43 protein-coding genes (1 of these 43 cut by a window edge) are annotated in these 57,671 nt (G+C 70.6%); 14 read left to right on the top strand and 29 right to left on the bottom strand.

Translation table 11 applies throughout. The features are described 5' to 3' along the window. On the top strand, positions 1 to 1,213 hold the 3' portion of the coding sequence (locus ACIGW4_RS14240; protein WP_399580509.1) for a lipase maturation factor family protein. It extends 215 nt beyond the left edge of the window; only the last 1,213 of its 1,428 coding nucleotides appear in the window; its start codon lies beyond the left edge, outside the window; its stop codon occupies positions 1,211 to 1,213. Positions 1,214 to 1,271: 58 nt separating this feature from the next. On the opposite strand, the gene ACIGW4_RS14235 is transcribed toward ACIGW4_RS14240, so the two are convergent. The 3 genes from ACIGW4_RS14235 to ACIGW4_RS14225 all read right to left on the bottom strand — a co-directional run bounded on the left by ACIGW4_RS14235 (position 1,272) and on the right by ACIGW4_RS14225 (position 4,024). Continuing rightward, positions 1,272 to 1,442 carry a hypothetical protein gene (locus tag ACIGW4_RS14235; RefSeq protein ID WP_185094709.1) on the bottom strand — a complete coding sequence of 57 codons (171 nt, stop codon included), beginning with the start codon at positions 1,440 to 1,442 and terminating at the stop codon, positions 1,272 to 1,274. Positions 1,443 to 1,756: 314 nt separating this feature from the next. Next, positions 1,757 to 3,241, bottom strand: a complete 1,485-nt coding sequence (locus ACIGW4_RS14230; protein WP_399580506.1) for an SDR family NAD(P)-dependent oxidoreductase — start codon at positions 3,239 to 3,241, stop codon at positions 1,757 to 1,759. A 60-nt stretch (positions 3,242 to 3,301) separates the two neighbouring features. Continuing rightward, entirely contained in the window at positions 3,302 to 4,024 is a 723-nt protein-coding gene (locus ACIGW4_RS14225) for a (2Fe-2S)-binding protein (protein ID WP_399580504.1), read from the bottom strand. A 265-nt stretch (positions 4,025 to 4,289) separates the two neighbouring features. Between ACIGW4_RS14225 and ACIGW4_RS14220 the strand changes: the two genes are divergently transcribed. Continuing rightward, the gene (locus tag ACIGW4_RS14220) at positions 4,290 to 5,285 is read left to right on the top strand and encodes a DMT family transporter (protein WP_260174588.1); all 996 of its coding nucleotides are present in this window, start codon (positions 4,290 to 4,292) and stop codon (positions 5,283 to 5,285) included. On the opposite strand, the gene ACIGW4_RS14215 is transcribed toward ACIGW4_RS14220, so the two are convergent. The 3 genes from ACIGW4_RS14215 to ACIGW4_RS14205 all read right to left on the bottom strand — a co-directional run bounded on the left by ACIGW4_RS14215 (position 5,166) and on the right by ACIGW4_RS14205 (position 10,855). After that, the gene (locus ACIGW4_RS14215; protein WP_398714050.1) at positions 5,166 to 6,584 is read right to left on the bottom strand and encodes a peptidoglycan DD-metalloendopeptidase family protein; all 1,419 of its coding nucleotides are present in this window, start codon (positions 6,582 to 6,584) and stop codon (positions 5,166 to 5,168) included. The genes ACIGW4_RS14220 and ACIGW4_RS14215 overlap by 120 nt on opposite strands. A 456-nt stretch (positions 6,585 to 7,040) precedes the next feature. Next, a complete protein-coding gene (panD, locus tag ACIGW4_RS14210; protein WP_359588742.1) occupies positions 7,041 to 7,466 on the bottom strand; it encodes an aspartate 1-decarboxylase in 426 nt (141 codons plus the stop codon). 1,106 nt (positions 7,467 to 8,572) lie between these two features. Continuing rightward, a complete protein-coding gene (locus ACIGW4_RS14205; protein ID WP_399580499.1) occupies positions 8,573 to 10,855 on the bottom strand; it encodes an ATP-binding protein in 2,283 nt (760 codons plus the stop codon). Positions 10,856 to 11,027: 172 nt separating this feature from the next. On the opposite strand from ACIGW4_RS14205, the gene ACIGW4_RS14200 reads away from it, so the two are divergent. Both ACIGW4_RS14200 and ACIGW4_RS14195 read left to right on the top strand, forming a co-directional pair. Further along, entirely contained in the window at positions 11,028 to 11,459 is a 432-nt protein-coding gene (locus ACIGW4_RS14200; protein ID WP_399580498.1) for an ATP-binding protein, read from the top strand. After that, positions 11,456 to 12,331, top strand: a complete 876-nt coding sequence (locus ACIGW4_RS14195) for a LacI family DNA-binding transcriptional regulator (RefSeq protein WP_399580495.1) — start codon at positions 11,456 to 11,458, stop codon at positions 12,329 to 12,331. The genes ACIGW4_RS14200 and ACIGW4_RS14195 overlap by 4 nt, the downstream gene beginning before the upstream one ends. Positions 12,332 to 12,335: 4 nt before the next feature. Here ACIGW4_RS14195 and ACIGW4_RS14190 read toward each other — a convergent pair whose 3' ends face one another. Both ACIGW4_RS14190 and ACIGW4_RS14185 read right to left on the bottom strand, forming a co-directional pair. Continuing rightward, positions 12,336 to 14,618 carry an ATP-binding protein gene (locus tag ACIGW4_RS14190; RefSeq protein ID WP_399580493.1) on the bottom strand — a complete coding sequence of 761 codons (2,283 nt, stop codon included), beginning with the start codon at positions 14,616 to 14,618 and terminating at the stop codon, positions 12,336 to 12,338. A gap of 105 nt (positions 14,619 to 14,723) precedes the next feature. Then, positions 14,724 to 15,485 (bottom strand): MFS transporter, encoded by a 762-nt coding sequence (locus ACIGW4_RS14185; protein ID WP_399580490.1) that lies wholly within the window; start codon positions 15,483 to 15,485, stop codon positions 14,724 to 14,726. A 357-nt stretch (positions 15,486 to 15,842) separates the two neighbouring features. On the opposite strand from ACIGW4_RS14185, the gene ACIGW4_RS14180 reads away from it, so the two are divergent. Then, on the top strand, positions 15,843 to 17,903 hold the full coding sequence (locus ACIGW4_RS14180; RefSeq protein WP_399580487.1) for a glycoside hydrolase family 27 protein: 2,061 nt from the start codon (positions 15,843 to 15,845) through the stop codon (positions 17,901 to 17,903). Positions 17,904 to 17,988: 85 nt separating this feature from the next. Beyond that, positions 17,989 to 19,122, top strand: a complete 1,134-nt coding sequence (locus ACIGW4_RS14175) for a substrate-binding domain-containing protein (RefSeq protein ID WP_399580484.1) — start codon at positions 17,989 to 17,991, stop codon at positions 19,120 to 19,122. 88 nt (positions 19,123 to 19,210) lie between these two features. Here the strand turns inward: ACIGW4_RS14175 and ACIGW4_RS14170 are convergent, their stop codons facing one another. The 8 genes from ACIGW4_RS14170 to ACIGW4_RS14135 form a co-directional block, all read right to left on the bottom strand. Further along, positions 19,211 to 19,468, bottom strand: a complete 258-nt coding sequence (locus ACIGW4_RS14170) for a glycerate kinase (RefSeq protein WP_399580847.1) — start codon at positions 19,466 to 19,468, stop codon at positions 19,211 to 19,213. A gap of 76 nt (positions 19,469 to 19,544) precedes the next feature. Beyond that, positions 19,545 to 20,369, bottom strand: coding sequence for a sugar phosphate isomerase/epimerase family protein (locus ACIGW4_RS14165; protein ID WP_399580482.1), 825 nt, complete (start codon positions 20,367 to 20,369; stop codon positions 19,545 to 19,547). Continuing rightward, the gene (locus ACIGW4_RS14160) at positions 20,369 to 21,535 is read right to left on the bottom strand and encodes a dihydrodipicolinate synthase family protein (RefSeq protein ID WP_399580479.1); all 1,167 of its coding nucleotides are present in this window, start codon (positions 21,533 to 21,535) and stop codon (positions 20,369 to 20,371) included. Before ACIGW4_RS14160 ends, ACIGW4_RS14165 begins: the two co-directional genes overlap by 1 nt. Next, positions 21,535 to 22,686 carry a Gfo/Idh/MocA family protein gene (locus ACIGW4_RS14155; RefSeq protein WP_399580477.1) on the bottom strand — a complete coding sequence of 384 codons (1,152 nt, stop codon included), beginning with the start codon at positions 22,684 to 22,686 and terminating at the stop codon, positions 21,535 to 21,537. The genes ACIGW4_RS14160 and ACIGW4_RS14155 overlap by 1 nt, the downstream gene beginning before the upstream one ends. 36 nt (positions 22,687 to 22,722) lie before the next feature. Beyond that, positions 22,723 to 23,703 carry a hydroxyacid dehydrogenase gene (locus ACIGW4_RS14150; protein ID WP_399580475.1) on the bottom strand — a complete coding sequence of 327 codons (981 nt, stop codon included), beginning with the start codon at positions 23,701 to 23,703 and terminating at the stop codon, positions 22,723 to 22,725. Positions 23,704 to 23,822: 119 nt separating this feature from the next. Continuing rightward, positions 23,823 to 24,683, bottom strand: a complete 861-nt coding sequence (locus ACIGW4_RS14145) for a carbohydrate ABC transporter permease (protein WP_399580472.1) — start codon at positions 24,681 to 24,683, stop codon at positions 23,823 to 23,825. Beyond that, complete coding sequence (locus ACIGW4_RS14140; protein ID WP_399580469.1) at positions 24,680 to 25,615, bottom strand: carbohydrate ABC transporter permease; 936 nt, start codon at positions 25,613 to 25,615, stop codon at positions 24,680 to 24,682. The genes ACIGW4_RS14145 and ACIGW4_RS14140 overlap by 4 nt, the downstream gene beginning before the upstream one ends. Next, complete coding sequence (locus ACIGW4_RS14135) at positions 25,612 to 26,958, bottom strand: ABC transporter substrate-binding protein (protein ID WP_399580466.1); 1,347 nt, start codon at positions 26,956 to 26,958, stop codon at positions 25,612 to 25,614. Before ACIGW4_RS14135 ends, ACIGW4_RS14140 begins: the two co-directional genes overlap by 4 nt. Before the next feature lie 285 nt (positions 26,959 to 27,243). Between ACIGW4_RS14135 and ACIGW4_RS14130 the strand changes: the two genes are divergently transcribed. Together ACIGW4_RS14130 and ACIGW4_RS14125 are read left to right on the top strand one after the other, a co-directional pair. Then, the gene (locus tag ACIGW4_RS14130) at positions 27,244 to 29,187 is read left to right on the top strand and encodes a DUF2264 domain-containing protein (RefSeq protein WP_399580463.1); all 1,944 of its coding nucleotides are present in this window, start codon (positions 27,244 to 27,246) and stop codon (positions 29,185 to 29,187) included. Between the two features lie 4 nt (positions 29,188 to 29,191). Next, positions 29,192 to 29,971 (top strand): sugar phosphate isomerase/epimerase family protein, encoded by a 780-nt coding sequence (locus ACIGW4_RS14125; RefSeq protein ID WP_399580461.1) that lies wholly within the window; start codon positions 29,192 to 29,194, stop codon positions 29,969 to 29,971. A gap of 40 nt (positions 29,972 to 30,011) precedes the next feature. Here ACIGW4_RS14125 and ACIGW4_RS14120 read toward each other — a convergent pair whose 3' ends face one another. The 7 genes from ACIGW4_RS14120 to ACIGW4_RS14090 all read right to left on the bottom strand — a co-directional run bounded on the left by ACIGW4_RS14120 (position 30,012) and on the right by ACIGW4_RS14090 (position 41,028). Then, positions 30,012 to 31,826 carry a beta-galactosidase family protein gene (locus tag ACIGW4_RS14120; protein WP_399580459.1) on the bottom strand — a complete coding sequence of 605 codons (1,815 nt, stop codon included), beginning with the start codon at positions 31,824 to 31,826 and terminating at the stop codon, positions 30,012 to 30,014. 98 nt (positions 31,827 to 31,924) lie between these two features. After that, positions 31,925 to 35,521 (bottom strand): endo-alpha-N-acetylgalactosaminidase family protein, encoded by a 3,597-nt coding sequence (locus tag ACIGW4_RS14115; protein WP_399580456.1) that lies wholly within the window; start codon positions 35,519 to 35,521, stop codon positions 31,925 to 31,927. 22 nt (positions 35,522 to 35,543) lie between these two features. Further along, positions 35,544 to 36,389 (bottom strand): carbohydrate ABC transporter permease, encoded by an 846-nt coding sequence (locus ACIGW4_RS14110; protein WP_399580451.1) that lies wholly within the window; start codon positions 36,387 to 36,389, stop codon positions 35,544 to 35,546. Further along, the gene (locus ACIGW4_RS14105; RefSeq protein ID WP_399580449.1) at positions 36,386 to 37,342 is read right to left on the bottom strand and encodes a carbohydrate ABC transporter permease; all 957 of its coding nucleotides are present in this window, start codon (positions 37,340 to 37,342) and stop codon (positions 36,386 to 36,388) included. The genes ACIGW4_RS14110 and ACIGW4_RS14105 overlap by 4 nt, the downstream gene beginning before the upstream one ends. A 121-nt stretch (positions 37,343 to 37,463) precedes the next feature. Then, positions 37,464 to 38,762: an ABC transporter substrate-binding protein gene (locus tag ACIGW4_RS14100; RefSeq protein WP_399580447.1), complete on the bottom strand. Its 1,299-nt coding sequence runs from the start codon at positions 38,760 to 38,762 to the stop codon at positions 37,464 to 37,466. Positions 38,763 to 39,149: 387 nt separating this feature from the next. Next, entirely contained in the window at positions 39,150 to 40,316 is a 1,167-nt protein-coding gene (locus ACIGW4_RS14095; protein ID WP_399580845.1) for an ROK family protein, read from the bottom strand. A 232-nt stretch (positions 40,317 to 40,548) separates the two neighbouring features. Next, positions 40,549 to 41,028, bottom strand: a complete 480-nt coding sequence (locus ACIGW4_RS14090) for an ATP-binding protein (RefSeq protein WP_399580444.1) — start codon at positions 41,026 to 41,028, stop codon at positions 40,549 to 40,551. A gap of 363 nt (positions 41,029 to 41,391) precedes the next feature. Here ACIGW4_RS14090 and ACIGW4_RS14085 point away from each other — a divergent pair, with 363 nt between their 5' ends. Together ACIGW4_RS14085 and ACIGW4_RS14080 are read left to right on the top strand one after the other, a co-directional pair. Then, positions 41,392 to 44,355 carry a polysaccharide lyase family 8 super-sandwich domain-containing protein gene (locus ACIGW4_RS14085; RefSeq protein ID WP_399580442.1) on the top strand — a complete coding sequence of 988 codons (2,964 nt, stop codon included), beginning with the start codon at positions 41,392 to 41,394 and terminating at the stop codon, positions 44,353 to 44,355. Between the two features lie 115 nt (positions 44,356 to 44,470). Beyond that, positions 44,471 to 45,532, top strand: a complete 1,062-nt coding sequence (locus tag ACIGW4_RS14080) for a substrate-binding domain-containing protein (RefSeq protein WP_399580439.1) — start codon at positions 44,471 to 44,473, stop codon at positions 45,530 to 45,532. A gap of 133 nt (positions 45,533 to 45,665) precedes the next feature. On the opposite strand, the gene ACIGW4_RS14075 is transcribed toward ACIGW4_RS14080, so the two are convergent. From ACIGW4_RS14075 to ACIGW4_RS14065, 3 genes are all read right to left on the bottom strand, one after another. Beyond that, positions 45,666 to 46,667: an ABC transporter substrate-binding protein gene (locus tag ACIGW4_RS14075; RefSeq protein ID WP_399580436.1), complete on the bottom strand. Its 1,002-nt coding sequence runs from the start codon at positions 46,665 to 46,667 to the stop codon at positions 45,666 to 45,668. Between the two features lie 44 nt (positions 46,668 to 46,711). Beyond that, positions 46,712 to 47,980 (bottom strand): extracellular solute-binding protein, encoded by a 1,269-nt coding sequence (locus ACIGW4_RS14070; protein WP_399580433.1) that lies wholly within the window; start codon positions 47,978 to 47,980, stop codon positions 46,712 to 46,714. A gap of 340 nt (positions 47,981 to 48,320) precedes the next feature. Continuing rightward, complete coding sequence (locus ACIGW4_RS14065; RefSeq protein ID WP_399580430.1) at positions 48,321 to 49,121, bottom strand: DeoR/GlpR family DNA-binding transcription regulator; 801 nt, start codon at positions 49,119 to 49,121, stop codon at positions 48,321 to 48,323. A gap of 270 nt (positions 49,122 to 49,391) precedes the next feature. Here ACIGW4_RS14065 and ACIGW4_RS14060 point away from each other — a divergent pair, with 270 nt between their 5' ends. The 4 genes from ACIGW4_RS14060 to ACIGW4_RS14045 all read left to right on the top strand — a co-directional run bounded on the left by ACIGW4_RS14060 (position 49,392) and on the right by ACIGW4_RS14045 (position 53,441). After that, positions 49,392 to 50,399, top strand: coding sequence for an ROK family protein (locus ACIGW4_RS14060; RefSeq protein ID WP_399580427.1), 1,008 nt, complete (start codon positions 49,392 to 49,394; stop codon positions 50,397 to 50,399). After that, positions 50,396 to 51,334, top strand: coding sequence for a 1-phosphofructokinase family hexose kinase (locus ACIGW4_RS14055; RefSeq protein WP_399580426.1), 939 nt, complete (start codon positions 50,396 to 50,398; stop codon positions 51,332 to 51,334). The genes ACIGW4_RS14060 and ACIGW4_RS14055 overlap by 4 nt, the downstream gene beginning before the upstream one ends. A 122-nt stretch (positions 51,335 to 51,456) precedes the next feature. Continuing rightward, positions 51,457 to 52,407, top strand: coding sequence for an SIS domain-containing protein (locus ACIGW4_RS14050; protein ID WP_399580424.1), 951 nt, complete (start codon positions 51,457 to 51,459; stop codon positions 52,405 to 52,407). Between the two features lie 197 nt (positions 52,408 to 52,604). Next, positions 52,605 to 53,441: a ketose-bisphosphate aldolase gene (locus ACIGW4_RS14045; RefSeq protein WP_399580421.1), complete on the top strand. Its 837-nt coding sequence runs from the start codon at positions 52,605 to 52,607 to the stop codon at positions 53,439 to 53,441. A 230-nt stretch (positions 53,442 to 53,671) separates the two neighbouring features. Here the strand turns inward: ACIGW4_RS14045 and ACIGW4_RS14040 are convergent, their stop codons facing one another. The 3 genes from ACIGW4_RS14040 to ACIGW4_RS14030 are packed head-to-tail and all read right to left on the bottom strand — an operon-like array spanning position 53,672 to position 57,327. After that, positions 53,672 to 54,634, bottom strand: coding sequence for a TolB family protein (locus ACIGW4_RS14040; RefSeq protein WP_399580419.1), 963 nt, complete (start codon positions 54,632 to 54,634; stop codon positions 53,672 to 53,674). Beyond that, a complete protein-coding gene (locus tag ACIGW4_RS14035; RefSeq protein WP_399580417.1) occupies positions 54,631 to 55,893 on the bottom strand; it encodes an MFS transporter in 1,263 nt (420 codons plus the stop codon). The genes ACIGW4_RS14040 and ACIGW4_RS14035 overlap by 4 nt, the downstream gene beginning before the upstream one ends. 39 nt (positions 55,894 to 55,932) lie before the next feature. Further along, entirely contained in the window at positions 55,933 to 57,327 is a 1,395-nt protein-coding gene (locus ACIGW4_RS14030; RefSeq protein ID WP_399580414.1) for an RICIN domain-containing protein, read from the bottom strand. Between the last annotated feature and the right edge of the window lie 344 nt (positions 57,328 to 57,671).

Raw genomic sequence — 57,671 nt, 5'->3', positions numbered from 1 at the left:
CGCGGCCGTCTCCTGGTCCGGCGCCGCCCTCGCGCTCGCGCTCGTCGCGGGCGCCGGGGACGCCGTGCCGCTGCCGGTCTCGATGCTGCTGTGGCTGGTGCTCTGGGCGCTCTACCTGTCGATCGTGAACGTGGGGCAGACCTGGTACTCCTTCGGCTGGGAGTCCCTGCTCCTGGAGACCGGGTTCCTCGCGGTCCTCCTCGGCAACGACGACACGGGCCCGCCGGTCCTCGTCCTATTCCTGCTGCGCTGGCTGCTCTTCCGCGTCGAGTTCGGCGCCGGACTCATCAAGATCCGCGGCGACCCCTGCTGGCGGAACCTGACCTGCCTCTACCACCACCACGAGACCCAGCCGATGCCCGGCCCGCTGAGCTGGTTCTTCCACCATCTGCCCCGCCCGCTGCACCGGGTCGAGGTCGCGGCCAACCACGTCGTCCAGCTGGTCGTGCCGTTCCTGCTCTTCACCCCGCAGCCGGTGGCCACGATCGCGGCCGGTCTGATGGCGGCCACCCAGCTCTGGCTGGTGCTCTCCGGCAACTTCGCCTGGCTGAACTGGATCACGATCGTGCTCGCCCTGTCGGTCGTGGACGCCTCCCCGCTCACCGGCGAGCACCCCCAGCCGGACCCGCCGCTCTGGTACGTGGTCGTGGTGGTCGCGGCGACCGCCTTCGTCCTGGTCCGCAGCTACGGCCCGGCGCGCAACCTGCTCTCCCGGCGCCAGGCGATGAACCGCTCGTACGATCCGTACCACCTGGTCAACAGCTACGGCGCGTTCGGCACCGTCGGCCGGGTCCGGGACGAGATCGTCGTCGAGGGCACCGACGACCCGGAGCCGCACCCGGGCACGGTGTGGCGCGAGTACGGTTTCAAGGGCAAGCCGGGGGACCCCCGCCGGATGCCCCGGCAGTTCGCCCCGTACCACCTGCGGCTCGACTGGCTGATGTGGTTCGCCGCGCTCTCCCCCGGGTACGCGCGCGCGTGGTTCGGGCCGTTCGTCGAGCGGCTGCTCGACGGCGACCGGGACACCCTGCGGCTGCTCGCCCACAACCCCTTCCCGGACGCCCCGCCGGCCTTCGTCCGGGCCCGGCTGTACCGCTACCGCTACACGACCTGGCGCGAACTCCGGAGCACCGGGGCCTGGTGGCACCGGACGCTGGTGCGGGAGTACCTGCCGCCGACCCGGCTGCGGCAGCCCACGGGCACGGCCCGCTGAACGCACCGGTGCCCCCGGCCGGGAACGGCCGGGGGCACCCGGGGTGAAGCGGGGGGGATCAGTCGATGCCGGGCAGGATGTGGGGCTCGGCGAGGTCCTCCTCGTAGCCCGCGAGCCGGATCGGGGCCGCGTGGGCCCACACGTCGAGGCTGCCCAGCTCGCCGTTCCGGCGCGGCCGGTCGTTGCGTTCGGCCGGTCGCGGTTCCTGCTTCGTCAGTTCGGGTGTCACCGCGCACTCCTTTGTCGCGTACCTGTGGGACAAGTGCCGGTCGGTCGCGGTGGCGCCGTTCGTGGCGGGACCGCGGCCTTGGTGGCAGGCCTGTCCCAGGAAGGCCGTGAGGACGGTGTGTGTCCCAGGTGGCCGACCGTGGGCATCAGACTAACCAAATGAGCGCCCCCGCGCTCTACCGGGCTCCAAAGTGTGACGCAATCGGGTGAAGCGAGACGGAAAAGCGCCCCATCGGGCCGATGGGGCGCTCTTGCGGAAACCGCGGAACCGCCCGCGGAGGGAGGTGCGGTCGGGTCTACCGGTCGGCGAGGGCTTTACCAGTTGGCGGGGGCGTAGTCCTTCAGGAAGACGCCGTAGAGGTCCTCGCCCGCCTCGCCGCGCACGACGGGGTCGTAGACCCGGGCCGCGCCGTCGACGAGGTCGAGCGGGGCGTGGAACCCGGCCTCGGCGAGGCGCAGCTTGTCGAAGTGGGGGCGCTCGTCGGTGATCCAGCCGGTGTCGACCGAGGTCATGAGGATGCCGTCGGTCTCGAACATCTCCTGGCCGCTGGTCCGCGTCACCATGTTCATCGCGGCCTTCGCGGCGTTGGTGTTCGGGTGGCCGGCGCCCTTGTAGCCGCGGCTGAAGACGCCCTCCATCGCCGACACGTTCACGACGTAGGCACGGCCGCTGGCCGCCTTCTTCGCCGCCTCGGCCATCGACGCCCGCAGCTTGCTGATGAGGATGAACGGGGCCGTGTAGTTGCAGAGCTGGGTCTCCAGGAGCTCGACCGGGGAGATCTGCTCGATGCTCTGCACCCACGTGTTGCTCTCGACGACGTCCGGCACCAGACCGCCGGCGTCGATGGCGGTGCCGTCGAGGTGCTTGGCGATGGTGGCGTTGCCCGCGACGAGCGCGAGGTCGGCGACCTGCTGGGCCTCCAGGTCGCGCACGCCGGCGGGCAGCTCGGAGGATCCGACGAGCTCGCCGACCGCACCGGAGTTGAACGCGCCGATGACGTGGTGGGCGGGGAGCTCACCGACCGGCAGCGGGGCGTTCTCGCCCTCGACGAGGGCGGAGTAGGCGGAGGGCAGACGGCGCACGGTCTGCGTCGCGTTGTTGATGAGGATGTCCAGCGGACCGGCCTCGGCCATCCGGTCCGCCAGGGCCACGGCCTGGGCGGGGTCGCGCAGGTCGATGCCGACGACCTCCAGGCGGTGCATCCAGTCCGCGGAGTCCTCCATCGCCTTGAAGCGGCGGATGGCGTCCTTCGGGAAGCGGGTGGTGATGGTGGTGTGGGCGCCGTCGCGCAGCAGCCGCAGCGCGATGTACATGCCGATCTTGGCCCGGCCGCCGGTGAGCAGCGCGCGCTTGCCGGTGAGGTCGGCGGCGGCGTCGCGCTTGGCCCGGTTCAGCGCCGCGCACGGCTGGCAGAGCTGGTGGTAGAAGTAGTCGACCTCGACGTACCGCGTCTTGCAGACGTAGCAGGAGCGCGGCCGCTGGAGTATCCCCGCGATCCGCCCCTCCTCGGTGACCGAGGTGGGCAGGAGGCCCTCGGTCTCGTCGTCGATGCGCTGGGCGGAGCCGGTGGCCGTGGCCTCGGTGACCGCCTTGTCGTTCGCGGTCTTCGCGGCCCGGCGCTCCTGGCGGCGGCGCTGCTTCACGGTCCGGTAGATCCCGGCGGTGGCGCGCCGGACGGTGATCGCGTCCGGGTGGTCGACGTCGATCTTGTCGAGCTCGTCCAGGACGCTCAGGCAGACGGCCAGGCGCTCGGGGTCGATGCCCGGCCCGTATTCCTGGTTTTCTTCGGTCACCGTCATGGCCTTCGGGTTCCTCGTTCGCTCGTACGTCGCCGCTCGCGGGCATTCAAAGGCCCAACTTTACGGAGCGGGGGGCCGCGCCTCCAAACCCGTTCGGGGGGCGTGGTCGAAGACACAGTCGCCGCACAGCCCGCCGCCCGGGGCGCGGTAGTAGAGGCAGCAGCTGCCGCGCCGCAGCCGGGGGCCGCGGACCGTCCCGGCGAGGTCCGGGTGGTCCAGGAGGCCGGAGACCAGGGCGGCGGCCCGCTCGGCCGCCTCCGGCCGCCCGTGGGCGCGTGCCCAGCGGGTCAGCTCGCGCAGGGCGCCGGCGAGGGCGGAGCCGGCGTTGCCCCACAGCAGGCGCGGGGAGACGTTCCCGTCGCGGCGCAGAGCCTCGTGGAGCGGGACGAGATGGGCCTCCTGGACGGCCGCGCGCAGCTCGGCCACGGTCGCGGGGCGGGTGGCGGAGCCGGCCCACCACAGGTCGTCGGGTGAGACCGCCGCCCCGTCCCAGAAGAGCTCGGCGGGGTCGAGGGCCGGGAAGCGGCCGTGGAGCGCGGCGGGACCGAGGGCGACGGACCAGAGCCGGGCGACGAGCCCGAGGTGGGCGACGGAGGCGCCGACGCGCCGCTCGGGGACGCCGAGGCGGGCGGCGACGTGGTCCACGCGCGCGGCGAGGGGGCCGTCCTCTCCCGCGTACAGCCGGGCGAGCGGGCGGTGCGCGCCGCCGGTCGCGGGGGCGGTGGTCCGCAGGACGAAGAAACCGCCGGGCGACCCGCCGTCGCCTCTCGCGCCGAGTCCCATGCGTACGCTCCCCGCCCCGAAGTCCTGTCGGCCGGCCCTCACCGTAGCTCCTCCTCCCCTCCCCCCTTCTCCGCGGGCCCCGGGGCTCCGCTCGGCCCCGTCCTCCGCCGCGGGGGAACCGTAAAGGCCGCTTTGCACCCCTTCCGACCTGCGCGGGTGTACGCCCCGGGGCGTACGCGGGGGCTGCGTACTGCGTCGGTGGTACCCGCGAAGACGTCCCCTGGTACGACGACGCGGACGGCCGGGAAGAGAGATCGTGGAAGGTATGAGTCCACTCATGCTGTCCGTCGTCCTGGCCCTGGCCTCCGCGGTCGCCTACGCGGCCGCGGCGATCGTGCAGGAGCGCGTCGCGTCCGCCGCCGCGGGGCCGCGCTACGCGCCGCTGCGCAGCCCCGCCTGGTGGGGGTCCGTCCTCCTGAACGGCGTCGGCGCGACCCTGCACGTCGCCGCCCTGGCGTACGGGCCGCTCAGCCTGGTCCAGCCGCTGGGCGCCCTGACGATCGTCTTCGCGCTGCCCATGGCGGCCCTGTTCGTCGGCCGCCGGGCCGGGCGGCGGGCCTGGCGCGGCGCGCTGATGGCCACGGCGGGCCTCGCCGGGCTGCTGAGCCTCACCAGCGGCGCCGAGGCCGGGTCACTGGCCGACGGGGAACGGTGGCTGCTCGCGGGCGCCACCTTCGGCGCTGTGGTCGTCCTGTTCACGGCCGCGCACCTGGTGGGCCGGTCCGTGCTGCGCAGTGTCGCGCTCGCCGCGGCGGCGGGCGTCTCCTTCGGCATCGCCTCGGTCCTCACGAAGGCCGTGGCCGAGGAGTGGACGCCCCGGGCCCCGTTCGCCGAGTGGACGGGGCTGCTCGTCCTCTCCGTGTTCGCGGTGACCGGCCTGCTGCTCTCCCAGGCCTCCTACCGGGGCGCGGGGCTCGCCGCCCCGCTGGCCACCGTCACGGTGGTGAACCCGGTGGTCGCGGCGGCGGTGGGCCTGACGCTGTTCGGCGAGAGCTTCCGGTACGGCACGGCGGGCACCGTCGCCGCGCTGGTCTGCGGCACGGTCGCGGCGGCCGGCCTCGTCCAGCTCACGCTGGACCGCATGGCGGTCGTACCGGAGTCACCGTCGTCGGCGTCATCGGCGCCGGAGGCGCCGTCCGCGTCAGAGGGAGACTCCCCGCGCCCTGAGATACGCCAGGGGGTCGATGTCGGAGCCGTACCCGGGACCCGTCCGGATCTCGAAGTGGAGGTGCGGTCCCGAGCTGTTGCCGGTCGACCCTGAACGCGCGATGCGCTGACCGGCGTGCACCCGCTGACCCTCGCGGACGGCGAGGGCGGAGAGGTGGGCGTACTGGCTGTAGCGGCCGTCGTCGTGCCGCAGGACGATCTGGTAGCCGTACGCGCCGCCCCACCCGGCGGAGACGACCCGGCCTCCGGCCACGGCCTTGACGGAGGTGCCGGTGGGCACGGGGAAGTCGACCCCGGTGTGGTGGCCGCTGGCCCACGAGGAACCGGGGACGCCGTACCGGGTGCCGATGTCCGCGGAGACGGGCGCGGAGTAACTGTGTCCGGCCGGCCGGGGAGCGGGCTTGGGCTTGGGGCTCGGCCTGTGGCTCGGTTTGGTGCTCGGCTTCGAGCTGTGCTGGGTGTGCGGCTTGGGACTCGGCTTGGTGTGCGGCTTGACCGCGGGCTTCGGTGCCGGCTTGGCGGAGGGCCGGGCGTCGGGCCCGGCCAGGGGCTTCCCGGGGAGCACGGCCTTGGGAGGTACGGCCTTGGACACGGCTGCTTCGGGAGGTACGGCCTTGGGGGATGTGGCCGTCTTCGGGGGCGCGGCCTTGACCGGTCGGGCGGCTCCGGAAGGCGCGCCGGGCTTCTCCGCCTTCCGGGGAGCGGTGATGCGCAGGGTCAGGCGCTGACCCGGGTGGATGAGGTCGGGGTCGTCGCCGACGACGGACCGGTTGGTCTCGTACAGCCGCTGCCAGCCGCCCTTGACGTGCTCGTCGCGGGCGATCTCCGACAGGGAGTCGCCGGGCGTCACGGTGTACATCTCGCGCACGGTGGGCACGGTGGTCGGGCTCGCGCGGTGCGCCGCCTGCTCGGGTAAGACGCGCTGCCCCGGCAGGGAGGCCGTGCGGACCGCGTTCCCGCCGCCGACCGGCCCGGCCGCCGTGGCGCGCAGGGCGGCGACGTCCGGCGACTCCCCGCCCCGGGCGAGCCCCGCCCGGGGGCCGCAGGACGGCCACGCCCCGGGCCCCTGGCCCTTCAGGACGCGCTCGGCGATCGCGATCTGCTGGTCCTTGGAGGCGAGGTCGGCGCGCGGCGCGTAGTGCGTGCCGCCGTACCGCTCCCAGGTGGACTGGCTGAACTGGAGGCCGCCGAAATAGCCGTTGCCCGTGTTGACGTGCCAGCTGGAGGAGGACTCGCAGGACGCGACCTTCTCCCAGACGTCGAGCGAGGCGGCGTGCGCGGCGCCCGCTCCGATCAGCGGCAGCGCCATGCCGGCGCCTCCCGCCGTGACGGTGAGCGAGGCACGGTTGATCCGGCTCGGCTGGTGGCGGCGGTGACGTCCGCGTACGGCCATGGGCCCCCCTTGAACACAGCAGCAGCCGTCCAAGTTAGGGGTGGCGCACGCTCCGTGACAAGGGTCGCGCGGAAGCTCGAGTCTCTTCTGTCACCTCCGCGTCGACTCCGGCCACCCGCCGGCGGGGCCGGGCTCGGGCCGGGGTTCGGGGTCCGGTACGGGCCCGCCGGGCTGGGGGGCCGGCGGAGGCGCGGGATCCGGCGGGGCGGGCACCGGGTTCGGCGGGGGCACCGGCGGCGGCGAGGGAACCGGGGGCGGGATCGGCGACGGGGGCAGCGGATCGGGGGCGGGGTGGGTCATCACGGACCTCTCGGTCGACGGGTCTCCCTTTCGCGGGGCCTCCCTCACGGGAGCCCCCTCCCCAGGGTGGCCCGGCCGCCGCGCCCGCGCCCGCCGGACCCCGCCCTCCGGGTCACCCGGGCCCCCGACGGAGGGGGCCCGGGCGTCGGGGCGGTCTCAGACCTGGGCGGGCACGGCGTGCGGGGGGCGCACCGTGTCACTGCCGGGAACGGGAGCGGAGGCGTCGCCTCCCAGCTCCACGATGCGGTTGTCACCGTCGACGTGCACGACACGCGGCACGAAGGCCCGCGCCTCCGCGTCCTCCATCTGCGCGTAGCTGATGAGGATCACCAGGTCGCCGGGGTGCACGAGGTGGGCGGCGGCACCGTTGATCCCGATGACACCGGAGCCGCGCTCGCCCTCGATGACATAGGTCTCGAGACGGGCTCCGTTGTCGATGTCGACGATGTGGACCAGCTCACCGGGCAGCAGATCGGCCGCCTCCATCAACTCCACGTCGACGGTGACCGAGCCGACGTAGTGCAGATCGGCCTGGGTCACGGTGGCGCGGTGGATCTTGGACTTGAACAGAGTACGCAGCACTTGGGACTCCTCGAAGACGGCTCCCTGCCTGCTTTGTGCAGGTCAAGGGCGGTCTCGACTGTACACCGGCACGCGCCGAACGATGTTTGTGAGGAACATCGCGCCGGTCAAGCTGGACGGCTTCCCACCTGGGGTTTTCCCTTCGCTCCAGTGCCTGTTGGGACGATCACCCCGGAACGCGCGAGGACTCATGCTGACCGAATGCTGACTTACCTGACGGTTCATCAGGCACAGGAGGCGCCCCTTCTGCACGCAAACGCACGGGGTACGTCCACGTGTCGGTCTGTGGCCACGATTGCCATCCGGGCGCATGAGGCCCGTCTCAAGCGACGCGGGAGCCATGCCTCCGGCTTCCTCCGCCCGACACCGGCATGGCGGCTGGATCTTTCGTTCCACGGATGCCCAGACGATCCCATGACCTTCTCGGTCTTCGCCGGCGGGGAATCACAGGGCGGACCTCAGGCACGGCGGGCCCTGTACCCCAACGCGCTCGGACGCGCGGCCGGTGTCGCCGGGGTGGCAGACGCCTGCTGAAGCGGACCCGCGCCGTATTCGGGCCCGGCCTCGGCGCCGGAGCAGGCCGTGGCAACCGGCCATGCCGCTCACCTCCGAGGCTGTCGCCGGTGCCCCCGGGTCTTCCCCTGCCTCCTGACACGCTGGAAAAGTAGAAGCGGGCGCAGTCACCGGGGCTCCTTCTGTGGGATGCCACTCGTGACGAGAACGGTTCACCTCGCCCTTACCCGGGCCGCCCCGCGACCGGCCGGTGCCTCGACAATCTGATCGTGCCCCAACAGCCGGACGACACCTGGCGGTTTCCCGTCAGGTGTCGTCCAGCGTCTCCCGTCGACTGCCCCCAGCCGCTGACACGGCGGTCGCACGAGTTCCTCGCACGACGTGGAGCCCACGTATTCGACGCTGGTGAAACAGCCGGCTCGGCGCCGAACCACGCCGCCGGCACCGGGTCCAAGATCTTGGCTGCGGTTCCCATGGACCCAGGCATCAGATGCCTGTGGGTCCTGAAGATGACCTCGATGCTCTTGTGGCCCGTTCACTCAGCCGCGTCTTCTCGTCCTGGTCGGCAAGCGCAGGACGCAGGGACGACGGGTTCACAGCGCAGGTGGGCCATGCCGCTGGCCGGTGTACCAGGCGGCGACCTGGGCGCGGTTGCCGAAGCCGAGTTTGGTGAGGATGTGGTCGACGTGGGTCTCGGCGGTGCGCGTCGCGATGACCAGCCTGGCCGCGATCTCCTTGTTGGACAGCCCCTCGGCCACCAGGGCGGCGACCTGGGTCTCCCTCGGTGTCAGCGGCGTGCCCTCGTCGGTCCCCCGCGTCTTCGCCTTCGCCGGTGCACCGTCTCCGAGAGCGAAGTCCACCGCCTGCCGCGGCGAGAACCGGTAGCCGTGCTCGAAAGCGGCCTCGTACCGCGCCTCCCCGAGGACTGCCAGGGCCGCCCTCACGTGTTTCTGGTGGGCGATGTCCATCGGGACGTAGCAATCCGGAGACGCTCCCACCTGATGCCACACCGCGCCCGCCGCGCCGAACAATGTCGCGGCCCGGGCATGCTGCTCCCGCCGGACGCTCACCCAGGCGAGGGTGTCCATGACGAAGGCCGAGCCCAGTCCACCCTGCATACGACCGTGGATGCGCAGGGACTCCTTCGCCGCGGTCTCCGCCCGGTCCAGGTCATGGCCGAGCTCCAGGAAGGCGAGTGCCCACAGGGCCCAGGACCGCCAGTAGATTTCACCGCGGTCCGACGTCAGGGCGAGGCACTCCTCGAGGTGGGCCAGGCCCTTCTCGCGCTCACCGTTCAGGCCGAGGGTGAGCCCCAGCATGGAGAGCGCGAACAGCTCGCCTCGGGGGTGGGCGACCCGGAAGCCGGTCAGTGCGGTGCCGAGCAGCGGGGCCGCCCGGTCCAGGTCGCCGGAGAAGAGCGCGGCCATGCCCTGGACGAGCGCCACGAAGGCGGCCTTGCCCTCGCCTCCGAAGTGCCCGGTCAGCCGGGACGCCTCCTCCAGGAGCGGCCGGGCCGCGTCGGCGGCGCCCTGCAGCAGGGCGTACCACGCGCTCAGGCACAGGGCTGAGAGCCGTTCGCGGCTGGGCTCCGGTGACGCTGTCAGGGCCTGGTCGAGCCAGTAGCGGGCCTCCGCGGTGATCTCCCGGATGCTCCAGTACTCGTCGAGATCGGTGGCGACGCGCAGGGCGACGACGGCCTCGCCGGGTTGCGCGAGACTGAACATCAGCGCGGCGCGCAGGTTGGCATGCTCGATCCACAGTCGGCGGATCCAGGACTCCTGGTCGGGCCCGATCCACTCTGCCTCGAACCGCTCCACCATCTTGGCGTACCAGTCGCGGTGGCGGAGCCGTACAGCGCGGTCGTCACCGGTCTCGACGAGCCGCTCGTGCCCGTACTCGCGGAGGGTCTCCAACATCCGGTACCGGGCGCCGCGACCCTGCTCGTCCCGGATCAGGACGGACTTGTCGACGAGGGAGCGTACGACTTCGGGCACATCCGCCGGCGGTACGCCGTCACCGCCGGCCACGTACTCGGCGGCGGCGAGGTCGAAGCCGCCCGCAAACACCGATACACGGGCCCACACCAGCTGCTCGGGTCGGGAGCACAGCTGATGGCTCCAGTCGACCAGGGCGCGCAGCGTCCGCTGTCGGGCGGGCGAGTCCCGGGGGCCGCCTGTGAGCAGACGGTAGCGCTCGGACAGGCGCTCCTCGATCTGTTCCAGCGAGAGCGCACCCAGCCATACCGCGCTCAGTTCGATCGCCAGGGGAATCCCGTCCAGGCCGCGGCACAGCCGGGCGAGCACCGTCCGGTTCTCGTCGGTCACGTCGAAGGCGGGTCGGACCGCCCGGCCGCGTTCCACGAACAGCCGTACGGAATCGTTGTCGGCGACATCCGCGGAGGTCATGGCTCCGTCGGCGTCGGGTGTCGGTAGCGGAGGCACCGGCAGGACCGTCTCTCCGTACACGTCCAGTGACTGCCGGCTCGTCGCCAGCACCCGCACCCGCGGGCAGCCCCGGATGAGCGTGTCGACGAACAGCGCGCAGGCGTCGATCAGGTGCTCGCAGTTGTCGACGACCAGCAGCGCCTCACGGGCTTCGAAGTGGTCGGCGATCGTGTCGACCGCCGGGCGGCCGGCCTGTTCGAGCAGCCCGAGCCTGTCGGCGACGGTCTTCGCCAGCAACGACGGGTCCGCGAGGTCCGCGAGCTCGACGAGCCACACGCCGTCCGGAAAGCCGTGGCGAGCCGCCTCGGCCACCCGCAGCGCCAGCCGCGTCTTGCCGACCCCGCCCGGACCCGTCAGCGTCAGCACCCGCACGTGCGACAGCAACCGCTTCGCCTCGGCGACCTCCCGCCGCCGCCCGACGAAGCTCGTCATTTCGGCAGGGAACCTGCCCGCCCGAGTCCTCACAGCGGCCATGCCGTTCTCCTCGCTCCCTCGATGATACGTAGTCGGGGTACGTAGTTCTCCGGTTATCCGCACCGCGGGCCCGGCGCAGGGTGGACCCATCGACCGCTCCAGCGGAGTCGACGAGATCCGGGAACACGCCATGTACCTCCTCAGCCCCGAGCACCCGCCTACCGACACCACCACCCCGACCGCCACCGCCCAGGAACACGTGCTGGCGCCTGCCGCGCCGTCGGCGCGGCAGGCCAGGGCGATCGTCCGCCGGGCCCTCGCAGCCCGCGGCCTCGACACGTTCAGTGACGCCGCCGAGCTCCTGGTGAGCGAGCTCGTCACCAACGCGTGCTGCCACGGTTACGGAGCGGTCCGGCTCGTCCTGTGCTTCGGGCCCGAGGAACTGCACTGCGAGGTCCACGACGAAAGCCCTGCGACGCACACCGCGCGCGAGGCCGGCGACGGCGACGAGCACGGACGCGGCATGCTGCTGCTCCAGGCGCTCGCCCACGCGTGGGGTGTTCGCGCGGAGGAGTCGGGCAAGGCGGTCTGGTTCGACCTCGGACCGGAGGCGGCGCTGTGATCGGGCCGCCGATGATGCCGCCCGGCAGCGGACGTCCGGTGATCGGGATGCTGGTCCCCGGTCCGGTGCCGTACCACCACCGTGTGATCCAGGGCGTCGAGCAGGCGCTCGCCGGGGTCGAGGGGCGTCTCATGCTCGCCTTCTCGGACGGTGATCGGCGGTCGCAGGAGGCCGCGGTGCGAGACCTCATCAGGGCGGGTGCGAACGGGCTGATCCTGGCGTCGGCCCTGGCGGGGGCCGTCGATCCGGAGGCCGAAGCCGACCTTCTTCCGCGGATACCGGTTCCGGTCCTGTTGGTCGAGCCCGCCGTTCCGGGGTCCGCGGAGAGGGAAGTCGTGGGCATCGACCACGCTGCGGGCGGCCGCTTGGCCGCCCGGTATCTGCGCGTTCTCGGCCATCGAAGGGTCGGTCTTGTGATCCACTCGGACTCCCCCGCCGCCGCCTCGGTCCGTGCCGGCTTCGAAGCCGTCCTGACCGATCGCCGGTCCGGTCCGGTGGTACGACAGGACGACCCGACCACTCCGTGGGACACCGAACGCGCCGATGCGGCGGTCGCCGCCTTCTCCGCGGCCGGGGTCACAGCGGTGGTCTGCTTCGGTGGCAAGGAGGCGTCGCTCCTGCTGCGCTCCGCCCGGCGAAGGGGCCTCCAGGTGCCCCGGGACCTGGCGGTCGTCTCGTACGACGGTGAGTTCGCCGACCTGGCGGAGGTGCCGCTCACCGATGTCTCTCCGCCCAGGTATCGGCTCGGGCGGGTGGCAGCACGCGTCCTGTTCCGGCGCCTGGGCCACGGCGACGCCGTGGCACGTCGGCAACTCCTCATCCGTCCCAGGCTGACCGTTCGGGACTCCTGCGGAGCCCATACCCTGAGCTGAGTCTTCAGCCGACATCGCGCGCGGGGTTCTTCCGTGCCGTGTACCAGGCGGCGACCTGGGCGCGGTTGCCGAAGCCGAGTTTGGTGAGGATGTGGTCGACGTGGGTCTCCGCGGTGCGCGTCGCGATGACCAGCCTGGCCGCGATCTCCTTGTTGGACAGCCCCTCGGCCACCAGCGCGGCGACCTCGGTCTCCCTCGGCGTCAGCGGCGTGCCCTCGCCGGCCCCCCGCGTCCTCGCCTTCGCCGGTGCACCGTTGCCGAGAGCGAAGTCCACCGCCTGCCGCGGCGAGAACCGATAGCCCTGGGCGAAGACGGCCTCGTACCGCGCCTCCCCCAGAACCCCCCGGATGATGCTGACGCACTGCCGGTGCACGACTTGCGCCGGAATGTAGACGTCCGAGTACGCGCCGATGGCGCGCCAGATCGACGCGGCGGCGCCGAACAGGGTGGCGGCCCGGGCGTACCGCTTCTTCCGGACGCTGATCTGCGCGAGGGTCTCGAGCACGAAGGCCGAGCCGGCTCTGTTGTCCAGGAGGTTGTGGATGCCCAGAGCCTCCTGGCCCGCTCGCTCCGCGCGCTCCGTGTCGTGTTCGGCCTCGATGAACGCGACGGTCCACAGCGCCCAGGAGCGGAAGTAGAGCTCGCCGGCCCGCGCGGTCCTGGTCAGGGACTCCTCGAGCCGGGCGAGCCCTTGTTCGCGATCGCCCGCCAGGGCGAGTGAGATGCCCAGGGTGTTCAGTGCGAAGATCTCGAGCGCGGATTCCTCCGTGGCCCGGAATCCGGCGGTCGCCTCCCGCGCCAGCGGCACGGCGCGCTCATGCGCACCGGTGAACTGGGCCGAAAGGGCCTGCATGAGCACGACATGGGGCCTGCGGACACCACCGAGACGCCTGCTCAGCTCGTCGGCCTCGGCCAGGACCGGCGCCCCCACGTCGAAGTCGCCCCGAAGGATCGCGTACATCGCCTTCAGGCACAGTCCCCAAACGCGTTCACCGGTCGGCTCGGGGCAGGCCGCCAGTGACTGCTCGAGCCAGTAGCGGCCCTCCGCGTTGAGCCCTCGGATGTTCCAGTAGTCGTTGATCATGCCGCCGGCCATCCGCAGTGCACCGATCGACTCGCCCGGTTGGTTCAGGGAGTGGTCGAAGGCCACCCGCAGGTTCGCGTGCTCGTCGTCCAACCGCTGGAGCAAGGCGACCTGATCCGGGCCGAACCATTCCGCGTCGAGCCGCTCGATCACAGTCGCGTACCAGTCGCGGTGGCGGCGCCGCGTCGCGAGGCTCTCTCCGGCCTGCGCCAGCCGCTCGTGTCCATACTCGCGGAGGGTCTCCAGCATGCGGTAACGTCCGCCGCCCTCGTCCCGGATGAGGACCGACTTGTCGACAAGAGATCGGAGGAGTTGGGGGATGTCCTCGGGCGGCACGCCGTCGCCGGCGGCGACGTGCTCTGCGGCGGCGAGGTCGAAGCCTCCCGCGAACACCGAGGTCCGCGCCCAGACCAGCTGCTCGGGCCGGGAGCACAGCTGATGGCTCCAGTCGACCAGTGCCCTCAGCGTCCGCTGCCGCGAAGGCACGTTCCGCGGGCCCGTCGTGAGCAGGCGGTATCGCTCGGACAGGCGTTCCTCGATCTCGGCCGGCGTCAGCGCCCGCAGCCACGCCACGGCCAGTTCGATCGCCAGCGGAATCCCATCGAGGGCGTGGCACAGCCGGGCGAGCACGTCGCGGTTACCCTCGCTCACTTCGAAGGCGGGCTCCACGGCGCGGGCCCGTTCGACGAACAGCCGCACCGCATCGTGCTGGGCCAGAGCGTCGAGAGGGATCCGGCCCTCCGGATCTGGCACGTGCAGCGGAGCAACCGGCAGGACCGTCTCCCCCTGGATACCCAGTGACTGCCGGCTCGTCGCCAGCACGCGCACCTGCGGGCATGCCCTCACGACGGCGGCCACGAAGAGCGCGCAGTGGTCGATCAGGTGCTCGCAGTTGTCGATGACGAGCAGCGCCTCACATGGTTCGAGGCGATCGATGATCACGTCGAGGGAAGGGCGGGCGCCGTGCTCGTGCAGTCCCAGGTGCTCGGCGACGGTCTCCGCCAGCAATGACGGGTCCGCGAGGTCCGCGAGCTCGACGAGCCACACGCCGTCCGGAAAACTGTGGCGAGCGGCCTCGGCCACCCGCAGCGCCAGCCGCGTCTTGCCGACCCCGCCCGGACCCGTCAGCGTCAGCACCCGCACGTGCGACAGCAACCGCTTCGCCTCGGCGACCTCCCGCCGCCGCCCGACGAAGCTCGTCATTTCGGCAGAGAACCTGCCCGCCCGAGTCCTCACAGCGGTCATTCTGCGCTCCGCTCCTGATCATACGTATGAACGGCACCGGCAGTCCGTTTCTCCGTGCCTCCGTCACTCTTCCGGCCGGTGGTCGGGCCCCTGGCCGGCGGGCTGTCCTCCGGTCGCGGCGGTCCGGCCGTGCCGCATGAGCATCTCCATGATCGGCTCCGCTGCCCGTCTTTCCACCAGGACGAACAGCGTCAACAGCGCCAGGCCGCCTGCCAACCAGCCCCAGGCCGTGGGTCGCGACCAGCCCCACGCCGCCCCGTTGGACAGGTACAACAGGACCAGTCCGACACCGGCCGACAGCAGAACCGCCCCGACGACGTCCAGGCGCTGGTGGACGCGCAGTGCGCTCTCCAGCACGAACAGCCACAGCGACACGATCATCACCACGGTGAAGATCAACAACAGCCAGAACGGCGACCTCCACGAAGAGCGCTCCGGCGTCCAGCCGCCGATCAGCGGGGCGACGAAGGCGGTCACGCCCAGGCCGGTCGCCACGAGGCCGATCGCCGTCGGAACGTAGCGCCTGGGCAGGATGTCGCGTAACAGCCCGTACGCCACCGTGGGGGCGCTGACGGCGACGGCCTCCAGGGCTCGCCCGACCAGGAACAAGGTCCAGCTGGACGTCAGGGCGCAGATCAGAGCGCCGGCGATGAACGAGAGGCCACCCGCTAGCAGCATGCGGCGTTTCCCCCACAGGTCGGACATCTTCCCGATCATGGGGGTGCAGGTGCCGCCCACGAGCCCGAAGATGCGCAGAGCGACCCGGCGCCTCTGTCGGCGCCGACACAGTTCGGCCGTGGAACGATCGCTGGTCGCGATCGCCACGCCGCGGAGTGGAGCCGGGCGACTGCGAAGTCCGCCGACCAGGGCCACGGCCACCGATGAACCGTTCAACCGGCCCGGCCCGGTGGAGCAAACCCCGCGTGAGTTCTTGTTGATTCCTGCTTTCCGTGCTCGCCAGCATGGGCGCCCCGGACAGCCGATCAAACGATCAGGTGATCCATCACCACGATCATTCGCTATCAGGATCTTGACTCTGATCTGACGCGGTCGCAAGATGGCCCCCACCGAAGTCGCCGGACACCTGAATCGGCACCGTTCGACGGGACGCCCCTCTCGGGACCGCGGGGCGGTCTTACCACGCCGCCCCCCAACATCCTGGAATCATCAAGGAGTTCCGTCATGGACATACCCACACGGCAGGGCCTGTCCGCCCTCCCCGTCCGCCGCTCCCGTCGCAGGGTGGGTGCCCTTCTCGCCGTGGCGACGGCCCTCGCCGCCATCTTCACCCCGGCCAGCGGGCAACCTGCCGCCGCGCTGTCGCGAACCGTCCCGGGCGACACCGTCGACGTCGATCATTCCTACGCGAAGACGCCGCGGATGATCCTGCGCTCGGAGTCCTGGACGAGGACGACGGCCGCAAGTATGAAGAAGACGGCCGACGACGCCGTCGCCACCGGGCTCGCCGCTCGGGGCTGGAACACCGTCTCGTTCGACGACACCTGGGCCGTGCGGGCCGACTGCACCGACTGGGACGCGGCCGCCACGGTCGTGCCGAACTGTACGAACGGTCGCGACACGACCACCGGCAACCTCATCCCGTCGCCGACGAAGTACCCGGGCGGGCTCAAGGAGGTCGGCGACTACCTCCACAGCAAGGGTCTGTTCTTCGGCGTCTACACCAGCGGCGGCCGGTACATGTGCGACAGCGGTGGGCGCAGCGCCGCCGCACCCGGAAGTTTCGACAACTTCGACAAGGACTTCCGGTTCTTCGCGAGCGTCGGCGCCGATTACATCAAGCTCGACTACTGCGGCGAGCCGAACACGACCAACAAGTGCTGCTTCACCGTCCTCGACACCGATACCGAGATCAACACCGCCATCGAGTCGGCACGTCGGGCGGCCACCGCGGTCAACGCCATCAAGTCCGACGCCGATCCCGGCAAGCGCCGGTCGATGGTGCTGAACATCTCCGCGCCGGCGTACGCCAACTGGGACAACGACACGTACACCACCCCGCTGTTCCAGCGCATGATGACCAGCATCGTGCCCGCCGGACACGCCTACCGCGTCGGCGGCGACGTCGGCGGGACGAGCTGGGCGCTCACCACCACGCTCGTCGACATGGTCGAAGGGCTGCGCCCCTACGGCAAGCAGGGCCATTTCCTCGACCCCGACCGGCTGTACTTCGACGACACCACCCTCACGACCGACAACAAGCTCGGTGGCTACGTGATGTGGGCGATGCAGAACAGTCACATGGTCGCGATGATCCGCAACTCCAACGCCAGCGGCGCCATCTCGTCCGCGCAAGCCGCCCTCATGAACAAGCCCGGCATCATCGAGGTCGGGCAGGACGCGCTGGCCGTGCCGGCGAAGCGGGTCGCCCGGGGCAACGGATACGACGTGTTCGCCAAGCCGCTGAGCAACGGCGACTACGCGGTCGCCATCATGAACCGGTCCGCCACCGCACCGGTCACGGCGACGACGAGCGGGGCGGTGGTCGGCACGTCCGCGAAGACGTTCACGCTGACCTCGATCCTCGGACCCGACATCACCTCCATCGACGCGAACGGCAACTTCAGCGTCACCGTCCCGGCGGGAACAGCGGTCATGTACCGCCTGAAGGCCGGGAGCACCGCGGCGTACGCGGGCTGGAACTTCGGGCCCTACGGCTCGGCCGCCCGCAACGCCACCGCGATCACCGACGGCGACGCGCCGACCGCGGGAACCTGGGACGCCGCCGGCAACACCCTGTCGTCGGACCGGCTGGCCGACAGCTCCCGGCTGCCCGACGGAACGGCCCTCAGCGTCAGGGCCGGGCAGACCGTCACGATCGGCGGCGTGGCCTACACCTGGCCGAACACCACGTCCGGCCAGTTCGACTCCGTCCGCCCCACCGGACAGACGATCGACTACAACTACGCCGGATCCAAGGTGAACTTCCTCGGCGCCTCCGGCATCGGCGAGTCCGGCGGAACGATCCGCCTGAACTACACCGACGGCACGTTCAGCGACTCGACCTGGGGCTTCCCCAGCTGGAGCTGCGCGAGCGCGCCGACCTACCCCGCGACCGTCGCGTTCAAGGTGTTCGGGCGCAATGGCACCAGCGGCCCGGCCGACACCGGCACGGGATACTGCCTCTACACGAGGTCGGTGGCGATCACGTCCGGAAAGACGCTGTCGTCGATCACGCTGCCGAACGCGCCCAACGCGCGTGTCTTCGCCATCAAGGTGAGCTGACCCACCTCCGCGGTACGAGCTCCGTATCCGGGCGGCATTGCCGCCCGGATACGGAGCAGGCGTCTTTCGGCGTACAGGAGAACGCATGACGGACACGGCGCGCTTCCGGCCCCAGACCGCACGCGAGTTGAAGTTCCGGCGTCTGGCCGCCGAGCTGCGGCGGAGGCTCCTCGACGGCACCTGGCCCCAGGGATCGAAACTGCCCACCGAGCATGCGCTGGCCGTCGAGACGGGTCTGTCGGTGACGACCGTCCGGCGCGCCTACGAGGTCCTCGTGGGGCAGCAACTGGTCGAGCGGCGGCAGGGTGCGGGGACCTTCGCCACGATCCGTCCTGGCCCGGTCCGGCCCTCCGGCCGGGCCGTCGGGGTACTGGTGCCCACGGCCACGCTCTACTACCCGCGCGTCCTCCAGGGCATCGAGGAGGCGCTGGCCGTGGCCGGCGCGCGTATGGTGCTCGCCTGCTCCCACTACGACCGGACCGTCGAGCGTGACGCGATCGACCGGCTCGTCCACGACGGTGTGGACGGTCTGCTGCTCGTACCGCTGCTCCACGAGCTCGACGATCCGCTCTCCCGGATGGCCGAACTCCAGGCCCTGCCGGTGCCCGTCGTGCTGATGGAACGGCGGATCGCCGCCGCCGGCCCCCGGGACACCACCGAGCACGTCTGCACGGACCACGAGAGCGGCGCCTATCTCGCCGTCCAGCACCTTCACGACCTGGGACACCGCAGGATCGGACTGGTGCTGCGCACCGACGGGCCGCCCGCCGTGTCGATCACCGCCGGGTACGAGCGTGCAGTCGTGGACCTCTGCCTGAGCGCGGCCGAACGGGTCGGCGCACGCGCGGACGACTGGGACCTCGGCCGGGCCGACGCGGCGGTCGGCGCCCTCGCCGGCGACGGAGTGACCGCGGCCCTGTGCTTCGGTGACCGGGAGGCGTCCCTGCTCCTGGGCGCGGCCCGGCGCGCCGGGCTGCGCGTGCCCGTGGATCTCGCCCTGGTCAGTTACGACAACGAGTTCGCCGACGTCGCGGACGTACCGCTGACGGCCGTTTCCCCGTCGAAGTACCGGCTGGGGCGGCTCGCGGCCGAGATCCTGCTCCAGCGGCTGGCCGACGACGGCGCCGGGCCGGTCCATCAGGTGAAGCTGCGCCCGGAACTGGTGGTCAGGGCCTCATGCGGCGGCATCTCCCCGTGGCTCGCCCACCAGGCTCGTTGATCGCCGAACGCGCCGACCCCGGACCCGCGGTAGCGGGTCCGGGGTCGGGTCGGAGTCGTCGGAGCCATCCGGTGAACGCGGGTTCCTCTCACCGGGACCTCGGGCGGTGGCGGCGAGCGGAGCGAGGCGCGGTCACCTCAGCGGCAGACCGCCGGCGACGGCGAGCTCGACCACGGCTGCCGTCCGGCAGGAGCGCGTACGTGCCGTCGACGGGCCTGCCGTCGGGGCCGGTGCGGCCGCCCACCCGGTGCAGTGGGGGTCCCGGGTGGGCGGCGGTGACGGCGGCGAGGGTGCCTTCGCCGCCGTCGGCCGTCGGGCTGATCGTCAGGTGATCGCCCGGTCTGATGGGGCGCCGGCCGGCGCCCGTGCCGCGTCCGCGGCGGTGACGGTCCCTTTGAGGGAGTCCGGTGCGAAGACGACCCTCACGGCGCTTCCACGTGCGTGAGGTGGCGCTCGATCATCGTCCGGAGGGTCTGCTCGCCGGGGGTGGTCCACGTCGTCTCGTTGAAGATCTCGACCTCGATCCAGCCCGTATAGCCGGCGGCGTTGATCTGGTCGGTCAGGGTGCGGAAGTCGATGTGACCGTCGCCGACGTGGCCGCGGCCGAGCAGGGCGTCTGCGGGCAACGGCAGCGTCCAGTCGCAGACCTGGTAGGACGCGATCCGGTCACCCGCGCCGGCCCGCGCGATCTGGGCGGCCAGGTCGGGGTCCCACCAGACGTGGTAGCTGTCGACGACCACGCCGACCTGTTCGGCAGGGAACAGTTCGGCGAGGTCGAGGGCCTGGCCGAGGGTGGAGACCACGGCGCGGTCGGCGCAGAACATGGGGTGGAGGGGCTCGATCGCCAGGCGCACACCGAAGTCGCCCGCGTGCGGGGCGAGTTCGGCGAGCGTTTCCGCCACGCGTTCCCGGGCGGCGATGAGGTCGCGGCTCCCGTCGGGCAGGCCGCCGACCACCATGACCAGGGTGTCGGTGCCCAGCTCGGCGGCCTCCTCCAGCGCGCGGAAGTTCTCGGCGAGGGCGGTTCGGCGGCCGTCGGGGCCGGGCGCGGTGAGGAAGCCGCCCCGGCACAGGGTGCTGACGGCCAGGCCCGCGTCGCGGACCCGCTTCGCCGCCTCGGTGACGCCGACCTCGGCGACCTTGTCCCGCCACAGGCCGATCGCCGGGATGCCGGCGTCCACGCAGCCCTGGACGGCCTCGGGCAGGCTCCAGCCCTTGGTGGTGATCTGGTTCAGCGAAAGCCGCATCAGCCCTCGACCCCCGCCATGGCGAGGAAGGCGCGCATCCGGTGGACCGCGAGATCCGGGTCGGGCAGGATTCCGGCCGCGTCGGCGAGCCGGAACAGCTCCACGAGGTGGGGGACGGAGCGTCCGCTCTGCGCCCCGGCGACCATGGTGAAGTGGTCCTGATGGCCGGAAAGCCAGGCCAGGAAGACGATGCCGGTCTTGTAGTGGAAGGTCGGCGCGGCGAACAGGTGCCGGGCCAGCGGCAGCGTGGGTTCCATCAGCGCGTCGTACCGGTCGGGGTCGCCGGTGTCCAGGGCGTGCAGGGCGGCGGCAGCCGTGACGGCGATCGGGTCGAAGACGCCGAGCAGGGCGTGGCTGTGGCCGAGTTCGTCGCCGCGGATGAGCTCGGGATAGTTGAAGTCGTCGCCGGTGTAGAGGCGGACTCCTTCGGGCAGGGCCCGGCGCAGGGCGATCTCGCGGTCGGCGTCGAGCAGGGACACCTTGATGCCGTCGATCCGGTCGGCATGGTCCTCGATGAGGGCGAGGACCGTCTCGGAGGCGCGGTCGAGGTCGGCAGAGCCCCAGTAGCCCTTCAGCGCAGGGTCGAACATCTCGCCGAGCCAGTGGAGGATGACGGGTCGCCCCGACTGGCCGATCAGCCGGCCGTACAGGTGCAGGTAGTCGTCCGGGCCGGACGCCCCGGCGGCGAGTGCCCGACTGGCCATCAGGATCGGCTGGGCGCCGGCCTGCTCGACGACCTCCATTTGCTCCTCGTAGGCGGCCAGGATCTCGGCCGGGGAGGCGTCCGTCGAGGGAAGCTGGTCGGTGCCGACACCGCAGGCGAGGCTGCCGCCCACGGCGCGGGCCTCCGCTCCGGAGCGGGTGATCAGCTCTTTGGTCGCGGCCCAGTCGAGGCCCATGCCGCGCTGGGCGGTGTCCATGGCGTCGGCGATGCCCAGGCCCAGCCACCAGAGGTGGTGGCGGAAGGCGAGGGTGGCCTCCCAGTCCACGACGGCGGGTGCGCCGGGGGCGTTGTGTCCGAGAGGGTCGGCGACCACGTGCGCGGCGGCGAACGCGGTGCGGGAGGAGGTCGTGGCCCGGTAGGCGGATGTGGTCCCGGGCGGACCCAGCGGTTCGGGGGTGTGCAGCCGGTGTACGCCTATGCCCGGAAGTTTGATCTGGGGCATCAGATCTCCAGGTCGGGGACATCGAGGCGGCGGCCCTCGCGGGCGGAGCGCAGTCCGAGTTCGGCGAGCTGGACGCCCTTGGCGCCCTCCAGCAGGTCCCACCTGTACGGCGCACCGGTGACGACGTGCCGGAGGAACAGCTCCCACTGCACCTTGAAGCCGTTGTCGAACTCGGCATTGTCCGGCACCTGGTCCCACTGGTCGCGGAACGACTCGGTGACCGGAAGGTCGGGGTTCCAGACCGGCTTGGGAGTCGAAGCCCGGTGCTGGACGCGGCAGTTGCGCAGACCGGCCACGGCGCTTCCCTCGGTTCCGTCGACCTGGAACTCCACCAGTTCGTCGCGGTCCACCCGTACCGCCCAGGAGGAGTTGATCTGTGCGGTGATCCCGCCCTCCAGCTCGAAGACGCCGTACGCAGCGTCGTCGGCGGTCGCGGCGTAGGGCCTGCCCTGCTCGTCCACGCGCTCGGGGATGTGGGTGGCGGTGTGCGCGTACACGGAGCGGACCGGGGCGATGACGTTGTCCAGCACGTACCGCCAGTGCGGGAACATGTCCAGGATCATGCCGCCGCCGTCCTCGGCCCGGTAGTTCCAGGAGGGGCGCTGTGCCTCCTGCCAGTCGCCCTCGAACACCCAGTAGCCGAACTCGCCGCGGACGGAGAGGATCCGGCCGAAGAAGCCGCTGTCCACCAGTCGCTTGAGCTTGAGCAGTCCGGGCAGGAAGAGCTTGTCCTGGACGGCGCCGTTGCACACCCCCGCCTCGCGGGCCAGGCGGGCCAGCTCCAGTGCGGCGTCGAGGGATTCGGCGGTGGGCTTCTCGGTGTAGACGTGCTTGCCGGCGGCGATCGCCTTGCGGATGGCCGGCTCACGGACCCGGGTCAGCTGGGCATCGAAGTAGATCTCCGCCAGCGGGTGGGCGAGCGCCTCGTCCAGCGAGGTGGTCCAGTGCTCCAGGCCGTGGCGCTCGGCGAGCGCCTTCAGCTTGTCGGTGCTGCGGCCGACCAGGATCGGCTCGGGCCAGAGCACTTCGCCGTTGCCGAGGGCGAGGCCACCCTGCTCACGGATGGCCAGGATCGAGCGGACCAGGTGCTGGCGGTAGCCCATCCGGCCGGTCACACCGTTCATCACGATGCCGATCACTTTGCGGGACATGGGTGGGGCACTCCTTGCGGTGAAGCGGGGCGGCGGTCAGGCCGTGCGGTGGATGTCCTGTGCCCGCACCGGGTGGGCGAAGGGCAGTCCGGCGGCGTAGCGGCCGAGTTCGTCGGCCGCGGCGACGGCCATGCGGTGCAGTTCGCCGCCGAGCGAGCCGGCGATGTGCGGCGTGAGCAGGACGTTGGGCAGCTCGTAGAGCGGAGAGTCCGCGGGCAGCACCTCGGGCGTGGTGACGTCGAGTACGGCGTTGAGACGGCCGGAGACCAGTTCGGCGACCAGCGCGTCCTGGTCGATCAGCGAGCCGCGGGAGGTGTTGATGAGCGTGGCCCCGTCGGGCATGCGGGAGAGCAGGCGACCGTCGATCATGTGCCGGGTGGACGGCAGCTGCGGCGCGTGGATGCTGACCACGTCGCTGAGCGCGCACAGCTCGTCGAGTCCCACCGACCGGGCGCCGAGCGCGTCGGCCTCGTCGGGGGCCACGTACGGGTCGTGCAGCAGCAGCTGCAGGTCGAACGGCCGGAGCAGTTCGAGGACGCGACGGCCGATCTGGGAGGCGCCGACGATGCCGACGGTGCGGCGGTGGTTGCCGATGTGACCGTAGGCGGCCTGCCAGTCGTACGAGGCGCGGCGCCTGCGGTACTCGTCGGCCAGCTGCAGTACCTGCTTGTTGGAGAACAGGATGGCGGCGACGGTGTACTCGGCGACCGGCAGTGCGTTGGCCCAGGCCGCGGAGGTGACCTGGATGCCGCGCTCCCAGCAGGCGTCGGTGACGTGGTGCTTGACCGAACCGGCGGCGTGGATGACGGCGCGCAGTCGGGGCGCCGCCGCCAGGACCCGTTCGTCGAGTGGCGGACAGCCCCAGCTGGTGAGGAGGACTTCGGTCTCGGCGAGGGCCGCGAGGGCTTCGGGGGTGGTGAAGTCCTCGAGGACGAGCGCGGGATCGAGGTCGGCGAGTCGGCTCAGCCGGGCCATGGTGTCGGCGTCGAACAGTTGGGGTGCGAGGTGTGGATGCATGGCCAGCAGGGCTCGCGGCCGCCGGCGGTCGGAATCCGGGGCGTCGGACCCGACGGTTGGGATGGGCTGCTGGGGCACTCGGTACTCCGTTGGGTTGGCGGGGCTCGTGGTCGGGGCGGTCACTTGACGCTGCCCGCGGTCAGACCGGCCTTCCAGTGGCGCTGCAGGGCGAGGAAGGCGACGACGAGCGGGATCACGGCGACCAGGGACCCTGTGACGACCAGCGGGTAGAACTCGGGGAAGCTGCGGGTCTGCGCGTTCCACGAGTACAGGCCGAGGCTGACCGGGAAGAGCCGGTTGTCGGAGAGCATCACGAGCGGCAGGAAGAAGTTGTTCCAGATGGCGGTGAACTGGAACAGGAACACCGTGACGAAGCCCGGCATCACCATCCGCAGACCGATCGACCAGAAGATGCGCAGCTCCCCCGCCCCGTCCATCCTGGCGGCCTCGAGGACCTCACCGGGGACGTAACCGGCGACGAAGATCCGGGAGAGGTACACGCCGAAGGGGAAGACCAGGCTGGGGATGAAGACGGCCCAGAAGGTGTTGACGATGCCGATCTCGGAGGCGAGCAGGTACATCGGCAGCGCGAGCGCCGTGGTGGGCACCAGCACACCGACCAGCACCAGGCCGAACAGCTTCTCCTTGCCCGGGAACCGGTAGACCTCGAAGGCGTAGCCGGCGCAGACGCAGATGAACGCGCAGAGCAGGGCTCCACCTCCCGCGTAGAGCAGGGAGTTGAGGTACCAGCGGAAGTAGATGCCGCCGTCGGCGGTGGCCAGGTCGTGCAGGTTGTCGCCGAGGTGGAAGTTGCCCAGCGAGAGGCTGTTGCCTCCGAGCAGGTCCGGGGCGTTCTTGGCGGAGGCGGTGAGCAGCCAGAGCAGGGGCAGCAGGGTGTAGAGGGTGACCAGCACGAGGGCGGCGTTGACCGCCCCCTTCGACAGTGACCAGGGCCGGGGCTTCCTGGCGTGCGCGCTCATCGGACGGCCTCCGTCCGGCGCTCGGACCGGGCACGGCCGATCCGGGTGACGATGAAGGAGAGCAGGGCGGCGACGAGCGCGAGCAGCACGGACGAGGCGGCGGCGAGACCGTAGTCGTTGTGCTCGAAGGCGGCGGTGAACGCGTACATGTTGGGGGTCCAGGTGGTGGTGATGCCCGGGGCGGCGCCGCGCAGGATCATCGGTTCGGTGAACAGCTGGAGCGCCCCGATGACGGTGAACAGAGCGACCATCGTGACGGAGGCCTTGATCAGCGGGATCTTGATGCTGAGGGCGGTGCGCAGGGCGCCCGCGCCGTCCACCAGGGCCGCTTCCAGGATCTCGCGGGGGACGGCCTGCAACGCGGCGAAGAAGATGATCATGTTGTATCCGGTCCATTCCCAGACCGCGATGTTGACCACCGCGGGCAGAGGATGGCCGAGGAAGTCGATCTGCACGCCGGAGCTGCCGAGGGCGTCGATGACCGGGCTGATGCCGGGGGTGTACAGATACGTCCAGACCAGGGCCGCGATGATGCCGGGGACGGCGTGCGGGAGGAACAGCGCCAGCTGGAAGAAGCGCTTGGCACGGGCGTACACGGAGTCGAGCAGCAGGGCCACGACCAGCGACAGGCCGATCATCACGGGGATGTAGAGCAGGCAGTACTGGGCGATCGTCAGGAAGCCGTCCCGGTAGGCCTGGTCCCCCAGCGCTCGGGCGTAGTTGCCGAGGCCGGTGAAGACGGATTCGGCGTCGCCGAAGCCGAGGCCGGAGCGCTGTTCGGTGAACAGGCTCAGATAGACGGCGTAGCCGACCGGGACGAGCATCGCCGCGATGAACAGTGCGAGGAACGGGGCGATCAGTGCGGCGGGCGCCCCGTACCTCCCGCGCCGCCGCCCAGTGGCGCGGGAGGAGTCTGTGGTGCGGCTCGTCACTGGGCGACCTTGAGTCCGCGGTTCTGGATCTCGTCGACGGTGCCCTTCTGGGCGGCGTCGACGCCGGCCCGGATGGTGCCGCCCTGGCCGAGCTTGCCGAAGGCGTTCTTCAGCTCGTTGTTGGTGACCCCCATGACGGGGCCCCACTGCCACGTCGGCTTGATCGACTTGGCGGCGTCGACGAAGACGCTGTAGATGTCCTGGCCGCCGTAGAAGCCGGTGTCGAAGGCGTCCTTGGCGACCGGTACGAGATCGGGGGCGGCCGGGTACAGGGAGGAGGTGCCGGAGGCGATGCGTGCCTTGATGCCCTCGGGGGTGGTGGTGGCCCAGGTGGCGAACTCGACGGCGGCCTTCGCCTTCTTGCTGTTCTTGGAGACGGCGAAGGTGGAGCCGCCGAGCATGCCGCTGGCGGGCTTGCCGTCCCAGGTCGGGACCGGCGCGACGGCCCACTTCCCGGAGGCTTCGGGGGCGCTGGCCAGGCTGCTCTTGAGCACGCCGCCGCCCCAGGAGGCGCCGAGGTAGCCGGCGGTCTCGCCCTTCTGCAGCGAGGCGGTCCACTGCTGGCTGAACGACGGGTGGAGGCGGACCAGGTCGTCCGAGACCAGCTTCTGCCAGTAGTCGCCGACGCGGTTCGTCTCGGGGGTGTCGATGGCCACCTTCCAGGCGTCGCCGGAGGTGGCGAACCACTGGGCGCCGGCCTGCCAGGAGAACGCCTCGAAGGGGCTGGGGTCGTCGGGGAAGAAGGTGCCGATCCGGGTCTTGGGGTCGGCCGCCTTGAGCTTCTGCGCGTCGGCCCGGTACTCGTCCCAGGTCTTCGGCGGGGTGGTGATGCCCGCCTTCGCGAAGATGTCCTTGCGGTAGAAGAACACCTGCGGGGCGGCGTCGAGCGGAAGCGCCCAGGTGGAGCCGGCGAGGGAGGTGAGCTGGACGGCCTGCGGCAGGTACTTCGCCTTCAGTTCCGGTGAGACCAGATCGCCGATGTCCTGCACGGCGCCCTGGCTGACGAAGTCAGGGAGGGCCGCGTACTCCACGTTGAAGACGTCGGGCGCGTTGCCGGCCTTGGAGGCGTCCGAGATCTTGGCGTAGCCGCCCATGATCCCGGAGGGGATCTGCTCGAACTTGACCTGGACGTCCTTGTGGGAGGCGTTGAAGGCGTCCACGACGTCCTGGGTGCCCTTGGCCCAGCCCCAGAAGGTGATGGTGACGGGCTTGCCGTCGCTCGCCGCGGTGCTGTCCGAACCACTGCCGCCGCAGGCCGCGAGGAGCGAGAGGGAGAGCGCGGAGGCGGTCGTCACGGCCGCCAGGCGAAGGGCCCTGCGCGGGGAGATACGAGGAGTAGACATGGCACGGCTCCTGAGGAGGGGGTCGGTATGCCCGAGTCGGACGCCTGTCGCTGGGAGGGGAGGGGGACGTCAGCGAGGCGGTGCCGCCATCTTGCGACCGCATGAGATCGGAGTCAAGAGGAATCGATCAAATGATCTCACTTGATATTCGCATGCAAGCTGCTTTTCGGTAACAGTCCCGGTAATCCGGTTCGGTCGACAGATCGAGAGGTGTCATCATCTGATCATTCGATCAGATCGATCCGATGTGTCCGCTTCAGCTCGTCTTTCATCGAGGAATGAGCCATGCCCCCGATCCAGCTCCCCCCGGAGGACCGGCGACTCAGCCCCCGTACCGGCTGGACCCGACAGCACTGGGAGGCCGTCGCCGATGGGCTCCTGGCAGCCGTCCAGCCGTTCGCAGGCCCCGGAAACGCCCTGATCAGCCTGCCGGGGCCGGGCCCCAGCGTCTCCGGGCCCCGTTCCGACGGCCTTGAGGGCTTCGCCAGGACGTTCCTGCTCGCCGCGTTCCGAGTGGCGGGCGCGGGTGGCGACGACCCGCACGGGCTGCTGCCCCGGTACGCCGAGGGTCTGGCCGTCGGCACCCTGAGCCCGACCTCCGAGCTCGACCTGACCGACCGGGACCCGGTCTCCTGGCTCGCGGTCGGGGACCGCAACCAGGCGATGGTCGAGGCCGCCTCGATCGCCCTCGCGCTGCGCCTCACCCGGCCCTGGCTCTGGGACCGGCTGGACGAGGAGGTACGTGAGCGGGTCCGGGCCTGGCTGGCAGGCGCCCTGCACCACACCCCGGTCGACAACAACTGGTGGCTCTTCCCCTTCACGGTCGGCGGCTTCCTGGCCGAAGCCGGCCTCGACCACGACGGCGCCGCGCGGGCCGCCGTCCGGCGCGGCCTGACGAAGATCGAGCAGTGGTACCTCGGCGACGGCTGGTACACCGACGGCCGACCCCGCGCCTTCGACCACTACAACGGCTGGGCCTTCCACCTCTACCCCGTCCTGCACGCCCACCTGAGCGGCGACGGCGAGCTGCTCGACACCTACGGCGGCCGCCTCGCGGCACACCTGGAGGGTTACGCCCGGACCTTCGGCGCCGACGGTGCCCCGATGCACCAGGGCCGCTCGCTCACCTACCGGTTCGCCGCCGCGGCCCCGCTGTGGGCCGGAGCGCTCAGCGGTCACACGCCGCTGGCGCCGGGCACCACCCGCCGTCTCGCCTCCGGCACGCTGCGCCACTTCCTCGACCGGGGCGCGAGCGGACCGGACGGACTGCTCTCGCTCGGCTGGTACGGCCCGTACCAGCCCGTGGTCCAGTCGTACTCCGGGCCGGCGTCGCCGTACTGGGCGAGCAAGGGTTTCCTCGGGCTGCTCCTGCCGCCCGACCATCCGGTGTGGACCGAGCCCGAGGCGGCGGCGCCGGTCGAAGAGGGCGACGCCGTCCACCCGCTGCCCGGGCCGGGCTGGCTGATCCAGTCCACCGCGGCGGACGGCCTGGTGCGCCTGCACAACCACGGCAGCGACAACCAGCCGGCCGACGAGGTGCTCGCCGACGACCCGCTGTACGCGCGGCTCGGCCACTCCACCGCCACCGGCTCGGTCCACGACGGCCCGGCGGACAACCACTTCGGCCTGGTCGTCGACGGCGAGCTCAGCGAGCGCGGCAGGATCAGCCCGCTCGGCACCGGAGACGGCTGGGCCGCCTCGGCACACCGGCCGCGGATCGGCGGCGCGGAACTGCCGGGAGTCACCGTCACGTCGCTGGTGCTCGCCGTGGGCGCCGACGAACTCCACGTCCATCTGGTCGCCGGGGCCCCGCCGGGCACCGAGGTCCGGCACAGCGGCTGGGCCGTGGCCGGGGACGCGATCGAGACGTGGACGGACGGCCGTCTGGCCCACGTGGTCGCCGAGACCGCCGACGGTACACGGCTCGCCTCAGCCCTCCGGTGTGTCGAGGGCCTCACCGCGACCGCGGCAGCCCGTCGGCTCCCGGCCGGCACGGCCTTCGGCTCCGTGGGCGCGCTGCCCGTGCTGTCCGGTCGCACCGGAAGCGAACCCTCTCTGTTCGTCGCCGCCGCCCGACTCGGTCACTCCACCTCCCACCCCTCCTTCCGCCCCTCCGACGGTCCGCGCGTGCGCATCGACATGCCGATGATCCACGTGGTCTGGCCGGACGGCAGCGAGCACGACGTGCTCCTCGCCCCCGACCGGCCGACCGTCCACCGAAAGGACTGACACCGTGCGACTCGCCTTCTCCACCCTCGGCCTGCCGGGCCTGCCTCTCACCGAGGTGATCCGGCTGGCCGCCGACCACGGCTGGACCGGTCTGGAGCTCCGTTGCGCGCTCGGCGAGCCGGTTCACCCCGGCATGTCCGCGGCAGCACGAAACCGTACCCGCCGGGCGCTCGACACCGCCGGCCTCACGCCGCTCGCCGTGGCGAGCTACCTCGGCATCGCCGAGCCGGCCGAGGACGGCCCCCTGGTGTCCGCCCTGCTCGACCACGTACACCTGGCCGCCGACCTGGGCGCTCCGCACGTGCGGGTGTTCCCCCGAGGCGGCGAGGGCCGCGCCGAGGAGGCCGATCTGCGCGCCGCCCGCCGCCTCGCCGCGGCGGCCGACGAGGCACACGCTCTGGGCGTGCGCATCCTCCTGGAGACGCACGACTCGCACCGCACGGGGCGCGACGTGGCCCGGGTGCTCGACCTCGTCGGCCATCCGGCGGTCGGGGCGCTGTGGGACCTGCTCCACACCTGGCTGGCCGGCGAAACGCCGACGGCGAGCCGGGAAGCGCTACGGCGTCACCTGGGCTACGTCCAGGTCAAGGACGTGGCCGACCGGTCCGACCTCACCCCGCTGGCGCTCGGCGCGGGCGTGCTGCCCATCGGCGAGTGCGTACGCCTGCTGCCACCGGACTGCTGGGTGTCCTGGGAGTACGAGGCACCCTGGTACCCGGACGCCGCCCCGCTGGCACCGCTGCTGGGCCCGGGCGCGGAGCTCCTCGCCCGTCTGCGGGGCTGACTCCCGGCCGTCCGCGTCTCCCCACCAGATGGGGAGACGGTCAGTACCGGGGAGCCTGCGCGATCGGGCCGAGGTCGGGTTCCGCTCGCAGTTCCACGGACTGCGGTGCCGTGCTCCCCGTGAGATCGAGGAGCAGGATCTCGTTCATGCCCGCGCGCCAGAGCGGGGCCGGGGCGTAGAGGGTGCGCTGGGGGCCCTTCTCGGTCCTCAGGCGCCCCAGGAGGAAACCGTTGAGCCAGACCAGGGCGCGATCGCTGCCCGGAACCGCGACAAAGGCGTCGGCGGCCTCGGGCAGATCGACGACGGCGAGGTGGAACGCGGGACCCGTGTCGGCCTCCGGGGCGGGCGTGACCGCGCACATGCTGCTCAGGGCGGTCAGGTCGTCGAGCGGGAGCACCCGGATCTCCCAGCCGAACAGGTGCTGGTAATCCAGGCGTACGCCGCCGACCAGGCCTTTCCGGTCGGCCAGGTGAGGGCCGTAGTTGACCCTTCCGAAGGGCTCGACGAGGATCTCCAGCTCAGCACCGCCCTCAGGGATCGTCAGCTCGGCGGTCGGGGACGGGTCGTCGCGTTCGAGCACGGCGACGAGGCGACCGTCGAGGAAGATCTGGGCCAGGTCCCGGATGCCGTCGACGGTCAGCGTGGCGGGGCCGGCGGGGCCGGTGATGCGGTGCCGGTAATGGACGAGGCCTTGGTGGTGGCCGAGCTTCTCCAGCGGCTCGGGCGCGGGACGGTGTGTGGCGGCTGAAAGCAGGTCCAGTTCGTCGCGCAGGCCGGCGACCCGGATGGCGGGCCGGGTCTGCGGGGAGACGCGCGGCGGCCGGGCGGGCAGCTCGGTGTCCGGGAGGGGTACGTAGCGGCCGATGACCTCGCGGAAGGCGTGGAACTTCTCGGTCAGTTCCCCGGCCTCGCCGATCGGTGCGTCGTAGTCGTAGCTGGTGATCGTGGGCATGTAGCCCGGGTCGGTGAGGGTCTTGCCGGTGTGGTTGGCACCGGCCCACCAGCCGAAGTTGGTGCCGCCGTGTCCCATGTAGATGTTGACCGATCCGCCGGCGGCGAGGATTCCGTCGAGCGCTTCGGCGGCGTCGGTGCTGTCCCGTACGTGGTGCGGTTCGCCGTAGTGGTCGAACCAGCCGTTCCAGAACTCCATGCACACCGACGGCTCGTCCGGCCGGAACTCGGCGAGGGCGGCGAACGCCTCTTCGGGACGCGAGCCGAAGTTGGCGGTGGCCAGCACGCCGGGGAGGGCGCCGCCGGCGAGCATGCGGGCTTCGGGGCCGTCGGAGGTGAAGAGCAGGCAGTCGATGCCCCGGGCGACGAGACCGTCCTTCAGGTGCTCCAGGTAGGCCCGGTCGTTGCCGTAGCTGCCGTACTCGTTCTCGACCTGGACCGCGACGATCGGGCCCCCGCGCGAGGCCTGGAGTTCGGCGAGTACGGGAATCAGCTCGTCGAACCAGCGGTCCACAGCTGCGAGATAAGAGGGATCGCTCGTGCGCAGGGCTGTCGACTCGTCGGCGAGCAGCCAGGCCGGGAGCCCGCCCAGGTCCCATTCCGCGCAGATGTAGGGGCCGGGGCGGGCGATCACGTCGAGGCCGAGCGCGCCGGCCTCGCGGATGAACGCGGCGACGTCGTGCCAGCCGTCGAAGCGGGGCGGGCCGGGGGTGGGCTGGTGGAAGTTCCACGCGACGTACAGCTCGACGGTGTTGCAGCCCATGGCACGCAACCGCCGCAGCCGGTCACGCCACAGGCCCGGGTGGATGCGGAAGTAGTGCACGGCGGCGGAGACGATGCGGTGTTCGCGGCCGCCGCGCAGGAAGCGGGTGCCGTCGACGGTCAGGGCCGGTCGGGTGCTCATGTGTGGCTGCTTTCAGTGGGTGTCGTGGACGCGCGGCTTCGGGCGCCGCCGCGGTGGCGGCGCCCGAAGCCTGGGAAAACGGTGGTGTCAGTGGAGCGTCACGGCCGGGTCCACTGCTGGTTGGTGCCGCCATTGCAGGCCCAGATCTGCAGGGGGGTGCCGTTGGCGGTGGCGCGGTTGGCGGCGTCCAGGCAGAGGCCGGATTCGACGCCCCGGAACGTCTTGGTTCCGGAGTCGTACGTCCAGCGCTGGTTGGCGCCGCCGTTGCAGTCCCACAGATCCACCCGGGTCCCGTCGGCGGTGCCGTGCCCGGTGACGTCGAGGCACTTGCCGAGCGCGCGGACGGTGCCGTCCGCGGGGAGGGACCAGGTCTGGTTGGCGCCGCCGTTGCAGTCCCACAGCACGATGGCGGAGCCGTTGGCGCTGCTGTTGTCGGCGACGTCGACACATCGCTGGGAGCCCACGCCGACGATCGGGCCGGACGGGGCCGGCGTGCAGGTGGGCAGGCCGGCGGTCGAGGTCCCGAGATCGTCGACGACCAGGTTGTCCAGCGTCGCCGCGCCGTTGGCACCGGTCGCGGCGGTGAGGGCCAGGTAGGCGTCACCGCAGGTGCCGGTGCTGAACGAGACGTCGAGGTGGGCGTACGGGGCGGAGCGCACCGGGGGCAGGCTGTCCGTCCAGGGCTTGGTCCACCACGAGGGGACGGGACCCGGGGCCGGTGCGCTGGTCAGGCCCGTGGTCGTGGTCTGGTTGAGCAGGACGTCCTTGACCGGGACTCCCGCGCCGTCGGAATTGACCTGGAAGTGGTACTGGCCGGCTGTGTCGCTCTGGTAGTCCGCCTGCACGCGGTACGAGTGGCCGGGAGTGAACCGGATCGATCCGGGCCAGGTACGGAACTGCAGGCCGGAGCCGTTGTTGATGGTCTCCAGCGAGTACGCGCCGCTGATGGTGTCGCGGGTGTAGCCGTCGTGGAACTCGGAGAGGATCTCGCTGGGCTCGCCGGGCTTCCCGATCAGGAAGGGACCGAATCCGCCGCCGGTGTTGTGCTCGAAGTCCTCGGTGTAGAAGTGGCCGTCGGCACGGTGGGTGGCGCCGGGATCGGCCGTCGCACGCACGTCGGACCAGAGCACGGTGCCGTCCGCGCCGTCGGCCATCAGGTGCAGGGTGGCCGTGGTGGAGCCGGCGGGCTGGGTGAACAGCACCTCCAGGCGCTGGAACCGCTGGCCGCTGAACCGGTTGTCCGCGTCGGTCTGGACCGGGGTCGGCCTGTCGATCCAGTTGTCGACCGGGGCGGCGCCGTTGCCGTCGACGCGGAGGGTGGCCCTGCGGGTGCCTGTCACCGAGACGTACGCGGAGGCGGAGTACGTCTGTCCCGGGGTGAGACCGGTCAGACGCTGGGTCACCTGGCCGTCGGCGGCGCCGGTGATCCGCAGGTTCTGGAAGCCCTTGGAGTCGGTCACCACGGAGACGCCGGAGGTGTCGCCGGAGGTGGAGGAAGGCGTCCAGGAGCTGAGGTCGCGGGTGAAGAACTCGCCGTTCTTGACGATCGTCCCGGTGCCGAAACCGACCGAGGCGGCGGTGTCGGTGCGCCGCACCGGGGAGCCGGTGTTGCTGCCGTCGGAGAAGGCGCCGGTCGTCGGGACGGAGACGGGGGTGCCGGGGTAGATCACGTACGGGGTGTTGGCGTCGAGGTCGAGCGTCACCTTGCCGCCGCTGACGGCGAGCTGCGTACCAGCACCCTTGCCGGTGTCGGAGAGCTTGTGGAGCGTCACCGAGGTCTGGCCGGCCCAGGCTTTCGGCAGGGTCCAGGCACGTGACTCGGCCGTGTCGTTCCAGGCGTAGATCTTCTGCTGGCCCTGCGGGGACCAGGGGAGGAAGAACTTGTCGCCGTCGCGCTGGAGTGCGCCGTCGCGCCAGATCTGCGGCGAGGTGCCGTTCATCCTGGTGGAGACGCCGTCGGTGAACCGGATGTCGCCGGGCTTCCAGCTGGTGACCTGGAAGTTCTGCAGGTACTTGGTCGGCAGGTTGTCGGTGAAGACCTCGGCGATCTCCGCGTTGACCGAGTGGCTGCTGTGCCATCCCATGAACGAGGCCTTGTTCTGCACCCCTCCCAGCATCGGCTCGCTCTCCTGGATCCACGCGTCCATGTCCTGGTTGTGGACGAAGCGCAGGATCTTGCTGTTGATGCCGACGTTCTTGTACTCGGCCGACTGGTGGTACCAGGACGCGTACGGGAACATGAACGTGGGGAACTCGGTGTAGATCGGCAGGCCGTGCTGCGCGACGACGTCCGCTTCCTTCCAGGCGTTCCAGTCGATGCTGTCGTGCTGCATGAACGCGTCGCTGTAGACGAAGCCGAGGTTCGGGACGTCTTTCAGGAGGGCGTCGATCCGCTGCTTGTAGTCGCCGCTCGCCAGATCCTTGCCAGTGTCGAGACTGTAGGCCGTGTCCCCGTAGACGTACGGGGTCTCGGTGCCCGTAGGGTCGTCCCTCTTGTCCCAGCGGAAGTTCTTGCTGCGCGGTGCCTGGCCGACGTCGCTGATGTGGACGCCGACGATCGTGTTGTACGCCGCGGCGCCGTCGACGACGGTGTTGATGTCCGCGAGTCCGCCGGCGGCCGTGTTGTAGTGGCCCGCGTAGTCCGGGTGCCCTGCGTCGTGGCCCTCGTCCTGGTAGCCCTTCAACTGGATGGACTGGCCCAGACCGTCGGTGTAGAGCGCCGTCTTCTTGATGTCGTCGAGGGTCTTCACGAACGGGTTCTGAGCTTGGGAGACGAAGTTCATCGCGATCTGCGTGACAACGTTGTTCTTCGTCTGGGCGGCCTGCGCCGGCTGTGGTCTGATCTGGCGATACGCGATGGCCGCGTCCTGCCAGTCGACGCCGTCGACGCCGTTCGCGTCACCGGTGACGACGACCTTCGCCTCCGGCAGGGCGACGACCTGCCCGTCCGGGCCTCGGTAGGTCCACAGCTCCGAAGAGACGGAGGTCGTGTTGACGCCGCCGGACGCGGTCGTCCGCACCAGCAGGTTGCCGCCACGGCGGGGGTCCACCGGGTCGTTGAAGGAGGTGAGCGAATTGGTGGTGACACCGGCGGCGATCGTCGAGTCGGCCACCAGGGCGATGACCTTGTTCCGTGCCGCGGAGTCGACCGGTAGCGAGGACACGGAGGCGATGGTGTCCATGTCGGGCCCGGGTGCGTAGGAGGTCCTGTAGACCGAGGCGGAGGCGAGTTGCGCACCGGGCCGGTCGCCCCGGATGGACAGCAGGTTCAGCCCCGGGATCGCCAGGGTGGAGACCTTCGTCGTTCCCGTCTCGGTGACTCCGGTGACCTTCCAGTCGAGGACGGAGCCGGACACCGAGAGCCGGACGTTCAGGGTGACGCCGATCGTCGGGAAGCCGAGCACGTAGTCCACGTGGTCGGTGGCCACCGTGGAGGCCACGATGGGCGTGTAGGCGGTGCCGTTGATGCTGACCTGCGGTGTCGCGCCCGTGTTGCCGGGCAGGGTGCCTCCGCCGAGCTGGTACTGGAGCACCTGTGGGAACGCGGTGTCGACGGTGACGCCGAGCGTCCCGGAGCTGATGACCGCGGTCGCGGACGCGGTCGTCTGTGCCGCTGACGCGGGGACGGTGCCGAGGACGAGCAGCGCGGCGCTGAGCAGCGCGGCGCAGGTCGTACGGGGACGTGGTCGTTGCATGGCGACCCTTCTGAGGTGGCGGCTACTTGACTGCGCCCGCCGTCAGCCCGCTGCGCCAGAAGCGCTGGAGGGCGACGAAGGCGACGAGGAGGGGGACGAGCGAGAGGAAGGCGCCGGTGATCGGCAGGATCGGTGGGACGCCGTTCGCGAACTCCGAGCGCCACTGGACCAGCCCGACCGTCACGGGGAGCTTGCTCGCGTCGTTGAGCATGAGGGCGGGCAGCAGGTAGTTGTTCCAGACGCCGACGAACTGGAAGAGGAAGACCGTCACCATGGCCGGCGCCATGACCGGCACCGCGATCCGGAAGAAGGCCCGCTGTTCACCGGCACCGTCGATGCGCGCCGCTTCGAGCAGCTCGTCGGGGACCGACGCCGACGCGTAGATCTTCGAGAGGTAGACGCCGAAGGGGCTGACGAAACTGGGAAGCAGGACGGCCCAGTAGGTGTCGGTGAGCTGCAGCCCGGCGAGCATCAGGAACAGCGGCAGGGCGAACATCGGCGCCGGGACCAGCACCGAGGCGAGGATCACGTTGAAGATCGCGTCGCGCCCCCGGAACCGGTATTTGGCGAGGGCATAGCCGGCCATCACCGACAGCAGGGTGCTGACCGCGGCGCCGGCCAGGCTGTACAGCGCGCTGTTGGCCAACCAGGAGGCGAAGACCCCGTCCTGGAAGGAGAAGACCCGGCGGAGGTTGGCGGCCAGGTCGAAGTGGGAGAACCAGAGTGGGTGGCCCTGGTAGAGGTAGCCCTCCCCCTTGGTCGCCGAGACGAACAGCCACCAGAGCGGGACGAGGGTGTACAGGGCCATCAGACCGAGCACCGCGTTGACCGCGAGGCGGGTGGGCACGGAGCTGCGGGTGCCGGTCATGCGTCAGCCGTCCTTCGCTGGGTGAACTTCAGGAGCCCGAAGGAGAGCACGAGCGTCACGAGAGCCAGCAGAACCGATTCGGCAGCGGCAAGGTTCGTATCCGCCTGGGAGGCGGTGAGCGTGGTGTTCATGATCGGACTGAACTTGTTGGAGGCACCGGGAATCCGTGCTGCGGCCAGTACGGCCGGTTCGGTGTAGAGCTGAGCGGTACCGATGACGGAGAAGATCGTGGTGAGGACCAGGGCGGGGCGGATCATCGGGATCTTCACGTACCAGGCCAGCCGCCAGCCGGTGCAGTTGTCGAGGGTCGCGGCCTCGACGACCTCGCCGGGCAGGGCCTGCAGCGCCGAGTAGACGATCAGCATGTTGTAGCCGGTCCATCCCCAGGTGATCATGTTGCCGATCGACACGGGGATCCAGCCGGCGGACAGGAAGTCGACATCGATGCCGACCGCCGCCAGCGGACCCGTGAACGGCGAGAGGTTCTTGACCAGCAGGAACGACCACATCACGGCGGCGATCGCCCCGGGCAGCGCGTAGGGCAGGAAGTAGATCAGCCGAAAGGTCTTCCGGAGGCGGGCCGAACGCGAGTCGAGCAGCAGCGCGAGGAGCAGGGCGAGGCCGAGCATCACCGGAACCTGGACGGCACCGAGCAGGCCCACCCGGGCCAGCGAGGCGGTGAAGTCACCGTCGCGGAAGGCGTCGGCGTAGTTCTCCAAGCCCGCGAAGCGGGCGGTCTGCCCACCGCCGAACAGACCTTGGCGCCGCACCTGGTAGAAGCTCTGGTAGATCGCGTATCCGATGGGCGCGAGCATCATCGCGGTGAACAGGACACCGAACGGAAGCAGGAACCTGGCCGCGTTGAGCCCGGCCCGGCGACGATGGCGATGGCTCGGGCCGGCCGCGACACGTACAGGCGCCGGAGCGGGCGGAGATGAGGTCTGTGTGCTCATGGCGGTCTTTCTCGGGAGGATGTGCGGTTCTGACGGACACGGGCCCGTGGTGCCGGCCCCTTCGGTCGGCACCACGGGAGTCTTCGGTGACGGCCGCCCGCCGGCCTGACGTCCCCTCGAATCAGCCGCCGGTCACCGAGAGCCCGAGGCTCTTGATCTTGTCGACCGTCTTCTGCTGGACCGTGGTCGTGGCCTCGGCGTACGTGCTCGTGCCGATCGCGTCCGAGTAGTCCGCCTCGACCTGGCCGAACGTCGGCCCGACGACCCAGGTGGAGGGGACGTTGGCCGCGGACTCCTTGAAGACGTCGTAGATCTTCTGCCCGCCGAAGTACGGATCGCCCTTCGACAGCAGCGGGTTCTCCAGGCCGGCCTTCGATGCCGGATACAGTCCACCGACCGTGATGCCGGTACTGACCGCGTCCGGGTCGCTGGAGAGGAACGCGGCGAACTCCACGGCCTCCTTCGGCGTCTTGCACCCGGACAGCACCGAGGTGGCCGAGCCGCCCGAGTTGGAGCTGGTCTTGTCACCGGCGGTCCAGGTCGGCATCGGGGCCACTGCCCACTTCCCGGAGAGGTCCTTCAGATCGCCCTTGAGGCCCGGGGAGGCCCAGGCGGCGTTCACGAAGGTCATGACCTTGCCGGCCTCGGAGGCCTTGTCGAAGTTCGGGTCCCAGGCGTTGCCGTTGTTCATCACCTGCTTCTTGTCCTTCAGGCCCTGCCAGAACGCGGCGACCTTCCGGGTGCCCGGGTTGTCGATGGACACCTGCCAGGAGCTGCCCTTCGTACCGAACCAGGACGAGCCGGTCTGCCAGGTCAGGGCGGCCATGTCGTACGCGTCCTGTGGCACGGTGCCGAAGGCGACGCTCGGGTCGGCGGCCTGGACCTTGGCGGCGTCCGCGGCGTACTCCTCCCAGGTGGCCGGAGGCTTGGCGATGCCGAACTTCTTGAACAGGTCGGTGCGGTAATACAGAGCCATCGGACCGGTGTCGACGGGGATGCCGTAGACCTTGCCGCCGGCCGAGGAAGCGGCGACCGTCCAGTCCAGGTACTTGCCGGTGTCGCCGGACGCGTACGGCGTGATGTCCATCAGCGCGTTCTTGACCAGCATCGACGGGATGTCGTTGTACGTGACCTGCGCCAGGCACGGGGCCTTGCCCGCCGCGATCGCGTTGGTCATCTGGTCGTAGCCGCCCTTGGCGCCGGAGGGGATCTGCTTGAACGTCACCTTGACGTCCGGGTGGGTGGCGTTCCACTGGGCCGTGATCTTGTCGTAGCCCGGGGCCCAGCCCCAGAACTCCATCGACATCGGCCCGCCGTGCGACGCGTCACCGGCAGCATCGGAGCCGGAACACCCGGTCACCAGCAGGGTCAGGGAGACGGCTGCCGCACCGACGACGGCTCTGGTCGTGGAGGCAGGCATGAAGTTGCGCATTATTTCCTCGGGGTGGTGTTCGTGGCGACGGCTGAATCGGCTGAGACTCCGGAAGGCCACACGATGAAGACGGGGAAATATTCATTGCGCCGAACTCGGCAAGTCAATACGAAGGGCCCTTGTTTTTTCACTGACAAGGCGGGCGATTTTTTCGGGCAGGCCGAACGGCCTCACGCCGTTGACCTGCCCTTTCATAAAAGAACGAGGTGAACGTGAAGCTGAAAGTAAAATGGGGATCCGGTTTATCGCCTATGGAAGATCGGCAAGCTGCAATGCGTCGCCCATCCGGTGGGAGGACGCCACAAATTCCCGCAGTCATGCGGCAGTAGATTTCCGATCACGCACTGGAAGACGCCAGGAGCGCGGGTGGAATTCTCATGCCAATCGGGCACGAACTCCCTCCTGAATGACCAGACACGCGGAACCCCGCGCCCAAAGGGTCTCGCTGGCTTCGTCGACCTTGATCACGCAGTCTTCCGCCGCGGTGGAGATGGCATGACGTTTCAGCGCCGCGGTCATGGCAGGACCGAAGAACTCGTAGGCCGCCACGCCCTCCCCCGCGATCACGACCAACCCGGGGTTGAGCAGATTGCAGAGACACGCGAGACCGCGCCCGAGCGCATCGCCCGCCACGGAGAAGGCATCGAGAGCGGCACGCCGTTCGGTGTCATTACCTGACCGGGCGAGCTCCACGACGGCTTCGTAGTCGGCGTCAAGCCGGCCACCGGCCTCACGAAAGGTGCGCAGTACCCCGTCGGAGGAAGCCAGTGCCTCCACACAGCCACGGTTGCCGCAGGCGCATTCCGGGCCTCCGGGATCGATCGGCAGATGCCCGAACTCGACGGCCAATCCACCGGCTCCGGAGTGCAGTTTCCCATGCAGCATCAGCGCGCCACCCACGCCGCGGCCGACGGAGATCACGGCGAACGACTCGACTTCCCTGCCCTCGCCGAACCAGCGCTCCGCGATGACCAAGGCGTTCACGTCGTTGTTCACCACCACCGGAAGTCCGGTGGCCTCGCTCAGCGGAGCGGCGATGGGGACGTCCGTCCACCCCAGCCGTACCGCCGAACGGCACACACCGCTCGCCGCATCGACGTGCCCGCCCACGCCCACGCCGACGCCCAGCACCTTGGCGACGGCGTTCGGCACCTGGCCGACGAGTCGGGCCGTCAGCTCCGCTGCGACCGCCAGCACATGCGCGGGCTCCAGCGAGTCGAGCGTCTCCTGCAGGCGGGCCATGGGACGTGCGCCGAGATCGGTGAGTACGGCCGCGACGTGGGTGCGCGCGATCTGGACTCCGACCACCAGATGCTGCTCGGTGTTGACCCTCAGCAGCCGCTGGGGTCGCCCCAGGCCGTTCGCGGTCTGTTTCCCCGTCTCGCACAGATAGCCGCTTTCGATCAACGGCGCGAGCAGACGAGTCACGGTGGAGGGCGACAGACCGAGTCGCTGCGCGATCACCGTCCGGGAGATCGGGCCGGCGGTCAGCACCTGGGCGAAGATCTCGGCTCCCGTCTGGTCGGGAACCAAAGCCGTCATCGCGGTCACGTCGCGCCTCCTCATCGCCCGGACTACGCGTCGTCCAGGGTACGGAGGACTTATTTTTACGCAACAAGAAAATAACTACAAGGCCTTGCGCGACCCAGCCTCACCACGGGCTTGCCGTCACCGACGCATCGGTCACGGCTCCGGCTCCGCGCCCCGACGGCTCCGAAGGCGCCCCTCCGCGGCGGCCGGGGCGGCCATGACGGCACACCGGTCCGCTTCGCCCTCAACCGCAGATTGCGCAGTCCGACCGAACCGGCTCGGGGAGGAGAAGCTCTGCGGTGACCCGCGTCCCCTCGGCCGTCCGATGGATCTCGCAGTGCGCCGAAAAGGCCGTGACCAGGTCCAGGCCGCGGCCGGAGCACGCGTCGTCGTCGGCGGGCCCGGAGACCTCGGGGGATTGCCAGCGGCCGGAATCCTGGACGTGGAGCAGGAGCCGGTCACCCATGCCGACGATGTGCAGGGCGACGTCTTCGCTGCCGCTGTGACGAACCGCGTTCGCGGCCAGCTCGGTCACGATGAGCCCGACGGCCTCCTCGACCGATTCCGGCAGGCGCCACTGCTGGATCACGCGGCAGGCCAGGCGGCGCAGGACGGGCACCGAGGACGTTTCGGCCGCCATGACGCAACCGACCGTGCCGACGCGGTGGGTGCATGCATGCCGCCGGGCGGGAAGGACGGTGGGGAACGCCTGCTGAATGCTCATCGGAGGCTCCTTCACGCCCGGGCCTTTGATCCGCCGGGCTGCGAAAGGTGGGGTTACTGCGGGAGAGGGGGCGACGGAGGGGCGAGGCCTCACGCCGGGGCGCCAGGGGCACACGGAGCGCGGCAGACCCTCTTGATCACGACCAGCGGGTCCGACCTTCACCGACGAGATGGTTGCCGGCTACGGCATGCCCTCACAGTAGGTAGGTCAAATGATCGAATGCAAGGTCAAATGACCTCGATTTGCTAATTGGTCGAATGATACGAAACGCTCCTGCAGCCCTCCCCGAGCGTTGACGCCCTCTGGAGCAAGCGCTTACCTTCCTGCCTAATCCGCACGGGGGGATGCCAAGGAGGACGCCCTGTGAACGCCAGTCACCCCGCCCCCGATCCCGGAACCCCCGCCGCGCTCAGCAGGAGACGCCTGCTCCAGTTGGGCGTCACCGCCGCCGCCGCGGCCGCCGCCTCCCAACTTCTGCGACCGTCCGTCGCCCTGGCCGTCGACACCTACGACTCGATGCGGACCACGTGGGTGGGCCTGCTCACCGGATCGGGTTTCGATCCCGCGGCGGCCCCGTTCTCCAGCGCGCTCGCGTCGCTCGGGTCCCAGGCGGGCTCGTTCCAGAGCACGATGGCTCCGAGCGCCGGATCGCTCTGGCCCGACCTCCCGATCGGCAGCGTCTCGGCCAACGTGACGAGCAGCTACGTACGGCTCAGGACGATGGCTCTCGCCCACGTCCAGCCGAACACCGGGCTGACGGGAAACGCGGCGCTCGCCTCGGCCGTCTCCGTGGGCCTGGACTGGATGCACTCCCATGCGTACACACCCACCACGACCACGTACAACAACTGGTGGGACTGGCAGATCGGCGCCCCGCAGCGCATGCTCGACGTCTGCGCGCTGATGTACCCGCGGCTCACGTCGGCACAGCTCGCCGGCTACTGCGCAGCGGTCGACCACTTCGTCCCCGCGTCCGCCGTCGCCGCCTACAGCGGCACGAGCACGGGGGCCAACCGGGTCGACCTGTGCCGGGTGCTCGCTCTGCGCGGAGTGGTCGGCAAGAGCTCCGCCCCCCTCGGCACCGCCCAGCAGGGGCTCTCGCCGGTCTTCCCTTACGTGCTGTCCGGCGACGGCATCTACGCCGACGGCAGCTACCTCCAGCACACGTACATCCCCTACGTCGGGACCTACGGCCAGGTGCTGCTCAACGGCCTGAGCAAGATGTTCACCCTGCTCGCCGGAACCACGTGGGCCGTCACCGACCCGAAGGTGCAGAACATCCTCGCGGCGGTGACCACGGCATGGGCACCGTTCATCCACAACGGCCTCGTCATGGACGGCGTCTCCGGCCGGGGCATCAGCCGCGGCGTCTCGAACAGCGATCCCTTGAAGATTCAGCAGGACGACCACACCCGCGGTCAGGGCGTCGTTTCCGACATCCTTCGGCTCGCCACCTCGGGGCTCGCGTCCCCCGCGCAGTCCGCGGCCTGGAAGACGATGGTCAAGGGCTGGCTGCAGCGGGACTACTACGCGCCGCTGATGAGCAGCAAGAGCCTGGAGATTCCTGAACTGGCGCGGGCCAAGGCTCTTCTCGACGACTCCTCCGTCGCGCCCGTCCCCGCGCCCGTCGAGAGCCGGGTGTTCGGCATGGACCGTGCCGTTCACCGCCGCGCCGGCTGGGCCGCCCAGCTCAGCCTCTGCTCCAGCCGCACCAGCTTCTACGAGACCGGCAACGGGGAGAACCTCCGCGGCTGGCACACCAACAGCGGCATGCTGTACTGGTACGGCGACACCTATGGCCTCGGGCAGTACGCCGACGCCTTCTGGCCCACCGTCGATCCCTACATGCTCCCCGGCACGACGGTCTCCACCCTCCCGCTCGCGGACGCGGCCGGCGGAGCCTGGGGCGCCTCCCACCCCGACGCGACCTGGGCCGGCGGCAGCACGGACGGCACCTACTCCGCCGTCGGCCAGGACGTGCGGGGACTGCAGTCCACGCTGACCGGCAAGAAGTCCTGGTTCTGTCTGGACGACTCCGTCTACTGCCTGGGCGCGGGTATCACCTGCACCGACGAGGTCGGCGTCCAGACCACCGTCGACAACCGCAACCTCGGCCCCGATAACGGCGCCGTCTTCACCGTCGACGGCACCGTGCAGCCCTCCACTCTCGGCTGGAGCAAGACCTTCAGCGGCTGCACCTCCATGGCGGTGGGCGGCATGGGCGCCTGGGTCTTCCCCGGTGGCGCGACGGTCAGGGCCAAGCGCGTGGCCCGCACCGGCGCCTGGTCCGACATCAACACCGGGTCCTCCTCGACCCCGATCACCCGCAACTACCTCTCCCTGTGGTTCGATCACGGCACCGCCCCCGTCGACGCGAGTTACGCCTACCAGCTGATGCCCGGCGCCAGCGCGGCCGCCGCCGCCGCCCGCGCGGCCGCCCCGAACGTCACGGTGCTCTCCAACAACGCGCAGGTGCAGGCGATCAGCTGCCCCTCGCTCGGTCTCACGATGGCCAACTTCTTCACTGCCGGGAGCGCCGGGCCGATCACCGTCGACGGCCCGTGCTCGGTGCTCATGAGGGAACAGGGCGGCGGCATGAACGTCGTGATCTCCGATCCCACCCGCGCGGCCGCCACCGTCCGGGTCACGATCGCCCGCAGCACTTACAGGTCCGTCTCGGACGCGTCCGGTGTCCAGGTGCTGACCACGTCCGGACAGGTGATGCTGCTCGCCGAGACGGGTGGCACGCAGGGTGCGGGCAGGACCGTCACCCTCAGTGCCTCCGGCACCGCTCCGGCGAACGCCACCGCCTCCCACCTGGGCGCCGGCGCGACCGCGTACGTCCGGGACGGCTCGTACGCCGACACCAACTACGGCAACGCCACCGCCATGGTGGTGAAGAACTCCAACATCGCGAACAACGGCTACAACCGCAGGTCCCTGCTCAAGTTCGACGTCTCCGGACTCACCGGCAGGGTTTCCCGGGCCGTGCTCTGGGTCTACGGCAACGTGCAGGACTCGGCCGGCACCCAGACGGCGCTTCAGGCGTTCGCCCTCTCGTCCGGCGCCTGGACCGAGACCGGCGTCACCTGGAACACCGCTCCCGCCCTGGGCACCGCGCTCGGCACCGGAATGGTCTCGAAGGGGTACGACTGGGTCGGCCTCGACGTCACCGCCGCGGTCGCGGCGGCCCAGGCCTCTGCGGGCGGCGATGGCACCGCCTGCCTCGCGGTCTTCGAGCCTCTCGGCGCGGTCGGCCTGGCGGCCGTCCTGAGCACCAGGCTGAACGGCACACGACCGCCGAAGCTGGAGGTGATCACCGGCTGATCCACGGCGTCGCGCGTCGGACGCCGTCCGCAGGCTCCCTTGGGGTTCATCCAGATCGAATGATACAAATTGATCTGACAGGCTTCGAAGGTTGCCGATCCGCTGGAGTGCTTCCATGACCATCACCGCCGAGCAGCGCCGAGCTCACATCCTGGACGTCGTCCGCGAGCTCGGAACGGTCCGCGTGGTGGAGCTCGCGGAGCGCATCGGCCTCGCGGCGGTCACCGTGCGCAGGGACGTGGCGGCCCTCGCCGAGGCCGGGCTGCTGCGCCGCTCCCATGGAGTGGTGTCGCTCCCTGTCGCCGACACCTCCGCCGCACGGCCGACGGGACGGGACCGGGTGATCGGCATGCTCGTCCCCTCCGTCGGCTCGTACTTCGACGAGATCATCGACGGTGCCCGTACCGCTGCCAACGCGGCCGGTGCCCGCCTCGTGCTCGGCATCTCCACCTATGAGTCCTCCGACGACCGTGCCCAGGTCGAGCAGCTGCTCGGCTCGGGCGTCGACGGGCTGCTCCTCACCCCCAATTGGAAGCCGGGCGGCCGCCCCGAGAACCACGCCTGGATCGGCGACCTGGAGGTCCCCGCCGTCCTGGTCGAACGCCGCCCGGCGCCCGACAGTCCCTTCGCCGAGCTGGACTCGGTCAGCTCCGACCACCGCCACGGCGTCCTGAGGGCCCTGCGACGGCTCTCCTCGCTCGGGCACGGCTCCGTGCTGCTCGCCGCCCGCGAGGACAGCTGGACGGCCCTTCGGGTCCGCGCCGGCTACGAGGAAGCGACCCGCCTCCTCGGGCTCGAACCGCAGCCCGTCGTCGACATCCTCCGTCCGGGTGGTGACATGGAACCCGTCGCCACACTGATCGCCGAGGCCGTCGACCGCGGTGTGCGCGCGGTTCTGGTCCACAACGACCAGTCCGCCCTCCAGCTCATGCCTCTGCTACGCGCTCGCGGTCTGCGCGTGCCTGACGACATGGCGTTGATCTCCTACGACGATGTGTTCGCGGCTCTGGCCGCCCCGCCGTTGACGGCCGTCGCGCCGCCCAAGCGCGCGGTGGGTGCGGCAGCGCTGGAGCTGATGCTGAGCCGCCTGGCCGGCGGGGACGACCTGCCGGTCCGCCATGTCGAGCTCCTGCCCGACCTGAAGATCCGCGAGTCGTGCGGCGGCGGGGGCCGATGATCGATCCGGCTCCCACGGCCGACCGGACGAGGCGACGACTTCGCCCGGCGACAGGAAGTGCCCACCGGATCCGAACGGCTCGCCCTCTTCGGCGCGACCCGCGTTCCGATTGCCGGGCACCTGAAAGGGAAGGTCAGCATCCGGACCGGTAGAGGTACCTGCCCACCCGGGGGTCGCTCATGTCCTCCTTGGTAATGGCGACCATGCTGGTGCCGATCAGCTTCGCTGCGGGCCTTCCGTCGAAGGCCGCGGCGAGCTGGTCGACGGCCTTGGCGCCGATGGCCGCCGGATCCTGAGCCACCAGGACATCGAAGGTTCCGGCCTTGAGCGCGGCGATCTCCTCGGGCTCGGCGTCGAAGGCGGCCACCTTCACGTCGCCCTGTCTGCCTGCCTTCTCCAGACCTGCGGCTATTCCCCTGCCCGTGTGGGTGTTGACGGCGAAGACCCCGCCCAGGTCGGGGTGGGCAGCCAGGGTGGACCGTATCTGGGCGTCGGCGGTGGCCGACTCGTCGTTGTCGTAAAGGGTGGGCAGCAGAGTGATGCCGGGGTAGCCGGCCATCTCCTCGGTGAAGCCCCTGATCCGGGCATCGGTGGTGGAGATGCCTGGCTTCACGCTGATCACGACGGCCGTGCCCTTCTCCCCCATCTGACGGGCGAGCGCCTTGGCCGCGACCCTGCCGCCCTCCTCGTTGTCGGACGAGATGCGGGAGACGCCGATCGAGAGGTCGGTGACGGAGGTGTCCACCAGGGCGATCTTGGTTCCGGAGTCCTGGATCTGCTTCAGCGACGCGGTCAGGGCGTCGGTGTCGACAGGTGAGATCATCAGCCCGTCGGGCCGGGCAGCCGCGACGGCGTCGACCAGCGGACGCTGTACCGAGACGTCCCACCGGGCCGAGCCCTCGACCGTGAGCTCCAGCCCCTTGGCCCTGGCCTCGGCCAGGGCCGCGCAGGCCATCGTGATGTAGAACGGGTCGCTCTTCACACCGGTGATCAGCGTGACCTTCTTTCCTGCGGCCCCACCGGCGACCCTCTCCCCGACGGGTCCGGAGGACGTGCAGGCGGCAGTGGCCAGGGCCAGAGCGGCACCGGCGCTCATGAGCAGAATGCGCTTGCTGGATGTGCTGGGCATGGGCATGATCGCGTTTCTCCTTGGTGGTGGGTGCGGGGCGCCGTAGGGACTCAGTCCGCGTGCTCGGCGCGGTAGGCGTCGTCGGCGATCAGGCGCAGGGACGCGTCGGGGCTCCCACCGGGTGTCATCGCCGTCCCGATGTTCCTCCTGGTGCTCTCGCTCACCGAGGCCCATGAGGTCTTGCCGAGCGGGGGAAGCACCGCGTTCGGCATCTCCTCGAGGAACGGTCTCAGGCTCCGATGCTTTTCGTCCGCACCCATCCGATAGGTCACCGTCGAAGTGACGGGCAACAGGTTGTTGAGCGCCGCGAACTCACGTACGTTCTCGTCGCTGAAGAGGAAGTCGAGGAACTCGCCCACCTCTTTGCGGTGCCCGTTCCTCTTGAAGGCCATGATCCAGTCGACCACCCCGGGTGCTGACGTGGCCTTCCGTTCACGGCTGGGCAGGGCCGTCATCCCCACGTGCATTCCCTCCGCTTCCGCGGCCTGGATCAGCGACGGATAACCGTTCACCATGCCCACCTCGCCGTGCAGGAACGCCGCGTAGGCGTCCTTGCGGTCGAGTCGACCGGGCGGGACCGGACCGGTCAGCCCTTCCTCGACGAGGTTTTTCTTCACCCAGTTCAGACTGTCGATGTTCTCGTGCGAGTCGATCATGTATGAGCCGTTGAGCGCGGTGTAGCCGCCTCCGCCTCCCAGCATCCACACCATCGCCTCGATCTGGGCTTCCTCCGGCCCGAAGGGAAGTGCGATGGGGTGCCGCACCTTCGTACGGCTCTTCAGCTGCTGCGCGGCCTTCTTCACCTCGTCCCACGTCGCCGGCGGCGCCTTGATCCCTGCTTCGGCGAACAGCTCCTTGTTGTAGAAGAGGAGCTCGGTGGAAGCCGTGAAGGGCATGCCGTACTGCACCCGCTCGTACTCCCCCGCTTCGGCGAGCGACCGTAGGAAGTTCGCCTGCACCGGGACGGACAGCAGCTGATCCGTGGCGTAGAGCTCGCCCCGTGCGGCATAGTCCGCGTACGCGCCGCCCTGTGCCAGGTCGGGCGTCTCACCCGCCTTGACCATGTGGGCGACCTTCCGGTCCACGTCCTCCCAGGACTCGACTTCGACCTGGACCGAGATGCCCGGATGGGCGGACTCGAAGGCTTCGGCCAGTCCGCCCCAGTACTGCTCGGTACCGTCGGAGTGTCCTCCCACCTCGTAGTCGGCGACCACCAGGCGCAAGGTGACCTCTCCGGCTTCGACGCGGGCGCAGCCCGTGAAGGAGACGGAGAGGACAAGAGCGGCAGCTGCCGCGATGAGGGCATGGCGCCTCGGCACGGGTTTCCCCTTTGCTCTGCGAGACGGCTGACTGGTCGACCGATCAGTACCGCCTGTGGGTGGACCGGCTGTCGAGACGCCGCAGCCGGTCGTTCAAGGAACAGCAAGGCTCGGAGCATGCACCGACCTGGACTGAGTCCGGGCTTTTCGCTCAGTAACGAGCACCTGCTGTGCACAAAGTAAACACGAGGACCCCCCTGTACACCAAGGCCCGTGACGCGAACGATGCCGACTTCCCCGGGTGCAGGGCGGGAAACGAATCGCCCCCGTGATGCGACGTCGCATCACGGGGGCGGCCGTACGTCCGGAATCCGCTCATCTGTCCACGGGGGCAACGGTTTCAGACGGCGACCACCTCGATGCCCGTCTCCGTGAGCTTGGCAGCGGCATCCGGCGAGATACCCGCGTCGGTGACGACGACGTCGATCCGGTCGAGGCCGCAGATCCTCGCGAAGGCACGCTTCCCCATCTTCGACGAGTCCGTCACCAGGACCACCTTGCGGGCACGCTCGGCGAACAACCGGCTGATCCCCGCCTCGTCCTCGTGGTGGGTCATGACGCCGAGCTCGGGGTCCACGCCGTCGACTCCCAGCACGGCGACGTCGAGTACGACCTCGTTCAGGACTCCGACGGCGAGCGGGCCCACCAGCTCGTAGGTCTGAGGCCGCGCGACACCACCCGTGGTCACGATCTTGAACTGCGGACGCACGGCCAGTTCACCCGCGATGTTCAGCGCGTTGGTCACGACTGTGTACATCGGACCCGCCTGGCCCTCGCCCGGCTCGGCCGTTCCGCCGCCGGCCCGGAGAGCGAGCGCCCGCGCCACCTCGGTCGTGGTCGTCCCGCCGTTGAGACCGATCACGTCACCCACGACCAGCAGGTCCGCCACGGCACCTGCGATCCGCTGCTTCTCGGAGGTCCGGCGCGAGGACTTGTACCTCAAGGGAAGCTCGTACGACACACCGTGAGCGATCGCTCCGCCCCTGGTGCGGACGAGCAGTCGCTGCTGGGCGAGCTCGTCGAGGTCCCTGCGGATGGTGGCAGCGGACACCTGCACGGCGGCGGCCGCCTCCTCCACGTCCAGCTTGCCCTCGACGGCGAGCAATTCGAGCAAGGCGCTCCACCGCTCCTGCTTGGACATCCGGCACACCCTTCCCTGGCCCCTGAGACATCGCGTCGCACGCCCGGAACCCCATCAGCCTTCCGACCAGCCCTGCGCGACGTTTGATCGTAGCCCGAAGGCACGCGCGCCCAGGGGCAGCAGGGGTCTGCCGACCCGGGACTGCCGAGGCCGCCTTCCGCGCTGGACGCGAGGACGCATCGACTGGATACTTCCGGCAGTCATTCTGATTGAATATGCTCACAACAGGCTCGCAATGCGCATCAAAGAGCACATGGATGGTGCACCGTCATGCTGAACGGCAGAACCCCGCCCCCTTCGGGCGCCCCCGACCCTGCGGTCGAGGGCGCCCCTCCCCCCTGTGTTCTCGCCCTCGACGTCGGCGGGACCGCCATGAAGGGCGCGGTTCTCGACCGCGCCATGCAGCCGGTGGCGTCTCTTCACCGCCCGACGCCGTGCGCAGAGGGACCGGAAGCGGTGGTCGACGCCATCACCGACACTCTGCTGCGCCTGGCAGAGCGCGCCTCGGAGCGGGATCTGTCCGTGCTGCACGCGGGCGTGGTCGTACCCGGAATCGTCGACGAACGCGCGCAACGGGCGGTGTGGTCGGCCAACCTCGGCTGGCGCGACCTCGCCCTGGGGGCCGTGTTGGAGGCCCGTACGGGAATGACCGTAACGCTGGGGCACGACGTACGGGCCGGCGGTGCGGCGGAATGCGCCCTCGGGGCGGCACGCGCCGTCCGGAACGCGCTCTTCGTGGCCGTGGGAACGGGCGTCGCCGCCGCCCTCGTCTGCGACGGCAGACCGCTGAGCTGTGATGGATTCGCCGGAGAACTCGGCCACGTCCGGGTTCACGGAGGCAGGACGTGCGCCTGCGGCGGCACCGGGTGTCTGGAGACCGTGGCGTCCGCAAGCGCCGTCGCGCACGCCTACGCCTCACGTTCCGGGCGCCGCGTCACCGGGGCGGCGGAGGTGGCCGCACTCGTCGAGGGCGGGGATCCGGTGGCCCGAACCGTATGGGTCACGGCCACGGAGGCGCTCGCGGAGGCGCTCGCCGCCGCGACGACGCTGTTCGCCCCCGAAGTGGTCGTGCTCGGCGGCGGTCTCGCCGAATCGGATCGCCTCCTGCTCGATCCCGTCAGGGACGGCCTGGCCGCTCGACTCGCCTTCCAGCGGACCCCGGCCGTCGTCCGGGCGGACCTCGGGGACCGCGCGGGCTGCCTGGGAGCCGGCCTCGCCGCCTGGCACGCGGCCGGTCACCGCGTCCCCGTCCTTCCGACAGGAGCGTCCGCCCGGTGATCGTCACCGTCACCCTCAACGCAGCTCTCGACGTCACCTGGAACATCGCCAGACTGCGGCCGCGGACCTCCCATCGCGTCGACGCGGCCTACGAGCGGGCCGGCGGCAAAGGCATCAACGTCGCCCGGGTGCTGACCGGCCTCGGACACACTCCGCTCGCCACCGGGCTGGTGGGCGGACCGACCGGCCGAGCCATACTCGCCGACCTGCGGGCCGCGGGCATCAGAAGCCTCTTCACCCCCGTGAACGGCGATTCGCGGCGCACCGTGGCCGTGGTCTCCCGAGAGGACGGGGACGCCACGGTCTTCAACGGGATCGGCCCCGAGGTGACGCCGTCCGAGTGGGCGGCCTTCGTAAGGCAGTACACCTCGCTCATACGGAGCGCGCACGTGGTCGTCCTGAGCGGGAGCACACCCCCGGGGCTGCCCGTGGACGTGTACGCACGGCTGATCCGTGGTGCGGCCGCGGCGGGCGCGAAGACCGTGCTCGACACCTCCGGTCCCGCCCTGTCGGCGGCCCTGGAGGCCCGCCCCGACGTGGTGAAACCGAACGCGGCGGAGCTCGCGGAAGTGACGGGCTGCGCGGATCTCGCGACGGCGGCCATGGAGCTCCGGGTCCGAGGGGCCGGGAGCATCGTGGCGTCGGCGGGACAGGACGGGCTGTACGCCGTCACGCCCCAGGGGACGTGGCGCGCCGCACCGCCCGGGCCGCTGTCCGGCAATCCCACCGGCGCGGGCGACGCCTGCGTCGCAGCGATCGCTTCGGGCCTGATGGCGGGCGCGCCGTGGCCGGAGATCCTGCGCGACGCGGTGGCACTGTCCGCCGCCGCTGTGCCGTGCGCGGTGGCGGGAGACGTCGACACCGTCATGTACGCACGACTCCGCCGAGAGGTGCTCGCGGTCGAGGCTGAAGCTCCAGGACCCGAGAGACCTTGACATCGACTGCTTGAAGTTGCTTGATATTAATGCATTTCAAGCAAATCATGACAGTAATTACGCATCCACTGAACACTGATTTGGTCGGACTCCCCCGCGCCCCTACGTACCCGAGGAATCGCGTGACCCCCTACGAGAACTCCCGCACCTCCGTCGAGATCGCTTCCCAGCCGCGTACCTGGAGGCTTGCCGCGGAGGCGGGCGCGCGTTTCGACGCGGTCCTCCCCCGGCGAGGAGAACGCGTCGCCGTCGTCGGTTGCGGCACGTCCTGGTTCATGGCCCTCGCCTACGCGGAGTTGCGTGAGAAGGGCGGTCACGGCGAGACGCACGCGTTCGCCGCCTCCGAGTTCCCCCACGGCCGGGCGTACGACCGCGTGCTCGCCATCACGCGTTCCGGCACCACCACGGAGGTCCTCGATCTGCTGGCCCGGATCAAGGGCACCGTGCCCACGGGTGCCATCACCGCAGACCCGGAAACTCCCGTCGTGACGGCCGCCGACGCCGTCGCCGTGCTCGACTTCGCCGACGAGCAGTCCGTCGTGCAGACCCGGTTCGCCACCACGGTCCTGGCTCTGCTGCGTGCGCGCCTCGAAGCCGAGAACGCCCTGCCGGCGGGTGTACGCACCCTGGAGCAGGCCGCCCTGGACGCCGAGCGTGCCCTCACCGAGCCGTTGCCGCCCTCCGTCTGCACGGCCGAGCAGTTCACCTTCCTCGGCACCGGGTGGACCTACGGCCTCGCCCTCGAAGCCGGTCTCAAGATGCGTGAGGCCGCGGGCTCCTGGACCGAAGCCTATCCGGCCATGGAGTACCGGCACGGTCCCATCAGCATCACCGGACCCGGCCGCGTCACCTGGCTCTTCGGTCCCGCACCGCGCGGTCTGGCCGACGATGTCGCCCGCGTCGGCGGCCTCTACTGCGCAGCATCCGGCGACCAGGCCGACGCCCTCGACCCGCTCGCCGACCTCGTACGAGCCCAGCGCCTCGCCGTCCACCTCGCCGAGGCCCGCGGCTACGACCCCGACCGTCCCCGCAACCTCACCCGCTCCGTCATCCTCGAAGGCTTCCACGCCTGAGACTCCGTGCGGACGCTGTCGCACAGGCAGCGCCGGCACGGTACGGCCGGTCGCCGGCCCGCACCGGTCCGCCCCCCACACGGGCGGGTCGGCGGCCCCCTTCGCACACCTCACGCCTGATCGGTCAGGGGCGTGAACGACGACGTCCGCGTCCCCGGCCGATCTGTGTCACCGCCTCAGAGCCCCACGGAGAACCCATGCCTCTCGCCCTCACCGACGACATCATCGGGCCCGCCCGCGCCGCCGACACCGGCGTCGGTGCGTTCAACGTCGTGCAGATCGAGCACGCCGAGGCCATCGTCACCGGCGCCGAGCACGCCGGGCTGCCCGTCATCCTGCAGATCAGCGAGAACACCGCCCGCTATCACGGGGCCCTCGCACCGATCGCCCTCGCCTCCCTCTCCATCGCCCGAACCGCCGCCGTCCCCGTCTCGGTGCACCTCGACCACGCCGAGTCCGCGGAACTCGTGTCCGAGGCCGTGGAACTCGGTTTCACCTCGGTCATGTTCGACGCCTCGAAGCTGTCGTACGACGCGAACGTCGCGGCCACCCGGCGGATCACCGACCTGTGCCACCGGGCGGACGTCTGGGTCGAGGCGGAGTTGGGGGAAGTCGGCGGGAAGGACGGTGCCCACGCACCGGGCGTCCGCACCGATCCCGACGAAGCCCGCTCGTTCGCCGCGGCCACCGCCGTCGACGCCCTGGCCGTCGCCGTGGGCAGCTCACACGCCATGCTCACCCGCGACGCCGCACTGGACTTCGATCTCATCGGCCGACTGAAGGACGCACTGGAGGTACCGCTCGTGCTCCACGGCTCCTCCGGCGTCGACGACGGTGACTTGGCCAAGGCAGTCGCCGCCGGGATGACGAAGGTCAACGTCTCCACCCACCTCAACAAGCTCTTCACGCGCGCGGTCCGCGACCGTCTCGAGGCCTCCCCCTCCGTGGCCGACCCGCGCAAGTACCTCGGTCCGGCCCGCGACGCGGTGGCGGCGGAAGTGGCCAGGCTGCTGGGCGTCCTGGCCGGCCGCTGACCCCGGATGCGGCGCCGTACGGCACGGGGCCCGGCTGCGCGCGCCGCCGGGCCCCGTGCCGTGCGTCCGGGCCGACCGGGCGACGGCGGCAGACATACGAGACGGGCCGTGGTCGCGCCGAGTGAGAAGGACCCTCTCCGTTCCCCACCACCGCCACAGGCCGCCCGGGTCGGTCCGGTGCCGTCGGCGGCGGATGCCACGGGTGCCGCACAGTTTCCGCCGGCCGCCTCTCACCGGGCCGGTCGGGGCGGGGCCGTAGTCGTCGACGGAGAGCTGCCCCGGAGCAGGCGCCGGGGCGTACCGGAGCCGTCGGCGGCGACGGTGAAGACCGCCGTGTCCCGCCCGTCGGTGCGGGCGTAGGCAATGGTCTCGTCGTCGAGCCAGGCGGGCTGGTCGTCGACGTGGGCGGTCTCGGCGAGTGGCCGGTCGTCCATCGTCCGCAGGTTCAGCACGTGGAGCCGCCAACGGCTCTCGTGCGTCCGCTTCTTGTAGGCGATGCGGGTCCCGTCCGGGGAGAGCGAGGGACACTCCACGTTCTCGCGGACGGAGGTGAGGGAGCGCTCGCGGATGTCTCCGCGCATCAGCCAGGTCTTCCCACGGCTCGCCATGGTCGCGTAGAAGGTGCGGTCGTCCGTGGCGAACGTGATGCCCCAGAAGTTCGCGTCCTCCCCCTGGTGGGGCCTGCCGCCGACGACAACGGAGAAGTCCTCGAGGGAGCCGACGTGGGTACCGTCGCGCAGGTCGTAGAAGCCTGCCGTGGTGGAGAACCGGCCCTGCTGCACGTAGGAGTCGCCCGACCGGAACACCGTCCAGGCGACCAGGTTCCCCGACGGGGAGACTCTCGCCCTGCTCGGGTCGCCCCAGACAGGGAGCGTCAGCGTGGGTGACGTCCGCCCGGCGCGGTAGACCCGGACCTCGGACGAGAACGGTCCGGGCAGCCCTTGCAGACAGACCAGGGTGCCGGCGGCCACGGCCGCCCGTGTGCAGTCCGGGCCGTCGGCGAGGTGTTCGCCCCCGCGGGTGGACTGTTCGACGCGCGCGCCCGCGCTCACGGTGATCACGGTGCCGGGCCTTCCGAGGTCCAGTCGGTCGGCGCCGGTGTCCGCTCCGGAGCTCTGCCAGGCAACGATCCCGCCGCCTGTGGCCAGAAGGATTGCGGCGAGTGCGGCGCCGGTCGTGCGGCGGATGTTCATCGAGGGCTCCGGTACAGGCAGAGCGCGGCGGCAACGATGACGGCTGCCATGCCGGCCGAGGAGACGGTGAACGCCGCCGCGAGCCCTTGCCACGTGGCGAGGGCGCCGAACGCGAGGGCGCCGAGTGCCCGGCCGATCGCCTGAACGCTCTGGAAGGCGGCCAGGCCGGTGGTGCGGGCGTTCTCCGGGAGACGCGGGGCGACGTAGGCCATCAGCACGCCGTCGGTCGCGGCGTAGAACAGACCATGCAGGATCAGGACCGCGACGACGGCCGGCCAGCCGTCGAGAGGCGCGGCCAGCACGACGAGGTACGCGCAGGCAACCGCCGCATGGCCGGCGAAGAACGTGCGCCGGCGTCCGAGCCGGTCGGCGAGCCGTCCCAAGGGCGCCGCCGCAACCATGAACACTCCGGCGGTGATCAGCGGCAGCAGTGGGAGCGCCGCCGCCGGGGCGTCCAGGCGCTGTTGCACCCCGACGAACAGCGACATGTCACCGACGGTGAACACGCCCAGCAGTGCGGTGGCGAGCAGGCAGCGGCGGACCTGGGGTTCACGACACGCGGTCACACCGGTGCGGATGCTCCGGAGGCGGTCCTGGCCCGGTGCCGCGGCGGCGCGTCCGTCGACGAAGAAGAGCAGGACGACGACGCCGACCGCGGCGAGGCAGAAGCTGGCGGCGAAGGCCGTGTCGTACCCGCCGGGGACGGCGAACAGCACGGCGAAGGCCAGCAGCGGCCCCAACAGGGCTCCGCAGGTGTCCATCGCCCGGTGCACGCCGAACGCCCGGCCGAGATCCTCCTCGGGGGCGGCCGCGGTGATCATCGCGTCCCTCGGCGCGGTACGGATGCCCTTGCCGACCCGGTCCACCGCCGTCACCGTGCTCACGCCGGCGAAGGACAGCCCCACGGCCGGCAGCGCGAGCCGGGTCAGTGCCGACAGTGCGTATCCGGCCGTGGCCACGGCCTTCGGCCTCCGCAGCCGGTCGGCGGCGTAACCGCCGCCGAGCCGGAGCAGCGCGGTCGCCCCGGTGTACAGCCCGTCCAGGGCGCCGAGTTGGAGGAGCCCGACGCCGAGACCGTAGACCAGATACATCGGAAGGACAGCCGTCACCATCTCCGCCGAGGCATCGGTGACCAGGCTGACCAGACCGAGCGCCAGGACGGTGGACGGGAGGGCCGCGACGGTGCGCCGGGGCCCTCTGCGGCCCGGACCGCCTTGATCGGTGTGCCGGTCGGCGGCACGGGCATGGGACAGGTACATGTCGGGGCTCCCGATGGATCAGGTCGTACGGCCGTGCGGTCAGGGGAGCTTGACGAAGCGCCAGGTCTGCAGGGCGCCGCCGGTCCGCGGCTGTTGGGTCAGGACCGCTCCGCTGCCCGCGGCCGACGCCGACAGCGCGAGCCCGCCGACCTGGTTGACCAGCTCGTAGCCGTTCCCCCCACTGCTGCGGACGATGGACCACCGCTGGTTGCCGTTACCGGTGCAGGGCCACTGGATGATCTTCGTCCCGGCGGTGGTGGAGGAGGCCGCGTTGTCGGCGCACATTCCCGAGACGACGTTCTTGAGCTGGTAGGTCCCGTCGCTGTTGCGCGTGATCGTCCAGCGCTGGTTGGCGCCCCCGTCGGCAACCGAGGCGACGAGCTGGGTGCCGCCCGAGGTCGACGAGTTCGGGTCGGTGATCGCGTTGCCGCCGGCGAGACGGACCTCGTAGGTCGAGCCGGGCAGGATCGGCGCCGTCCCCGCGGGACCCGACTTGGCGTGGCAGGAGCCGCTCACGCTGTCCGTGAAGGTGCGGCCGGCGACGGGCTTGAAGGAGAACGTGTAGCCGGTGGCGGTCAGGTCGAAGCGTCCCACTCCGAAGGTGTTGTTCTGGAACACCTCCGAGGGCCCCGTGGTGGTGGTCTTCTCGGAGTACAGACCCTTGCCGCCGGTTCCTATGACGAAGGTCCGAAGCCCGTTGGAGCTCGGCGTGCCGTCGGCCATCGCCGGCGCGAAGCGCTGGTAGTCGTGGTCGTGACCGAAGACGGCGACATCGGCGTGGTAGTCGGTCAGCGCCTTGTACACATCCGATGTGACAACGTTGTCACCATGCTTGCCCGAAGAGAACCGGGGGTAGTGCATGTACGCCATGGTGCAGGGGCGGTCGCTCTCCGCGAGATCCGCCCGCAGCCACTGCTCCTGGGGACTGCCGGCACTCTGGCTCACGTTCGAGTTCAGCGCCACCATGTGCCAGTCGCCGAGGTCGTAGCTGTAGTAGCCCTTGTCGCGGCCGCCGGTCGGAACACCCTTGCTCTCGAAGTAGTCGAAGTAGCCCCCGGCCCCGCTGTAGTACTCGTGGTTTCCGGAGGAGGGATACGCGATCGAGTTGAACGCGCCCCAGGTCGGGTCGTACTGGGCGTTGAACTCCGCGAGGGTGCCCGTCTCGTAGGCGTTGTCGCCTGCCGTGATGACGGCGTCGGGGGCCATCGCGGTCACGAGGTCGTCCGTCTGGTTGCAGGCCGAGCCACAGATGTCGCCGGCGGCCGCGACGGTGATCGTCTCTCCCGGACCCGGCGCGGCGGCACGGGCGGGGGCCGCCACGGTGGCGGCCGACAGGCCCGGCGTGGCCTCGGAGACGGCGATGCCGCCCACGGCGAGGGTCAGGCCGATGGTGAGGGCGAGACGGCCACGAAGGCGTCGGGGGTTTTCGTGCATGGCTCTGCGGCTCCTGAACGGGTGGGGAGGAAGGCAGCGGCGCGTCGTGACCGCGGTCGGCTCTGTTCTTCGCTGCACTGGCTGGACCGCGGGGACTGCGTGGCAGACATCGTGGAACGCCATGTTCCATGCGTCAATATGCTCGCACCTGGTTACTTTCGATCAATTAAAAGCAAGTGCCGGGCGATGTTGCTGTGTTGACGACCTTGTAGCCGCGTGCGCGAGCGTCTTCGGACGCCCGCGCACGCCGGAGGCGGGGCGCCGCCGCGGGGACGCCCCCCACCCGGCCCCCGCGCAGAACCCCAAGGGGGCCGTAGCCGCCGGGCGGGGGTGGGGGGTCGGAG

This window comes from Streptomyces sp. NPDC053513 (assembly GCF_044544765.1).
Taxonomy (GTDB): Bacteria; Actinomycetota; Actinomycetes; order Streptomycetales; family Streptomycetaceae; genus Streptomyces; species Streptomyces litmocidini.
This window is presented reverse-complemented; position numbering and strand designations above follow the sequence as displayed.

Bases quoted from the DNA above. Each gene is read 5' to 3' on its own strand.
- ACIGW4_RS14230 (WP_399580506.1), bottom strand. From the start codon at position 3,241: ATGACGGTGACCGAAGAAAACCAGGAATACGGGCCGGGCATCGACCCC.
- ACIGW4_RS14225 (WP_399580504.1), bottom strand. From the start codon at position 4,024: ATGGGACTCGGCGCGAGAGGCGACGGCGGGTCGCCCGGCGGTTTCTTC.
- ACIGW4_RS14220 (WP_260174588.1), top strand. From the start codon at position 4,290: ATGAGTCCACTCATGCTGTCCGTCGTCCTGGCCCTGGCCTCCGCGGTC.
- ACIGW4_RS14215 (WP_398714050.1), bottom strand. From the start codon at position 6,584: ATGGCCGTACGCGGACGTCACCGCCGCCACCAGCCGAGCCGGATCAAC.
- ACIGW4_RS14205 (WP_399580499.1), bottom strand. From the start codon at position 10,855: ATGACGAGCTTCGTCGGGCGGCGGCGGGAGGTCGCCGAGGCGAAGCGG.
- ACIGW4_RS14200 (WP_399580498.1), top strand. From the start codon at position 11,028: ATGTACCTCCTCAGCCCCGAGCACCCGCCTACCGACACCACCACCCCG.
- ACIGW4_RS14190 (WP_399580493.1), bottom strand. From the start codon at position 14,618: ATGACGAGCTTCGTCGGGCGGCGGCGGGAGGTCGCCGAGGCGAAGCGG.
- ACIGW4_RS14180 (WP_399580487.1), top strand. From the start codon at position 15,843: ATGGACATACCCACACGGCAGGGCCTGTCCGCCCTCCCCGTCCGCCGC.
- ACIGW4_RS14175 (WP_399580484.1), top strand. From the start codon at position 17,989: ATGACGGACACGGCGCGCTTCCGGCCCCAGACCGCACGCGAGTTGAAG.
- ACIGW4_RS14165 (WP_399580482.1), bottom strand. From the start codon at position 20,369: ATGCGGCTTTCGCTGAACCAGATCACCACCAAGGGCTGGAGCCTGCCC.
- ACIGW4_RS14160 (WP_399580479.1), bottom strand. From the start codon at position 21,535: ATGCCCCAGATCAAACTTCCGGGCATAGGCGTACACCGGCTGCACACC.
- ACIGW4_RS14155 (WP_399580477.1), bottom strand. From the start codon at position 22,686: ATGTCCCGCAAAGTGATCGGCATCGTGATGAACGGTGTGACCGGCCGG.
- ACIGW4_RS14150 (WP_399580475.1), bottom strand. From the start codon at position 23,703: ATGCATCCACACCTCGCACCCCAACTGTTCGACGCCGACACCATGGCC.
- ACIGW4_RS14145 (WP_399580472.1), bottom strand. From the start codon at position 24,683: ATGAGCGCGCACGCCAGGAAGCCCCGGCCCTGGTCACTGTCGAAGGGG.
- ACIGW4_RS14135 (WP_399580466.1), bottom strand. From the start codon at position 26,958: ATGTCTACTCCTCGTATCTCCCCGCGCAGGGCCCTTCGCCTGGCGGCC.
- ACIGW4_RS14130 (WP_399580463.1), top strand. From the start codon at position 27,244: ATGCCCCCGATCCAGCTCCCCCCGGAGGACCGGCGACTCAGCCCCCGT.
- ACIGW4_RS14120 (WP_399580459.1), bottom strand. From the start codon at position 31,826: ATGAGCACCCGACCGGCCCTGACCGTCGACGGCACCCGCTTCCTGCGC.
- ACIGW4_RS14115 (WP_399580456.1), bottom strand. From the start codon at position 35,521: ATGCAACGACCACGTCCCCGTACGACCTGCGCCGCGCTGCTCAGCGCC.
- ACIGW4_RS14110 (WP_399580451.1), bottom strand. From the start codon at position 36,389: ATGACCGGCACCCGCAGCTCCGTGCCCACCCGCCTCGCGGTCAACGCG.
- ACIGW4_RS14105 (WP_399580449.1), bottom strand. From the start codon at position 37,342: ATGAGCACACAGACCTCATCTCCGCCCGCTCCGGCGCCTGTACGTGTC.
- ACIGW4_RS14100 (WP_399580447.1), bottom strand. From the start codon at position 38,762: ATGCCTGCCTCCACGACCAGAGCCGTCGTCGGTGCGGCAGCCGTCTCC.
- ACIGW4_RS14095 (WP_399580845.1), bottom strand. From the start codon at position 40,316: ATGACGGCTTTGGTTCCCGACCAGACGGGAGCCGAGATCTTCGCCCAG.
- ACIGW4_RS14090 (WP_399580444.1), bottom strand. From the start codon at position 41,028: ATGAGCATTCAGCAGGCGTTCCCCACCGTCCTTCCCGCCCGGCGGCAT.
- ACIGW4_RS14080 (WP_399580439.1), top strand. From the start codon at position 44,471: ATGACCATCACCGCCGAGCAGCGCCGAGCTCACATCCTGGACGTCGTC.
- ACIGW4_RS14075 (WP_399580436.1), bottom strand. From the start codon at position 46,667: ATGCCCATGCCCAGCACATCCAGCAAGCGCATTCTGCTCATGAGCGCC.
- ACIGW4_RS14065 (WP_399580430.1), bottom strand. From the start codon at position 49,121: ATGTCCAAGCAGGAGCGGTGGAGCGCCTTGCTCGAATTGCTCGCCGTC.
- ACIGW4_RS14060 (WP_399580427.1), top strand. From the start codon at position 49,392: ATGCTGAACGGCAGAACCCCGCCCCCTTCGGGCGCCCCCGACCCTGCG.
- ACIGW4_RS14045 (WP_399580421.1), top strand. From the start codon at position 52,605: ATGCCTCTCGCCCTCACCGACGACATCATCGGGCCCGCCCGCGCCGCC.
- ACIGW4_RS14040 (WP_399580419.1), bottom strand. From the start codon at position 54,634: ATGAACATCCGCCGCACGACCGGCGCCGCACTCGCCGCAATCCTTCTG.
- ACIGW4_RS14035 (WP_399580417.1), bottom strand. From the start codon at position 55,893: ATGTACCTGTCCCATGCCCGTGCCGCCGACCGGCACACCGATCAAGGC.
- ACIGW4_RS14030 (WP_399580414.1), bottom strand. From the start codon at position 57,327: ATGCACGAAAACCCCCGACGCCTTCGTGGCCGTCTCGCCCTCACCATC.